Genomic DNA, 57,671 nt, shown 5'->3' with positions numbered 1-57,671 from the left:
ATTTAATAAATAGAAGTCTTAACCAGTCAGATTTGCTACGCTTTGGAAGTGGAAGACTTTTAGAGGATATTTTTAAATTTTTAAATCTTGAAAAAAGTAATAGAAAAGTAATTTGTATCGGAGATCCTTATTCATTATCATTCGGCAAAAATGAAGATGCAGCTCTAAATATTGAAACATTATCTGAATTATTTACTGGTACTATAAATCATCATAGAGATACTAAAATTCAAACGGATTATGATGGTAAAATCGATATAGTTTATAATATTGCTAAAAGTATTGAAGATACTATTTTTAATGAATTAAAATACAACTGGAATAGTTCAGATTTATACCACATAACAAAACAGGAAGTTGAAATTAAATTAAAGAAATGGTTTAGTGAACCAAAACTAATAGAACCTAAAGAGGCAATTTTAATGTATTCTAAAAGGGATGCAAAAAAAACGAATTTGTGGATAAAAAATAATTGTTTAAATAACAGTACAAAGTTTTCAAAAGGAGATTTATTGATAGCAAACAACAATGTAAATATTCCTGATGACACTGGCTTTAATCAACCTAAAAAAGTCATCAATGGTATGTATTTTACATTAAATGAAATAAAGCAGTCTTTGAGTTTTCCAATAAAAATAAATCAAAGTGTTTTACCTATAAATCTAAATTTTATAAAAATTAATGTAAAGTGTTTAAACTTAAATGGCATACCAGAAACAGATGTCTGGATGCTAGAAAATCATTTTATAAGTAATGATGGTCTTTCTAAAGAAGAAAAAATTGCTTTCAGAGTTTTCGTTAATAGAAAATTGAATGAACAAAAAGGGGAAAACCCATTTGTTGATAGTGCAGAATTTAAACTTTTAAAACAGGATAAAGCATACATTGAATTATCTAATGAAGAAAAAGAGGCTTTAGTTATTGTAGCAACAAATTACAATTTACCTAAGGATAAAAAAATTGTAATTAAAACAAATAATAAAGTTCGAAAAGAAATACTTGCAAAATGTAAAGCTAAATATGACAGAAGATTATTAGCTTACATTAGGGAAAATGATCCTTTCGTAAATGCAGTATTTTTAAACTATGGTTGGGCTTTAACAGTACATAAAGCATTGGGCTCATCATTCAATGAAACAATAATAAACAGCTATCAAGGAGAAAGTAAAGGCATCAATAATGCAGAATATTTTAGATGGCTATATACATCAATCGCCACTACGGAAAACCTTGTTTCAATAATTAATCCTCAAGAAATAAATCCTTTAATGAATTGTGAATTTGAAGATTCTTCTAATGGATTTAATGAAGTTAAGGAAACGAAAAGAGGTTATCTTAAATTTCAAAATTTCATTCCAAAAAACATTTACTCAAACAAAGTAGCAGACTTAAATAATGAAAATGTCATAGGAACAATATGCACTTTAACAAAACAGATTGAACCTAAAGGGTATATTTTAGAAAGTGTCCAAAAAAAATCAGACTATTTAACAAAAGTGATTTATTCAATACCACAGTCTATTGATAAGAAATGTTTTTTTAATATTGATAACAAAGGTGAGAAAGATCAATATGCAGTTAGTAATGTTAGAATTGATAAATTAGAAAATGAAGAAAAAGAAATTATTGAAGAAGTAATTGCAAGCTTATTTGTAGTAAAAAATTTGCCTAAGGAAGATTTTTCATTAGAAATCCCAAATGATTTTAGAAAAGTTATTTATTCAAAATGGTCTAAAATTCTTAAAGAAAACAATTACCAACTGAAATTGTTAGAAAGTCATAACAATCAAGACATTTTTTCTGCTAATAACAATGAAAGTAAAATTAAGTTCCGTGTTTGGTATGGAACTAGTGAAAAAGAAAAAACCAAAGGATTCATTAATAAAATAGTGGTTTTAGAAAAGAGTGAAGTGGATTTATGTAATAAATTAAAATCATGGTTAATGTAATGGATAGTAGAACAGTTTATGAATTAAGAAGAGAAGGAAAAATCCAAGAAGCACTCGATATGGCCTTAAAACTTTATCAAATTGACCCACATGACAGTTGGACTCAAAGTGCATTAGCATGGCCTTTAATAGATCTTTGTAAGGCATCTTTAACACAAAACAGCCTTAATCAAGCTCAAAAATATTTTAATCAATTAACAGCAATAAATTTTACGGATGTTGATGATATTATCAGTGGTCAAATTACCTTTTTGAGACCTAAAATAGATATAAATTATTCTAAAATTCAAGAAGCTGAAAATTTAAGTAAAAATGGTAATCACAAACTTGCTTTAAGTAAAATGAAAGCAATGTTTATTAACAAAGAGTTGCTAGATGTTCATCACGAAGCGTATGGGTGGGTAATTTACCGTTATATAAAGGCAGAAGAAAATAATATTAGTTCTTTTGAAATACGTTCGTTAATGAGAGATTATATGAATTTAAAAAACGGAAGACCTTCGATGGTTCATTCTGTTTTTTTAAATTTTGCATTACATTTCTCCAAAGAACATTCCGAATTTAACTTGTATAACTTTCTTTTACTTTGGGGTCCTAAAAATCTTAGAAGAGAAGATGTATATGAAAGTCATAATGACGGTAAGACGTATCCATCTTTAATTTCAAGAATATTTAGAGAATTCATTGATAAAAAAGTTCAAATTGATTGTAATATTTTATTTGAAAGAATCCCATATCTCACACCAGTAAAAATTATAGAATTACTCCGTGAACCTTATTATTGGAATTTGTTCAGTGCCGATAAAGAAAATAGAAAAGCAGACCTTTGGAAAATATTTGAGGAGTATAATTTACTTTTTAAAAACCAAACTGGTTCAGAGATCCATTCAAAAATTTTAAATTCAGCTATGTTTTCAATGAAAGAAAATGAGGAATGGCGTTTTTTAAATTTCTTTGAAAATTGGAATCCAGAAAATTTTATTGAAAGCGATTGGAAAGAAATTAAAAAAGAGGATAAAATTTATCCTTCTTTAGCAACCAAGGCATTAAAAAAAGCTTTCGAATTAATCAAGGTAGGTACACATTATAGTGATTTAGATAAAATCATTAGTGTTTATAAAACTGCTATTACAAAGTTCCCAAAAGATATTTGGTTGAAACGTGAGTATGCTATTTTGTTAGCTAAAAGCGAGACTACTGAGGAAGCAATTAAAATATATAAAGAATTAGTTCTTGAATTGGGTGATCAAGCTTACGCATGGCATGAATTTGCTTTATTGTTCTCAGATGAGGATATAGATAAATCAATTGGAATGTTATCAAAAGCAATTAAGCTTCAAAAAGACGAAAACTTTTTAGGTAGTACGCGATTGGATTTAGCAGACAAATTAATTAAAAAAAACAAGTTAGAAGAAGCATTAGTAGAGCTAAATAGATACCAAGAATATAGAATTACAAATAATAAAAATGTTGCAGATAAATTCCATGAATTAACTGTATTTGTTAAGGATATTCAAACTCAAAAGAAAGACAATCTAGTATTATATAATGAATATATAACAGTTGCAGAAAATTTTGCTTATCAAGATATTTCGTGGTCTGAATTAGTTTTTGTTGAGAAATGGAAAAACGATAAAAACAAAGAAAAATTAAGTTTTACAGATGGTAATAATTTAAGTTTATCAATAAATGCAAGTCGTTTTCCAATTTTGAAAAGTATTGATGTTGGTCAAGTTATTAAGTTTAAAATTCACAACAAATTAGTAGAAGATAAAAATAATTTACACCATTTTAAACAAGAATATTTCCCATTGCTTGCCGAGGTTTCTGATAAACCCAAATGGAGTTGTTTGGAAGATATTATTGCAGTTGTGGATTATATAAATGTTGAAAAAAACATAGTGCATGCAATTTCAAGTGAAAATAAAGAAGTGTTTTTTCCGATGCAAAATTTATGCTTATTTAAAGGCGATTTTATAAAGGCAAAAAAGTTTCAAAAGAAAATTAGAGAAGAAATAAGAATTGACTTAAAAGAAATAACGAAAGTTAATCAGGAGGAAGTAATTAATAATTTCATTTCACACTTAGCTATAATCGATAGTATAAATGAGGATAAAAAATTATTTCATTACGTTGTGAATAACAGAATTCATGGAATAGTTAGATTTGAAGAAACTGAATTGAAACCTATTGAAGGCGATTTTATTCAAATCAGACTAGTTCATAAATTAGACAAAAAACAGAATAGGATAATATTTAAAGCTATTGAAGTTAATACAACTGAAGAGACAACAACTGCTTTAAGGAAAGACATCTCTGGTTTATTAAAACTAAAATTTAAGCAATATGGCTCTACTTTAGACTGGGAAGATTTAGATCAAGAAGATGAGATACAATTAAACCCATCGTTTGGTTTTATTGGAGATTATTATGTTCCAAAAGAAATTATTGAAAATAGTAAAATTGATAGTAATTGTGGTGTAGATGCTAAAGTTGTATTCAATGGTGAAAAATGGAAAGTTTTTGGACTTAAAAAAAGATGATTCAATTAATGAAGTAGTGCAAAAAGTGTAATAAAGTTTTATAAAAAAAAGTAAATCTAAAATGGGAAATATAGTAGCTTCATTATGCCGTAACTGCGGTTTTAAAAATGAATTTAGAGTTGGAGGAGGTAGATTTAGCTATAAAACTAATTGCCCCGTTCCTGCTATTAATAAGGAAACTCTAGAATTCGAAAATATCAATCATTTTGATCATAAAGATTCTGGGAAATATCTATTTTATTCAAATGATGAATTAAAAGGCGATAATTATAATGATAAAAGATTCAATAATTTTGATCTATATTTTAATGAAGAAGGAAATTACTGCCCCAGTTGCAAAGCCAAAAAACTAGCATTTCGTATAACAATGTATCTAGATTAGTTGATTTAATAATCTCATTCAACTGGTCAAAAATCCCTTCTTGCATATGTATTCATAGCGCAATGCTGCCGGTTGCGTCATTTCGCTAATTTGATTTATCTCGTAAAATGATGATGTCATAGATGATGAATAACAGTACTTTTTAAATTTGGATAACAATATTTTGTCTGTTTTTTAGTATATCTTAGTTCTATAAATCAGTAAGGAGATTTTTTATTTAAACGTTCAAAGTATGAATCAGGCAAGTTTTACCATTAGAAAATCAAAATTAGAAAGTGAGTTAATAAAAATAGCTAAAACGCTAGGAGCTGCATCCAAGTGGGATCAAAGCACAGTCATTGAATTAACAATCACAGATGGTCTACTAACATTGGTTGTTCCTGGATCAAGAATTGAGGTCAAATGTGAAACAAAAAGTACTGCTAAAGCAACAATAGGCTTCTTTTATTTCAAAAACATTGTTCAAACTTGGAACAATTTAATAATAGATTGTTTTATATTGGATAATGTCATTAAAATAGGGGTCACTTCCTTTAAAGCAAAATCCACTTTTTTTGAGTCAGATCGAATTTTAAGAAGTATTAAGTTACCAATGAACTATTCGGTTTATCATCTGTTACAGTTAGAAAACAGAGGTTTTACTCCAGAAGAAATTGATTTTAATGGCTTAGAATTTGCGGTTCATCAAGCAAAAAAAGAATTCAAACTTACAGTCAGAAAAACAAAGGAGTTACTTAAAATTTATGGTGTAACTGCAGCAGAAATAGAAGAATTACTCAACAGTAAAATACGAAAGTAGAAAGGAATCACAAATCATAAAGGGTGTGCCAAACCACGAAAAGAGGATAATATCACAACAACGTTTCCGTTAAGCATTACGAGCAATCAAGCGGTCTCCCTTCGGTCGTTCCCTTTGTTCCGTTCGGCAGTTCCAGTCGGTCAACCACATATTTCCACAAAAAATTTTCGTGTAATTTAGGGGATCTATCTTAATCATAAATAGCTTGGTTTCCCTCCATTCCACAGACACTACACATCACAAAAAAATATAGCAGTCCCGCTAAAAGAAAAGGCGAGACAGCTATTTTTTTTGCGCCGTTCCGTTCCTCATCTCCACACGGTCACTTCCTGCGTTCGTCGGGGCTATTACAGCCACAATACAACTTCATTCCGTTCCGCTTCGTAAACTACGCTGCTCTGCAATCAGCAGTATCATGTCTGTCGCCCCTTATTTTTTCAGCGGTTGCTCCTTCGCACAGCCATCGGGGTTGGCTCCGTTCGGTGAAAAACCTCACTTTGCCCTAAATCAAGGTTTCCCTCCAAAAAAGTCGGGAGTGTTTTATTTTTTCCCCGCCGTTTCACGCTCCTATCCGCTACGTTTCGCTCCGTTTACCCTGATAAAAATCAGGGTCTCCTCCACTTAACTCTCGCGTCTAGGGTGGCTATTCGATTGCCGCAACACCGCCAACTTCGCTCCTCATACGCAAATAAAAGTTCCTTGTCCCTGAAAAACGGGACACCACTTTTTTGTGCTCCTTGCGGTGCTTGGGGGTGTTTGATTGCCGTTTCCATAAGAACGTTCTCCTAAAAAACAATGCTTACCAATGATATTTTGTGCTAACAAGAAAAAAAAATAAATAAAAAGAAAGCAAATTTAAGTTACGGTTTCAAAAAGTAAAGTTCAAGCCCTCTGGGTTTTTGAAAAAATCTCCACCCTTACATTTTCAGTACAACTCTTTTTCTCCGTCGATAAGCATCGGTTTCCATTGCAATAGTCGGGTAGTATTTTTTCAAAAAAACTTGACTCCTTTTGAAACCTCCTCTTCTTAGACGACTTTCTTTTTTTTCTTTTTCTTTTAAAAATATAAGGGTGCCGAGCGCAGCGAGACACACAATCTAAAATCCGAAATCATGCCAAACTTCATCATCAAAACCCATCAGAAAGAAACCATTTACAAGGGAAACCAAATCTTTATTCTCAACAAAGGAATGAACAGCGGCAAGCCCCAAAAAGAGCCTTTTACCAATAGTTATGTGATCATTTTTTCATCCGACGAAGACGGCGAAATGATTTACTGGCTAGCATACAGCCTATGGCAAATGAAATTTTGGCATCAGCACCTTATTGGGTCCGTTATTCCATTTATCAGAATTAAAAAATTCAAAACTGAATTTGACCAAAAAGTCAATCAATTACTTTACGACTTCGAGCAGCATCAGAAAGATATTGATGCAATCAAAGCGCTAGAACTACAAAAAGAACATCTGGAGAAAAATCTAAAACTGATTAATGAACTAAAAAAATGTATTTTGTCTAGGTACTGTCGGTAAACAAAAAAAAAGCCTAATCTCGCGATTTAGGCTTTCTTATAAAATTCAGTAAAGGTTACCACACAAAAACTGAATCTCTATTTTTTATTTTTGGTCAACCGCTTTAAAAGAAGTGAAACCAGAAAACTAACTATCGCTCCAACAACTGCTAAGATAATAGTTTTTACGATATCTTCAGAAAAGATATTGGATGCAATACTCAACAACGTTCCTAAAATGGTGCCCGATTTTAAAGTAAGATTAGTCTCCATCGCTTCTAGATTTTGGAATTATTTCTTGTTCTACCTTCAACAGGGCTGCTTCATCAACTGTAATCTGACTGACAGCAGAAATAACACCTCCGGCCACAGCCATATATCCTGCAATACTTACCACAGCAGCAGGCAAAACAACCGGCGCCGAAATCACACTTCCGCTTATGGCCAACAAAGCCAATCCAATGGCTCTCAAAATCCTAAAAAATTTAGGAGTTGGCGATTTTACTCTTTCTACTAATTTCATAGTACTACTTTTTAAGATTGAACACTTATTTTCACTACTTCATTACGATCTAAAGCGGCGTAAACCAAAGATTTTAGCTTTTCAAACGCTTTTCGGAAGCAACGGCCCTTTCCTACTCCGCTATGTTGCGTTACAGGAGCAATACAGCCCAACAATTCTTTTTTGGCGTCATTGGCGGGATGGACTAATATAAAATCTCTTCCTGGAACATTTCTCAAATGCAAATGCCAATTAAATTTTGGGCTAAACCGCTTCTGCAAAACATATTCTCCTTCCGGAATACAAGAGATACGCCTTTGATTTCCCAACCAAGGCAATTCGATGGTATAACAAACTAGTGTGCCGTTCCATTCTAGCATCCCTTGCGTTCCATCAGGAAAATAGATTCTGGTTAATACCAAAACCATCTTACAATCCGCTTACGCTAACCAAAGCTAAAGGGTTGTAGGATCCATTTTTCAAAGGATACATCTGGCCATTTACCTGTTGATAAAATTCAACACCTAAAGCCAAAAACAACGGTTTTGTGCTGTTTGGGGTGACCGGGTTTACATGACTAATCGCCGCTGTTGCTGTCATATCCCATGGAAGAATAGCAGTTTCAGAATTCGTCGAAACGAAAGTCTCTGCCTCAAAATCAATTTCAGCACCAGCTGAAATAACTTTGAAATGTGTCGTTCCTCCTGGAGCTGCAATCATATTAGCGGGAATAAACGAATCCAAATCAACGCTGATATCTCCAGATACTCTGTCGATTATCCCTACATAGGGAGCAAACAAACTGGTCCCCAGTTTCCCTCTGATGTTGAACTCAAAACCAATAAGCAATTCAGCCTCACCATCAATTACATTTCGTAACCCACGCTCGCTAATCGTATCCGCTTGGATCACTTTCACCATCGCTTGGGTAAGTCGACTCACCACTCTACCGTCCGCAGAATTTAGAAGTAAGACTCTCAGAGCCGTTCTTAAAATTTTCCCAGCCTTGCCAGCTCTTCCAAATTCAGAACCGTTCTCACGCGTTCTTTGAAACGCAGGATCATTTTTGATTCTGCTGGCATCGATGCCTCCTTTTTCACGTGCCAAATGCCCATCTTGGGTTTTGTAAAAAGTAATATCTCCAATAGTACCTTTCAACTTAATTATGCCTTTTTGTCTTGCCATAATTCCTAAAATTTAAGTTTATAATTTGTTTTAAATAGTCTCTCGATCCACTTTCCGTTGCAACAATTCCAATGAATCCTAAAACAAATTTTAGCCAATTAAATCGCATAAAAAACACTCCCCTATTCCATATGTCCCTTTTAGGTATAAATGACAGGAAATAGCACAAATGTCTCATCCCACCACCCAAAAAACCGCAACAATTGTCCCTTCTGAACAAAAGAGATTTTTTACTAATTTTATCTAGTCAAATAAATTGGATTACAGGAGTTTCAAGTAAGTCAAAGCCCAATCAAAGCTATAGATAGAGTATGAAAGCAGAATATAAGAGATTGTGTATTTACCCGAAGGATATACAACGCATTACCGGAAAGAGCTATCGCCAAAGTATTAGATTGTTACAAAACATCCGAAAGGAACGCAATAAGCTCCAAAATGAGCTTGTATCTATAGAAGAGTTCTGCCAATATACAAGCCTAAAAATTGAACAAGTTGAACCATTAATTATTGGGTAGTAACTTTATTTAACCTCGTCAAATTTTGAACTTTACTAGGCTAATAACTTGTTCAATCATCGGTTCATTTACATGTTCATTTTTTAGTGTGGTTTATCCTCAAAAATTGTAATAAATCTGCAATATTTTGTATATTTACTGAACACAAATTGATAGAATACATTACGATAAAAAAGGGGGTGATTTCGGTTACCCAATTATAATTTACATTTTAAACTGCTGATTATAAGTGATATATAGAGAATTGTAAAATCCCTCTTTCTCCGCCAGTATAAATACAAATTGAATTAAAACCCTTTAAATCGTATGATTTAAAGGGTTTTTTCTTTTTACCAATCATTCATTTTATTCATTATTTCTCAAAAAATAGGTGCACAATCGGTGCACAGGGACACTGAGAAAAACTGGTGCACCGATTTTCTTCTTAACCCCAACAGATAAAGGGGTTCAAAGAATGAACATCTTGACTTGTATTGACAATTAAAGTAAATTAATTATCAATTAAAGGCTACCAACATGAAAACAAAAATCACCGTTCTGTATTATTTGAGAAAATCAAAAGTCAATGCACAAGCACAAATGCCAATTTATCAACGCATAACTATCAACGGCCAACGCTTTGATTGTAGCTCAGGCCATTATGTAGATGAAGCCAAGTGGTCGTCAGAAGCATCTAAAATGAAAGGCAACAGCGAGGAAGCTCGTTTGATAAATGGTCAACTTGACATAATGAGAGCAACCGTTTATGAAACTGAGAAAAAACTTTTCATGAACCAAGTTCAAATTACTTATGAAAGTTTCAAGAATGAATACCAAGGAAAGAAAGAACGCGAGCGAATGCTAATCCCTATTTTCGAGGAGCACAACCGAAAAATAAAAGAACTGGTGGGATTTGAATACGCCCCCGGCACATTAGAACGCTACCAGACTTCCTTAAAACACACGAAAGACTTCCTATTTTGGAAATACAACCTTACCGATATTAATATCGAAAAGATTGATCATGCCTTTATCATGGAATATGAGTTTTATTTACGAAGCGTTAGAAAATGCAATAACAATACTGCTGTCAAATATGTAAAAAACTTCCATAAAATCATAAACCAATGTTTATCCAATGGATGGCTTAACAAAGACCCCTTTGTGAATTACAAAGCAAAAGTAAAAGAGGTGGTTAGGGAATTCCTTTCAGAAGCGGATATTGAAAGTATGATTAATAAGGAATTTGTTTCAGAGCGATTGGACTTAGTTCGCGACATATTCGTTTTTAGCTGTTTTACGGGCTTAGCATACATCGATGTAAAGCAATTAACCAAAACCCATATTAGCCTTGGTATTGATGGCGATAATTGGATTTTTACCACCAGACAAAAAACAGACACCGCTTCCAAAATTCCATTACTGCCGCTCGCACAGCAGATTGTGGACAAATATGAAAACCATCCCATATGCTTAAATGAAAACCGCCTCTTACCTATTTTGAGTAATCAAAAAATGAATGCCTATTTAAAAGAAATTGCCGATGTCTGTGGAATTAACAAAGACCTTACTTTTCACATCGCCCGACATACTTTTGCCACAACAGTTACTCTTTCTAATGGCGTTCCTATCGAAACGGTGAGTAAAATGCTCGGACATACCAATTTGAAAACTACCCAACATTACGCAAAAATTCTGGATCATAAAATCAGTAATGACATGATGATTTTAAAGGAAAAATTTAAAAATACAAATACCGCATTATCTAACAAATCAGGCCAAATAAAGGCATAATTTAACATATTGTAAGAAATTATAAAAAATTTAACTTATAAATAAGATTTACCGCAATAAAAAAAGCATAGTTTAGATTAATATTTGACAACTAATTTAGTAACATATGCAGGGATGTTGTAATGATTTTTTTTACGAATTTGAATTAGAAGTTGAACATATTAAAAAAACAAACGCAAACCCTATCACTCAGGCAAAATTGGCTTTAGAGTATATCGAAATAAAACTCAAAGAACTTTTCCTATGGTTAGAAAAATTTATATTCAATTCGAAAGAAGATGAAATTCACTTTTTTAAGGAACTGAAATTTAAGATAACGTCTAAGTATATTTTCTTTAACCGCATCTTGGACATCGAATCCAAGTCTCCGTCCAATAGCAAAAAACTTAAAATTAAGCATTACGAAAAAGCGCTAAACAATTGTTTTCAATTTTCAAAACAAGACAAAGAATTTTATAAATACTACCGCTCCGGTAGCATCCACAATGATCATTTATATTTCATTAGAAACTCTGAAAAACAGACATCCAATTTGGATATAAGTTTAATAAATTTTGATAAAAAACTATGTACTTCTCATGATGTGAAGGTTGCTAACATTATTGCAAATGATATATTGGAAATATACTTGGAAGAAAAGATTGAAGAGATAAACAGTAGCCCCAATTCTAATCATCAAACTGCAAAATCTAACCTCAACTGGACGGGTTCCAAAATTGAAATGGTGGAACTTATTTACGGTTTACACAACCTAAAAATGTTCAATGGTGGAAATACGGACATCAAGGAAATTGCAGGTCAATTTAGCAAAACGTTTAATATTGTTTTAGACGACAGCATATACCGATGCTTCCAAGACATTAAAAACAGAAAAACGATAAAAACAAAATTCTTGCATTCCTTATCCGAGAACTTCAACAACAAAATCGTAGAAGAAGAACAAAACTAATTCCAGGTCTTTAACTTGGATTTAGTTCCCTACAATCACCCACCTTGGGTTAGCATTCTTTTACAGACCATTTAGGCTAAAACTTAAAAAAAACCAATTCATAAAAAACGCGTTTTCGAATACCTCCATAAAATCAGCTCAAGAAACAAAGGGAAATCTATTAATTTACCCTAAAACAACACCCACCTTGCGATTACCTTGGGTAAAGAAACCAATCAATTGAAAGTAATTTGTCTTGTAACAATTTAAAACAAATTACGATGAACTTACATCCGAAAAAACTATTCCCTGAAGTAGAAAATTTAGAACTACTAAACCACCAACCCATTACAAAAAGAGACTTGCTAAACTTTAGCAACATCATTCTTTCTGAAATTAAAGAAATAGTGGCACTAAAAGAGCAGCCAACCCAATGGCTAAAATCTTCCGAGGTTAGAAAACTGCTCAAGATCTCACCCGGCACACTCCAAAACCTTCGCGTCAACGGAACACTAAATTACAACCGCATCGGAGGCATCCTATACTATAAATACGACGACATAGCCAAAATGCTAAATCAATAAAATTAGAATCATTTTTCACTAATCACCAGAATATGAATTACATAAAACACCTCACTGGCTTTTTCAAAAAAACAGCCTCACTAAAAAACATCAATCCTTCTCACATAAGTCTGTATTTAGCACTCTTTCAATGCTGGAACATCAACCGGTTCAAAAATCCGATCACCATCAATCGAGAAGAAATTATGATTTCGTCCAAAATAAAATCAAAAGCTACCTATCACAAATGTATGAAAGAGTTACAAGAATTAGGTTTTATAAAATACACGCCATCATTCAACCCCTATTTGGGTTCCGAAGTAGAAATTTACAACCTAAGCGAAACAGCAAATACAAGTTCACAAAATGAATCTACCTTCTCAAAAATTGAACAAGTAAATAGTCAGGTAACTGAACAGGTTAATAGTCAGCTCTATATAGAGAATAAAAAAACATCTAAAAACAATATAAACAATATAGAGAGAACACCCGAGTTTGAAATTTTTAATAATAATTCAATTTTTGAAAATCCAGAAAAAGAAGAAAAGAAAAAAAGTTGCGCCAAAAAAGAAAAAAGTAAAGCTGTCATCTCGAGCGTGTCATCTCGAGCGCAGTCGAGAGACGAGAGACAAGATACAACGGACGAAAACCCATCGGTGGACTTAACCAAAGAGTATTTCAAGTTTCAAGAATATTCCGAGTTCGAAGCAGAGCGCTTTTTCAATTATTACTCCAGCAACGGATGGCTCATTGGTGGGAAAACCAAAATGAAAGATTGGAAAGCAGCGGCGCGAAATTGGATGCTGAACACTAATAAATTTAATCTAAAAACACCACAAAACATACCATTAAAAGAGCAAACGAGAGCGTATAATCTCCACGCAGTTACGGATAAAAACTACTCGGAGCCTTTATGATTTCTTCGTCAGTCTCGTTTATTTCGAATTTATTTCGGAAAGTGTTTTTTTGTGTAGTGAAACGAAACAAAAAATATATCGAGAACCACCTATCAACCCCATCTCTAACCTTTTACCACTACCTTATGACATCAAAATACAATTATCCAGAAATTATTGCTTGGTTAGAAAAAAAAGGCAAAAAGGATTTTGGAGAAAAATTTCACTTCTTAGAACAAGACACCACAACTATCACAAAACTGATTTGCTATTTTCTGGATGATCAATATACTGCAGCTAAGTTTGAAATCGACCTCAGCAAAGGAATTCTTCTTTCTGGCCCAGTAGGCTGCGGTAAAACCTCTTTGATGGCTCTGATGCGCTACGTACCTCAACCAAATAAAAAGTTCTTTATGAAAACGTGCCGGGACATTAGTTTTGAGTTCATCAAAGATGGATATGAAGTAATTCAGCGCTACAGCCATGGACACAACACCCATGCTGAACATAAAAACTACTGTTTCGATGATTTAGGCACCGAAAAGAACCTCAAATACTTTGGAAACGAATGCAATGTCATGGCAGAAATTATTCTCTCCAGATACGACATTTTTATATCTAAGAAAATCTACACCCACATCACCACAAACCTCTCCGCATCCGAAATAGAAACCGCCTACGGCAATCGAGTCAGATCTCGCTTGAGAAACATGCTGAACTTAATCGCTTTTGACAAAGCGGACAAAGACAAACGATAACAATGATTGTTTGAAATAAACAACGGAGTCACTTCGAGTGATTTTTAAGTTTTTTACTTAAAAAGTATATCGAGAAGCAGCCCAAAACTTTAAACTTTAAACCTGAAACAAAAATTAAATGAAAAACTTCTGGAACTGGTTCCTTGACAACCACCACACCATCAAAAACCTACTAAATCATTCCACTGAAAACCAAGAGACAATCTGTTATTGGATCAAGCAAAACCTAAACTACTACTACAGGAAAATAGACTTTATCATTGTCTTTCCTAAAAGAACTACTGACCACTTCGAATTAATAATTACCACTAAGGGCAATCAAAAATTATTCAAACAAGTTATTGACCTCGTGGACAATGCTCCAGTATTAAAAACATGGAAATTCACGGCCTTTATAGACTCAAAAGAAACCATTGAAAAAAGGATAAACAAACTAGATCATCCATTTATCATTCAAGAAATAAATCTCAAAGAGGATCAGGTAAAATTCATTACAATTAACGTGGAGAATTACGGTAAAAAACAGACCATTCATATCCATCTCAAAAACCACATTATCCGGTGCAGTAACAAAACGCTACAGCAGGCGATATTCATTAGTTTGGAAAAATTTTCAGGAAATACGATATTCTTCAAAAACATCCATTTGGTACAACTTGCACAAAGCAATTGTAAGAAAAATGAAATAGTTCATTTTCATGAATTCCAAGAATACTTGAACTATTTTAACTATAATCAAATCCAAACATCTAATTTTTAAATAATTAATAAAAGAAAAACTCAATTAATGATTATTAAAAAAATGTTAAATATCACTAAAAGTGGGTATTGCGAAATCATTTAAAACCACCTTAATTTACAATTTACCAATCAAAAGACTATAATTTGATGCAAAACAAATGTAAATAAAGTTCAAATTAGATATTTATTTTCTTCAAATGTGGGAAACCGTAAAGAATAGTTTTTTATTGGGTGTAGGTTTGGTCTGATAAAAAATCTTAACCGAAAGTGATATTCGTTAATAAATTTTATGATTATTAAACATATGGAGCCCAGAAACCATCAAAAACGTGGAGTAACCGAAAATCCTTACGAGTAGGACCTACTTAAACATTAAAATATGAAAAATAAAACAACAGCTGCAATTTTCGCTTTCTTTTTAGGAGGGATCGGTGTTCATCGTTTTTATCTAGGACAAGGTGGTCTTGGGCTACTTTACCTTATTTTCTGTTGGACATTTATTCCAGCTATAATAGCCTTTGTTGATTTTATTATTTTCCTGACGATGGATGAAAATAAATTTAATGCAAAATATAATCTAGGCGCAGTTCTTTATCAAACAAGAAACATAAACACCGCGGAAGAATTAGGAAAATTACATGGATTAATGGAAAAAGGAATAATATCGGCTGAAGAATTTCAGATTAAAAAAGCAAAGTTATTATAATCACTGTTTCTTAGGTAAAAAATATTTCAAAATAAAAGCTTCGTGAAAAAATCGTGCATGCTCTTCTTTACATCGCTTAATGTAAACAGACTGGTTGTAATCATTATAAACAGAAAACATCAAAAATTAATTTAATCAGAATTAAATGTTTAAAAAACCTTTTTCATTTGACGGTAGAATAAGAAGAACTGAGTATGGAATAAGTATCATTATCTATATAATACTTTATACTGCGATAATCGAAATTACAAAAAAAGACAATCCAGGAATGGGCTTGGCAATAATACCAATGTTATGGTTTTTATGGGCACAAGGGGCTAAGAGGTGTCATGACATGGACAAAAATGGATGGTTCCAGATAATTCCATTTTATGTGTTAGGGATGTTGTTTATAGAAGGAGATACCTATTTAAATAAACACGGTGAGAATCCTAAATTAAAAAACGAACCAAAAGCGTATACAAAAACTGAAGTAAATACAGTAACGGAACAAGTAGCTAAGCCTCCCGTTTACGATGATTCTACAATAAAAAACAATGTTACTAACATGGAAGTTAGAAATGTAAACCATAGTAATTTTCAAGATGTACTGCGTCAGCTTCGCAACATACCTTTTGTTAAAAGTTTAAATAATACCTTATTGGATTCTACAGGTTCTATTATAATAACGCATGACAATACTAGTCAGTATCTTTCTAATGAATTTAAAAAAACAATAGAGGGTATTAATATATTGGACGTGAGTGACGGAAATATTATTATTAAAATAAAATAATGACAATGAATAAACTATTTAGATTCTTACTCTTTACTCTTCTCTTAACTACTATTGGTTGTGGTGGCGAATATGACGTCTTTGAAGATTCCTATTTGGAATATTCTAAAAGTGACTCCAAAATAACCGTAGATGAATTAGACAAATTAATTGATCACATAAAACTTTTTGACAACGAAAGAAAATTTAAAAAATTTTTTACAAATGGAAGTTTTGATGAAGTAAAATTGATTTCATTTTTAGAAAAAGAAGGCGAAAAAGTTGAAAAAAGAAATAATGTTGATGAATCTAAAGATTATTTTGTCAATGTTTATATCGAAAATTCGGGTAGTATGAATGGCTATGTGCAAGGAAACACTCAATTCAAAGGGGCAATTCGTGATTTATTAGTAATGCTAAAGTATTATTATGATGAAAAGAATTTAAAAATAAATTTTATCAATTCTGCTATATATCCGACTAATATTGAGGGTAATATCGTGAATTTTTCAAATTCTCTTAACACAAAAACATTCAAAGTAGGCGACACTTATTCAAGCAATTTGAATAATATTTTCAAACAAATATTGACAAAAACATCCCAAAACACAATTTCAATTCTTTTATCAGATTGCATTTATTCTATAGAAGGAAATAAAACAGAGGATTTACTAAGTGACCAAAAAAGTTTAACCAAAGATGCTTTTTTGACAAAATTCAAAAACAAAGAGACATTGGCTACAACTATTGTGAAATTGAACTCGTCATTTAATGGCACCTATTATGACAAAGACAATAAAAAAACACAATTAAATAATATATCTAGGCCCTATTATATGAGTATAATTGGAAGTGAAAAAGCGATGACGAAATTTAATTCAAATATTGAGCTATCAAAAAACAAAGTAGAAGGATTTGAGAATATATACAACTTAACATTAAAAGACTATTCTAAAGAAGTTTATTATTCTGTAATAGACACGAAGGAAGATTCCGGTAGATATAAACCTGACAGAGAATACAAAAATAATGGAGCAGTGCAGGGCATTGAAGACGTTTCAATAAATAATAGAAATAGCTCTAGCTTTATTTTTTCAGTAGCATTAGACTTAAGCAACGTGCCTATTGAAGATAGTTATGTATCTGACAAATCTAATTATAGAATTAGAGAAGGTGATTATAAAATAAAAGGCATATATAAGTTCGACAAAAAACAGCTTGGAGCTTCTTCAATAAATATGCTTTCCAAAGCTAAAGCAGAACCAACGCATTATATTGTATTTGAATCTACTAAACCAAATTTCACAAATCTATCTTTCACTTTAAACAAACAAATTCCAAATTGGGTTTATACTACCAGTACCAATGATGATAGTAATATTTTAAAAAGCCCTAATAGTACATTTGGAATAAAGTACTTAATTGAGGGAATTAGTGAAGCATACGAAACACAGTCAAAAAACAATAACTATTTAGAACTAACCATTAACATTAAAAAATAATTATGAATGATTTTTTCGCAACCTTATATGATGGATTTCATCCTTTAGATTTATTTTATATTCAAAACTTTTCTGATGACATGTACGAGTCAGGAATCTTTTCAATAATAGGATTTATTATGCTCAGCACGTCTTTTGTACTTATTGCAAGCTATTACTATTTCATTTCAAATTATAATGGTTTTTTTAAAAAAAGGTATTGGTTTATTTGGCTTTTGGTAATTGGTATAGTGAATTTTATTTCCGCTTACTTCTATAGTGTTACCGCAATGGAAGACTTTTATTCCACTTCATCAGATGGTAATCCCCACTCTATAACAGATCATATCAATTTCTCAATGGTAAACTTACTGTGGACAGTAATTTTCAGTTTCTTTTTTTCAATAGTATTAAAATTCAAAAGTGTTCGTGCTAGTAAAACACCTTTTTAAAAAATAAATTATGGCAAAATTATATGTATTTGGAATTGGCGGGACTGGTTCAAGAGTGATAAAATCACTGGCAATGCTTTTGGCGACTGGTGTAGATATTAATCAATATGAAGTAGTACCTATTATTATTGATCCGGATGAAGCTAATGGTGACGTTACACGTACAATAGATATTTTAAAAAACTATCAAAACATTCACAATAAGTTGAGCTTTTCTGATGTAGATAAAAATCAATTTTACAAAACTAAAATTTCTAATATTACCCAAAACTTTAGACTTACATTAAGCGATATTAAAAACGATCGATTTAAAGATTATATTGAATACAGTGGTTTAGATGACAATAATAAAGCTTTAATAAATTTATTGTTTTCAGAAGAAAACCTAAACTCTGACATGGAGGTTGGTTTCAAGGGAAACCCAAATATTGGAAGCGTAGTACTAAACCAGTTCAAACAATCAGAAGATTTTCTAAAGTTTGCATCGTCTTTCAATCAAGATGATAGGATTTTTATCATAAGTTCGATTTTTGGCGGTACTGGTGCTGCTGGCTTTCCGTTATTAGTGAAAAATATAAGGGGAGCTGATCATGATTTGCCCACATGGAAATATCTTCAAGATGCTCCTATAGGAGCTATCACAATGCTTCCTTATTTTGGGGTGGCTCCTGATGAAGATAGTAAAATTGATAAATCTACTTTTATCTCAAAAACAAAAGCCGCTTTGTCCTATTATGAAGAAAATATTAGTGGCAATAATTCAGTAAATGCTTTATATTATTTAGGTGATGATTTAACAAAAGACTATCCCAATGTCGAGGGTTCTGTAAATCAAAAAAATGATGCCCATTTCCTTGAAATTGTTGCGGCACTTTCAATAATTGATTTCGCTAAAACTGAATCAACTGAATTAAGTAATTATGAAGGAAAGGCAGAAAATCCAATTTATAAAGAATTTGGAATTAAATCTAATTCACAATCTATTATTTATGAAAATCTAGGGGATCTAACTCAAATACTTCTAAAAAAACCATTAACCCAATATACTCAATTTTTAGTTTATTTAAGGGATCAAATTCAAGGTAGTTCAGACCAAACTTGGGCAAAAAATTTAAATACAACTACACTTTTAACACAACCTTTTTATAGTAATTATTTAAAAAAATTCAATCAATACTATTTAGAATGGTTGAATGAAATGAATTATAATCAAAGAAGTTTCTCCCCATTAAACTTGGATGTTAATGACACCAATTTATTTGAAATGGTAAAAGGTATTAGACCAAATATTGGATGGTTAGAATCTGGTGGAAAAAACTATAATCGTTATAATTATATGCTTTCTAAACAAGATAAGACAACAACTAATACTGGATCCAAGGAACAACAGTTCATGGACTTATTTTACACTACAACAGAAGCTTTAGTAACAGAAAAATTTAACTTTTAAGTATAATGGCAAAAGTATTTAGATTCCATGATGGTAGCAATAATATTGAAGATTGGCAAACATCAACAGCCTATGGTAAAAATGCCATAGAAGCTATCCAAGATCCTAGCGGATCATCTGCAAATAAAGAAATCACCTCCATACCTAGTCCCTTTGCAAGAATAGACCTAGTTAAAACTGCATTTGAAAACTTGGTAAATTCAAATGAAGTTGACGGCAAAACTATTTTTCATAAAATGGTATCCGATTGTTTTGATGTAGGTGAAATATTTTTCAATATCGATAAATTAAAAGAAAAAATAAATATAATAATTTGGGATAAAACCAATGATTTAAATAAACTATTAAAATCTTCGAGTAAAAAACATCGATTATTAGGTGAAACACTAAAACTGTATTTAGAGCAAGACGCTAAAGCTTACAATTTTGATAAAATTGAAAGACTTTATCTCTTAAATTATAAATTAGGTAACAATGAACTGAATATTATTGGAGGTACTTCACCTGCAAGTTTGTTTTTTACTTCCGCTAATAAATTAAACATAGATATTAGATTTGGAACTGATATTGTTTTTGATGATCAGTACCAACCATTATATAAAAGAGATTTTAATTACGTGAAATTTATTTTCGGTATCCGAAAATTCATGCCTAGATTTAATCCGCTTTTTAAAGCTGTAGATGATTATTTAGAAATGAATTATAAAATGCTGACTCATGAACAAAGAAACATTTTAAACAACTACACTTTAGAAAACTTCAATTCTGAATTTGAAAAACTAACTACTGGCACAGATGGAAGTATTGTAGAAATATTAGACTTTCCACTTCGTAAAAAGACGGAGCGCCCATCTAATATTCAGGATAATAGTGGTTTTGTTATTGATTCTCATAAATGTAAAGATGTAATAAAACCCTTAGTACTGCCAATTGATGATTTTTCTGAAAAAATTATTTATACTACTGCCCTTTGGGATAAAAAAAATAGAGCAGATTTTTTTGACGATAAACCATTAAAAGAAAGAAAGCTTCCTTTCGATGATTCAATATATCCTTATTTAACTATTGGAGATTTTTTTGAAGACTATATCATTACTACTCCCTATTCTATTGACCATGAAAAATACTTCACAGGTAATCTTATAGAAGGGTCAAATAAAGGATATTTGCTCCCAATAAAAAAAATATATTTTGATTATTTCAACATAAAAGATCTAATGGGGGTTATGCCTGATGGCAAAAAGACGGTTGAAATTAAAGAAGGTATTAATGCTAGTGTGAGTGTTACACTCAGAGTACCCGTCCGAGACAATAAATACATCACTTATTCTAGAATTTACAAACGGGCTGTTCAGGAACATCAATTGGCAGAACCAGATACTATTAGAAATGTAGGTGCAATCATTGAAAACAGGTTCAACATTACAATCTATCCATTTTTAAAATCCACGCAAGGTACACCGTCTTACCGTGTAGGAGTTATGAACATTGATAATCATAACCTTTATAGTCATAGCGAATACAATCTCTCTTTTTACAATCAAGGAGGAGAAGTTAAAAATAACCTTTTACCATCAAAGCGAAGTGACCGCAAAAAAGGAGCTCAACTAGATAGTAATTACCATACAGTTCTTGAAAATTTTGAGTTTATAGAAATACGACACCAATGGGCAAAAGGAATTCTAATTCCACTCTTAAAAGAACCCTCTGGTGTTTCACAGTTTACCTTTGCTATTGATTTCGGCACAACTAATACTCATATCGAATATAAAAAAGATAATGGCAACGCTATGAAATTTGAAATCTCTCCTAGTGATAGTCAAATTGAACCTTTATTTTTAATGAATGAGCATACTGAAAAATTATTCAGAAACTCAAACTTAGGACTGCTTGAAGAGCATATTGAACTTGAGCAAATACCTAAAATAATTAATTTCTTTCCAACCAGAACTGTTATAAGCAATAATGAAGAATTAGATTATAATAAAGCCGTCCACTCGTTGGCAGATACAAATATTCCCTTTTACTACGGGAAAAAAGTAGCTCCGAGTAATACTAAAATTGTATCTAATTTAAAATGGGAATCGACAGATCACAACGAGAAACGCATTGAAACGTTTCTGGAAAAGATTATACTATTAATAAAAAATAAAGTTCTTTTAGAAAAAGGCAGTTTAGAAAAAACGGAGCTTATTTGGATGTATCCAACTAGTATGTCTTCTTTCAAGATAAATCAATTGCAAGTTATCTGGACTGAATTATTTGAAAAACATATCAATAAGGTAAAAGCGCCTATTAAGGTTGCTGAATCTATAACGCCATTTTACTATTTCAGAAACGAAATGGGGGTTTCCGCTGGGAGTAATTCTGTTGTTTCAATAGATATAGGTGGTGGTACGACAGATGTTGTAATCTATAAAGGAAATAAGCCATTTTTGGCAACTTCATTTCGTTTTGCTGGAAATGCTCTTTTTGGAGATGCTTTTGGAGACAGAAATTCAAACATGAATGGTTTTGTACAAAAATATACAGAAAAATATTCGAGTCTGTTAGATAGTAATGGATTGTATGGATTGAAAAGTGTTTTGGATGTCTTAAATCAAAATAGAAAATCAGAAGAAATAATTTCATTCTTACTTTCTTTAGAAGGAAATGATCAAGTAGTAAGTAAAGCTGCACCTATTTCATTTTCAAAAGATTTGAATAAAGACATTGATTTGAAGGTTGTAGTTACACTATTTTACGCTGCAATTTTATATCATATTGCCAAATTAATGAAAGATAAGGATATTGTTTCGCCAAGATATATAACTTTTAGCGGGACAGGTTCTAAAATTCTAAACTTAATAGGTAGTGATGCTGCATTACAAAAGCTGTCTCAAACTATTTTTGACGATGTGCTGGTTAACGAGAATAAAACAAAGATTGATTTAAAAAAAGTTAATAACCCGAAAGAAATTAGTTGTATTGGTGCTTTATTTCAAAATCCTGAAGATAGAGATTTAAACATTAAAGATATTGAAACCATCTATATAGGAAGCAATAATCTTGCATTTAACAATGAAAATAAAATAAAATACCCCGACTTAAACGACATCTTTTATAAAAATGTCGCTGATGAATATATCAGCTTTATAGATTGGTTCTTTAGCATTAATAGTAAGTTCAAATTTAGTGATGAACTTGGTATAAACCCTTCTCACTTTGAAAACTATAAGAATTACCTAAAAGAGGACGTTGTTGACAATGTTAAGAAAGGAATCGATTCTAAAAAAGCGGAGTTAAAAGGAAATCAAGACGAGGAGCTTATGGAAACATTGTTTTTTTACCCTCTCATAGGAGGTCTTAATAATTTAGCTTATAAAATACATCAAAATCTTTAAACTATTAATATATCCATTGTCATAAAATAAAATTATTTGAGAATAATGATAATGATGATAATTTATTTAACAGAAACAATTCGTAATTTCTAATAAAACATGAAAAAAATAGTAATGATGATAGTCATTTTACTGACTACTTTTTTAGCTAATGCACAGGTACAATTAAGTCAAGAACAATTTAAAAAAGTTGTAGATAACATGACATGCGTGTGTATAAACGAAGCTTTAGGAAATAGTGCAGTAGACTGCGAAAAAACAACGATACAAGAAAACGATATTCCAAAGGCAGACACTAAAACACTGGATCTTTATAAAGAATTTCAAAAACTTAAAACCTCAAATAACAATAAAGAATTCTCAGTGATTTTTTTAACTAATGATGTTTTTAATTCGTCTAAATATGAAAAAATTAAAGCATTTGCTAAAAAAAGAGAAGGTGTTGAGATTAAAAACATTATCCAAAAGATTAATGATAAAATAACTTCAATTACATCAGAAAATTACGCTGTTTCAAATAATGATAGTCAAACTTCAGATCCTTCAGGTCAACTTCATAATTCTGACCCTCCATCACAAGTAGAGCAAGAAACCGCTTCAGCATATACCGAAAATATTAATACTGAAACTAAAACAGCAAACCATAGCATTAGAAATTTTATGACAGACTATGGGTTTAGTTTTATTCTTTTTATATTAATCGCAGCTCATTTTATTTATCTAAAACAAAGAAATTTTGCAACTAAGAAACAGTTGGAATCTATGCTAAAAGATAATGAAGGAAAAAGAGTATTTAATACTACACCATATTCACCTATTTCTTCGAATAAGCAAAACATAGTATCAGAAGATTCTTTGAATATTCTAAAAAGTAAAATAAGGGATTTAGAAGATAAAATAAAAGGTTTAGAAATACAATCAAAAAATGACGCTCCAAATCCCGTCATTGCTATAACCGAAGTTCCTAAAACTCCAATAGTACAACAAGACGATAAAATATTTTATAAACATGCACCGCATGAAAGTGGATATTTTGATACAGAAGATGATGTTAGTTTAGGTGATGCGGTATTTAAATTTACAATTTATAACAACAACCCTAATTTAGCGAGTTTTGAAATTATAAAGGAAAAGAAAAAATTAATTCTAGATTACCCTAACAAATATATAAAACCTGTTTGTGAAGAATTAAATGCATTAAACCAGAGTGCTAACAGTTTAGTTATCACTTCCGGTATTGTTGAGAAAAGGAGTAACCAATGGATAGTAAAAACAAAAGCTAAAATTAAATACGAATAGACATGCATGATTATATAATAGGCGCACTAATAATAATAATTGTGATTGTACAGTTTACGGTGGCAATTACAACCTCAAAAAAAATAGCCCTTTTTAAAACTATTGTTCCTGATATAGATAGTTTTGAAACTGTAAAAGTATTTATTCGTGAAGATCAAATAAAAACGATAACAGTCGAAGAAATACTAAACAATATTAATCGTTTTAGTAGTGCATCACCATCTTTAGAAATAGAGATCCAAGAGGAAATAGTCGTAGATAAAAATCCAAAACTTCTCAATATTCTTGAAAATATAAAAAATAAAAAGACTGATGACGAATTAAATACTGATGATGAATTTGATTCCGACTTATTTCCTGAATCAATTGATATCGATGATATAGAAGAGGAAACTATTTGGATGAGTAAGGGTAATTTAGAGGAGAAAATACCAAAATCACAAATGTATCAGTATGAAGATATGGGATGGTATAGACTTAAGGACAAAAAATACATCTCATAAAACGAACAAAAAACATGGAAGCAAAATATATTGAAGTTACATTAATAAAATCAAAAGGGGAATCGAATGATGTTTTCGATAAAGTTTTGAATTCAGTAAACACCTATTTACTTAGAAATAAAGGAGCGGTTAGTGACTTTAATTTAATAAAAGACGTTGTAGAAAGAAATACGGATGCTGTTGATGAAGAAATTAATACAATGTTACCAATTCCATTATATCTAGGGTTAATGGGGACTATGTTAGGAATAGTCGTAGGACTTTTTGCAATGCCAAGTATTAGCGATGAGAATTTTGAAAAAGCAATTGACATACTGATTGGAGGAGTAAAAATAGCTATGATAGCAAGTTTTACAGGGCTGCTACTAACTGTAGTACTTTCTGGCTGGAGATATAAAGGAGCAAAAACAAAAGCAGAAAATCTTAAAAACGATTTTTTTACTTGGTTACAAACTCATCTTTTGCCCGTTTTGTCGCAAAATACTTCCTCAAGTATCTATTCTCTTCAGGCCAATTTGCTAAAGTTCAATGATACTTTTTCTACTAATGTCGTAAGTTTTAATGGTGTGCTAGGAAAAATCCTAGAGTCATTTGATAGCCAGGTTAATTTAATGCATGAATTAAAGGAAGTTGATGTCGCACAATTAGCAAAAATTAATGTTGACGTTTTAAAGGAATTACGCACTAGCACAAAAGAATTTGAAAAATTTAACACCTATTTACATCAAGTAAATTCATTTGTGGACAATGCTCAGAAATTGAATTTTCAAATAGGCAATCAACTGGAAAGAACTCAATCTATAGAATTAGTTGCTGAAGCTATTGGCACAAATATTACTGCAAATAAAGAAATAATAAGCATCTTACAATCCGAATTACAAGAAGTGTCTAATAGAAAACAATTTGTTTCAGATGCAGTCATTGATGTCGATAATTCTATTACAAAAAGTTTAGAAAAACTGAAAGAACATATTGACGCTCAAATGGAATCAATTAGAAATATTACTATAAAAGAAGAAAGCTTTTTAGAGAATTTATTAGGAAACGATAGAGGAAATCTAAATGAACTTAAAAAATTAGGTAAGTTAGAAAAAACGATGTCTAGTATTGAGAAAGCAACTTCAACTCAAAACGAAAAATTAGATAACTTAGGTAAGGGTATCACAGAATTAACACAAGTATTAAAAAACCAAAAACAAGTTGATTTTAAACTACCTGACACTATAATATATCTATCATATGCTTTTTTTGGATCTGGTGCAATTATTGGCGTAGGTTACTGTTTTTGGTCAATATATCAATTATTTTAAAATATTTATGTCAAAAAAAACAAATTTTTTCTGGGCAAGTTATGCCGATTTAATGACCAGTCTATTTTTTATTATGCTTGTTTTATTTGTCCTTACTATTGCCATGATGAAAAGACAACAAAAAGCAACAGTAGAACAATTAAAAAGGATTGTTGAAATTCAGAACTCTGTAAAAGAATTGGATAAACGTTATTTTTATTATCAGGATGAGTATAAACGTTTCTCTTTAAAGAAACAAATTCAATTTGACCCTGCAAAAAGTACTATTAAACCTGAATACAAAGAGTACTTATTAGAGGTAGGAAGGAACATAGAAAGTTTAATCAAAAGATTACAAACCAAGTACCAAAATAATGATATAAAATATATGATAATCATTGAAGGAATGTCGTCAAATGATAATTATAAATACAATGATGAATTAAGTTATCAAAGAGCTTTATCACTGTTGAAACTATGGAATCAGAGTAGTATTTATTTTGACCCCACTTTTTGTGAACTACAAATTGCCGGCAGTGGTACTAAAGGTGTTGGTAGGTTTGAAGGAATTAAGAATGAATATAAAAACCAACAATTTTTGATTCAAATTATTCCAAAAATAGGAAAAATAGAAAATTAATATGAGAAAAATTATACTTAGTGTTTTGGCAATAATCTTGTCTATGTTTTTTGTTGACTGTAATGGTTGTTCTCGGTCTGGAAGAAATAATTCAAGAGAACATCGCTCTCAAACATCCTCTTCTCTTGGACATGGCAAAACGATGATTGTAATGTCGGAAGAACAGGGTATCTATAAAATACCAGTGTTTATTAACGAAACAAAAATGAATTTTATTTTTGATACTGGCGCATCAGATATTACCATTTCAGATGTAGAAGCAATGTTCCTATACAGACAAGGAAAACTTTTAAAAGAGGATATCCTGGGGTCGCAGCAATATCAAATTGCTGATGGTAGTATAGCTGAAGGAACAATAATAAATCTTCGGACTGTAAAATTAGGAAATAGAACTTTAAAGAATGTAAAAGCTTCTATCGTTCATAATAATGAAGCTCCTTTGTTATTAGGACAATCAGCACTGGCCCAATTCGGTAGAGTGTCAATTGATTATAAAAAAAATGAAATCACTTTTGAATAAAATCAATAGAAAAACATTCCTGTTATTTTTACTTTGCACTACTACCCTATTTTCACAAGTTAAACTAGTGTCATGGAATATTCAAAACTTTGGAAAATCAAAATCTGAAGTTGAAATAAATTTCATTGCAAATACTTTAAAAAACTACGACATTATAGCCATACAGGAAGTCGTAGCTGGGCATGGTGGGGCCCAAGCCGTAGCCAAACTGGCCGATGAATTGAATCGTAAAGGAAGTAAATGGGATTATGTAATAAGTGATCCTACATCTAGTAGTGCCTATAAGAGGGAACGTTATGCTTTTATTTGGAAGACAGCCAATCTAAAGAAAATTGGGAGAGCCTGGTTAGAAAAAAAATATCATTTAGAAATAGATCGAGAACCCTTTTATTGCACCTTCGAATATAAAAAAAATAAATTTACAGTAGTTAATTTCCATGCAATTACAAAAAGCAAACAACCTGAAAGTGAAATAAAATATTTTAAATTTTTACCAGGGGAATATCCTAGCCTGAATTTGATATTTGCGGGCGATTTCAATTGCCCACAATCACATACGGTATTCATCCCGTTAAGAAAAATGGGCTACCAATCAATTCTTGTCAACCAGAAAACTTCGTTAAAACAAGTAGTCAAAAAGGGTAAATACCTGGCTTCCGAATATGATAATATGTTTTACAACAGCGCCAAAATCAATACAATAGATAAAGGAATCATTTCTTTTTACAAGAATTTCGGTTCCTTAAAAGAGGCGAGAATGATTTCAGACCATATCCCTATCTGGTTTGAGTTTTCTTTAAACTAAGATTCTCTTTGATCTAATATAAAACAGAGTTTAATAACAGGCATAAAGTAATTTTCATTTAAATCATTATGGAAAAATCAACGAAAATAATACTGGCAATACTGCTCCTACTCTGCCTTCTCGAAATGCCTTACGGTTACTACCAATTTGTTCGTTTTACAGCAATGGTCAGTTTTGCCTATTTGGGATATAAGGCCAAGGAACAAAACAGGAAAAATGAGATGTTTCTATATATTGCTTTGGCGATATTATTTCAACCCTTTATGAAGATCGCCTTGGGCAGAACAATTTGGAATATAGTAGATGCAATTACTGGTATAGGATTATTGATTTCTGTCATCAAAGGCACTAAAATAAAATTGAATCGTAAATCTTAGAGTTTATAAAAATATTGCCTGTCTTATGTAAAGTACTTTTCAATATCACTAAAAGTGGGTATAGTAAAATCTTACAAAATATCGTTTATTTACACAAACACAATCAAACCGAGTTAAAAGATATGGAATTTATCATTAAGCACTCACAGCTTTACGGTTTCCCTCAATTGTCTTTCTTAAATAATTAGTTACTTTAGCCATTCAACAAAGAATCCGAATAAATACAAGCTTTTACAACATATCATGACCCAAGACCAAATCAAGAATTTAGAAAAAGAACTCTGGGATGCCGCAGACGAACTAAGGGGAAACTCTAAACTTACTGCAGCCGAATACAAAGACCCTTTACTTGGATTAGTACTGTTAAGTTTTGCGCAAAACAGATACGAAGATGCCAAAATTAGCATAGCAAAATCATTACCCATAAACCCACGTACGGGCACACAACGCGAAGCGACCAAAGATGATTATGCCGGAGCAGGCGCCATCATGCTACCCGAAAAAGCCAAATACGATCACTTAGCCGCTTTGCCCGAAAGTGAAGATATAGCCGAAGCCATCAACAATGCCATGAAATTGATTGAGGCCGAATATCCCGATCTAGCGGGTATTCTCCCAAAAAGCTACCAAGAATTTGACGATAAATTATTGCGTGATTTAGTTCGTGTTTTTAATAAAGATGCCGTGCGTCACGCCAAAGGCGATGTCTTTGGACGCATCTATGAGTTTTTCTTGATGAAATTCTCTATGCAAGGTGCGGGTGCGCAAGAAGGTGGTGAGTTTTTTACGCCGCCATCATTGGTCAACTTGATTGTTAATTTTATCCAGCCCAATCACGGAATCATTCACGATCCCGCTTGTGGATCTGGTGGAATGTTTGTGCAAACGGCGCATTTTATTCACGATCACGAAAATAAAAGCGTCAACGAAGCAATCACGGTTTATGGTACCGAGCTAAAGAGCAACAATACCAAACTAGCCAAAATGAACTTAGCCATCCACGGAATTGAAGGCAAGATCATTGAAGGCAATAGTTTTTATACCAACCCACACAATCTAACCGAAAAATGTGATTTTGTCATGGCAAATCCGCCATTTAATGTGGATAAGGTCGATGCCAAAAACAAGTTCTTGGCCGAAGACGAACGCCTCCCTTTTGGCGCGCCTCTTACGGGTGCGGGATCTATTGGCAACGGAAACTACCTTTGGATGCAGTATTTCTATTCGTATCTAAATGCTACTGGGCGTGCGGGTTTTGTAATGGCTTCATCAGCTACTGATGCGGGCAATGCCGAAAAACGAATTCGTAAAGAACTGATAGAAACTGGAGCGGTAGAATGTATTGTCTCAGTAGGAAACAACTTTTTTTACACCCGTTCCTTGCCTTGCCACGTTTGGTTTTACAACAAAGGCAAAAAGCCCGAAAGTAAAAACAAAATCCTAATGATTGATGCTCGCAACACTTTTAGAAAAGTAAGCACGACGATCAATGATTTTAGCGAAGAACAACTAGAAGGATTGACTGCCATCATGCAACTTTTTCGAGGTGAAAAACCTGTAGTTGGTAAAGACAACGCTTGGTTTAAAGACAAATTCCCAACAGGAAAATACGAAGATGTAGAAGGGCTTTGCAAGATTGTAGATATTGAAGAAGTGGCTGCCCAAGATTATAGTCTAACTCCTGGTCGTTATGTAGGCGTAGTGGTGACGCTAGACATGGATTTTGATTACCATGGCCGCATGACCGAAATTCACAGCGAACTAGCCACTTTGAACGAAGAAGCGAATGCCTTGATGCAACAAATTCAAAATGTAGGGTTATGAGAGAGGGATGGAAAGAATATAAAATCGAAGATATTGCTTTAGTTGGAGATGGTGCACATGCATCTATTAAAAGACAAGAAACAGGAGTGATGTATCTAACTTCAAAAAATTTTGACGTAAATGGGTTAAAATTAGATAAAGTAGATTATATCTCAGAGATCGACTTTATAAAATATTTTAATTCAAATTCTAAAGCATTAACAAAGCCAAATTACAATGATGTGGTATTAAGTATCATTGGTTCAATGGGTGCACCGTATGTTGTGAAAAAAAATGATGATTTTGGATTATCAAGTAGTGTTTCGATTTTGCGTCCAAACCAAGAAATTATATTACCAAATTATCTTTACTATTGGATAAAGAGCGATTTTTTTCAAAAATCAATAGATAATATTAAAAGTGGTGTTGCACAAAGTTTTCTTAGTTTAGGAATGATTAAAAGCCTTCCTTGTAATGCTCCTTCACTCAAAATCCAACGCAAAATAGCGGCTATTTTATCGTCTTATGATGATTTAATCCAAAACAACCTCAAACGCATCAAATTATTAGAAGAAAAAGCCCAACTCACTTATGAGGAATGGTTTGTAAAAATGCGTTTCCCAGGGTATGAAACAGCCAAATTTGATGAAGTTATGGGATTGCCTGAGGGGTGGAGTGAAAAGACATTAGAATATTTATGTGATAGAATAACAGACGGAACTCATGATTCTCCAAAACAAGTTGAAAATGGAATTAAATTAATTACGGGTAAGCATATTAATGATGGATTTATAAATTTTGAAACAGCTTATTTGATTAGTGAAATTGACCATGAAAAAATTAAAAAAAGGAGTGGACTTTCAAAAGGTGATTTATTATTCTCAAATATTGGAACACTTGGTAGTATTGGTGTTGTTACAGAAGATTTCGAATATAGCTGTAAAAATGTTGTGATTTTTAAGAAGAAAAAAGGCTTTGATTACTTCTTATATTGTTATTTATCAAATCCGAACACCAAGAATAAATTAGACAATCAAGCTGCTGGAGTTGCTCAAAAGTTTTATAGTTTATCTTTTATAAGAGGTTATAAAGATATGTTTTGTAATGAAGAATTAGTAATTAGGTTTAATGGTGTAATGACTCCATTATTCAATTTAAAATATTCTTTAAATAACCAAAATCGCCTTCTCAAAGAAGCCCGAGATATATTGTTACCAAGGTTGATGAGTGGGATGATTGATGTGGAGGAATTACAAATAGAAACGTTACAAACTACCTAAAAAAAATATGGAAACACCAATATATACAAAGCATACCGTGGAAGAATTAATGAATGCTTATTCAAAAGTAAAAGGAGATGCTGAATTTGCAAATTATTTTATAGAGCAATACAATCAGGCATTTAATGATTACATTGGAAATGAGGATGAGGCGGGTACACCTGCAGAACGAGCATTAAATTTTTGTTTTGAATATTACATGCCTATCTTTTTGAAACAGCTTGACAAAGGACATTCAGCAAAGTGGGCTCATGAATACGCATTTTCTTGTGAAGAAGAAGACTCTATTATATACAATACATATCAGGATATAAAAGAAATCGACCCCTTATGGGCTCAAAATGAACTTATCATACATTGTAAATCATTAGGAATTACAGACCCCATGCAGGTAAACTATTATATTAATTTAATTGACGAAGGAGTTCTCTCGGAAAGAGGTATCGAAAAGTCGGAGACCTATATTGATGTATTTAACAAGGAGCGGTCAAAAGGCAAGTCATTTCTGTATTCACAAGTATATGCAAAAGAGAAAGCAGGTGGCGTATATGCTGACATTTATTGTAAGGCCTATGCATGGGCTTTTGAAAAAACCGTGCTAAAGAGCAAGTCTGAAAGTTTTAGAAACTTATTTACCTATGATTTTGCTGAGGTCATAGCTGAAAATTATAATGATCTTGAGCAAGCAATGCATGACGATGACTTTTACTATTATGTCAATCCAATTATTGCAGGGGCGCAAGTAACTGATTATATCAAAACGTATAAAGTTGAAAATCCAAAAAAATTCAGAACGCTGTATGTCGATATTTTTCAAAACTTTAATGCTTTAGACGAATCACCTCTATTACAATTAGAGAAAGATATAGATGAAGAGGTATTGAAATTGACATTGGAAAAATTGGAAAAATAGGCCTATCCATTAAAAAAAATAATAGGTGACTAATGCTATTATTTCTAGGAATCGCCAATTTCTAGCTGTCTAAACCTTGAATTACTCAAAGAAGCCCGAGATATTTTGTTACCAAGGTTAATGAGTGGGATGATTGATGTGGATACAATTACGGGACAAGTTGGGGAAGAGTTGGAAACGATACAAACTACTAAGTAATTATGAAATATTGGATGTTATCTCCTAATGTGAAAAATGGAGAAAATGAATCAGAGTGGAAAAATGCGATTCAAGAGCTAGGTTATGCTTTTATAGGTTACAATGATGATCATAAATTTGGGGAATTATTTAAAAATGGTATTCAAATAGGTGATATTATTTTACTGGCTCAGGGTCAAAATTCGAATAAAGCACCCTATTTATGTGGTGTTGTTTCTTCAGGCGCTAAATGGGAACATTTAATTAAGACGCCAAGTATAGCTCAAAATAGAAAATTAAAAAATTGCATTTCAAGAAAAGAATTAGATAAATTAGGATTAGATTTTATTGATAGTACTTGGGGAGAATCGAAACAACCTGCTACTTTGTATGCCCTAAAACCTAATGAAAATTCAAAAGACTTGGGCATTGTAAACAAACTTCAAAATGCTATTTGTAACAAAAGAATGGAAACACTTATGGATAATATAAAATTGAGTCCCGAAAGACAGTCGGAAATCAAAAACATGTGGATTAAATTTAAAGATAAATTCACAGACAAAGATAAAACTGAAATTAATGACGAAGCCATTAAACTGGCAACGGAATGGCAACAATATCGCAGCAAAATTGAAGATGGCTCGCTAAATCTAGACGAATATACCAATCGTAAAGATGCAGATACTGCTATTATGCCAGGGAGTTATATGTGTAATTTTTTAGAAAGAGATACCAAGAGTGTTTTTGGATCTTCTAAACCTGGGAATTCAAATAATTTCGAAATAAAATTGAATAGTGATGAGTTAACTTATACTATTCGTAGAGAATTGAAAGCTACTGATAAAGGGTTTAATAAATATGAAAAGGATAAATCTTTATCTTTTTTCACGGAGAATGTAATACCCATTTTAGAAAAAATTGTCAAAACTCATGACAGTAGAGAAAAAGTTGATGCGGTAGAAAACAGCAATTACGCTGCGAAGCAGATATTGCGTAAAATGGCAGTATTGGACAAAAAAGGCGATTTTTTGTTTATCTATTCGAATAGCATTATTGATATTTTACATGCCGAATTTGTAGAAAGTGCCGAAGCGACGAACCTAGGTAAAAACCATGAGATACGTCTAGTAGCCAACGAAATATTAGCACTAGATAAGGACAATGTAGTAGAATCGGTTTTACTATCTTGGTTTTTATGGAGGTATGCTAACACTCAGAGTATTGCAGATGAAAATACACCAAACGTAATTTTGTATGGTCCTCCAGGTACGGGTAAAACCTATGCTGTAAAACAAAGTTTAGATTTTATTTGTCAAGGTGATAGAAGTAGGTATGAGTTTGTACAGTTTCACCCTTCTTTTACCTACGAAGATTTTATTGAAGGTATTAAGCCGAAAGGCGTAACGCCAGACGGAAACATTAAGTTTGAATTGGTTGATGGTATTTTTAAGCGCTTTTGCAAAAAAGCCAAAGCAAATCCAAGCAAGAAGTTTTACTTTGTAGTTGATGAGATCAACAGAGCCAACCTTTCCTCTGTATTTGGAGAAACCTTATTGTGCTTGGAAAAAGACTACCGTCATGATGTTCAAAATAAAAATGATGAAAATTTAATCAAAACGCAGTATTCCACTTTAATCGAAGAAATGGTAAAAGAAGATCCTTCTAGAGAAGAATTAGCGTATCATTTTCAAGAGGGTAATGCTTATTTTGGCGTGCCTAATAATGTATTTTTCATAGGAATGATGAATGATGTGGATAAAAGTATTGATGCCTTTGATTTGGCTTTACGCCGAAGATTCAAATGGATCAGAAAAGACTGTGATTACGAGGTTATAGAAGAGACTAAGTTTAAAAATGGTGAAGATTTTACCAATATTGATACCTATGTAAAAGCTTGTCAAAAATTAAACGACTATATCAACATACAACTTGGCTTAGGGAAATCGTATGAATTTGGACATTCTTTCTTTATGAAAATGACTGCTATGGCCAGCAGAAAAGAAATTTCGATTAAGAATCTAGAAAGCTTATTTCAATTGCATTTAAGTCCTACGCTAAAGGAATACCTTAGAGCCATGTTTGCCGAAAGTGAATTAGACGACAAGTTACAAAATGCTTTAGAGGAATTTACAAAACCTTTTAAAGGAAAAGTTTAATGCGTATAACTGTACAAACCAATCATAATTTTTATGAAGAAGCTGCTTTAACCGAAATTGGGTTAAGGGAGCAATTTGGTGTGCGCACAAACAGAGATGTTGAACAAATAAAGAACAATTTATTTGCTTCAACTTATGAATTTACGACTGAAAATAAATCCTTAGAGCAAGTACAAATCTTTGGCTTTAAAAACAATCGCAATAAACTAGAGGAAGACCCACAACTTATTATGAAATTGTATGCCAAAGAGCATCCAACCGAAGGACGAAAATATATCATTCAAACAGGATTGTTTGCAGGTGTTTTATATCACAAAGGTTGTCAGTTTAATATTAGCACAGCTTACGGTGAAACTTTTTTGAATAGAATGCTAAACTTTATCAATGATGTGTACATTGATAATCAAGAAGCCAAAGCATCCAAATCAAACAAGACGAACGAGTTTCAGAATATTATAGCTTATTTGTTTATCCAAGCGCTAGAAAAAGCATCGGTAATGGGTTTGCCCAAAGTGTACCAAACCCAAACGCAGCGCAGCCATAAAGTAAGAGGGAAAATTGATGTTAATGCCTATTTAAAACATGATTTTCCGTTTCAAGGAAAATTAACTACATCGTTTAGAGAACAAGTATATGTTCAAGAAATTGTTGATGTGTTGTATCTTGCTTGCAAAAAATTAGAACAAAGTTTCGGTAAAGAGATTCATAGAAAAATTCATGGTGTCTATCAGTTGTTAAAACAAAGTTATTCTGGTATATATGCACAACATACAACAATTGATAAAGCTAAAAAGCACAGTGTACTTCAGAATCCTATGTTTGGTCCTTTCAAAAATGTATTGACCTATGCCGAAATTATTTTAAAAGACCAGAGTTTAGAAACTTTAAATCAAAAAGACAGTTTAGCTACTACAGGCTATTTGTTTGATATTTCTCAACTGTTTGAAGTCTATCTTGAAAAATTGTTAAGCAGGCATTTTACCGATTGGTATGTAAATGGTCAAGAAGAACTACTGGTGTATAAGAGTATGTTTTACGGTCGTAAAATGTTTCCCGATTTAGTGATGAGACATAAGGAAACGAATGAAGTGATTGTTTTTGATGCTAAATTTAAAAAAATGAGAAGTATTAAAAAGGATGTGGATCGTTCTGATTTTTACCAGATTCACTCGTACATTCAATATTACCAACCTAATGTTTTGTTTGGGGGATTATTGTTTCCTTTTTCTCAGAATATAAATACAGAAAAAGCACATTCAAAAAGTCTTTTTGGGAATGACAACAATGTACATTCCTTTGTGGTCGATGGTGTTTTTATTCAAAAAGGAATGACAATGCAGGATATTGCAAGAAGTGAGAATGAATTTTTATCCAGAATTGAATACCTGATTGCTAAGTTTGAAATTAGTTATGGTAAGTAAGTAAAAGAATAGATATGAGCTACGAATATTCAGAAGACGCCCTTATAGAACAAGCCACTCAAGATGTATTGGAAGAGTTGGGATGGAAAGTGGTTACGGCTTGGACCAAAGAAAGTTTTGGCGAACAAGGACTTTTGGGCCGTGAAAACAAATCAGAAGTGATTTTAAAGCGTTACGTTATTGCGGCTTTGGCCACACTCAATGTTGGTATTCCGCTTTCAGCATATGAGCAAGCGTATGAAATTCTAGCTCAAAAAGTAGCAGATAAAAAATTAGGTAGCATTAATAAAGAGAAATACGACCTACTCAAAAACGGCATTCCAGTAAGTTATACCAATGATAAAGGCGAGCTGATCAAAAAGAAGCTCAAAATATTTGATTATAATAATTACGCCAATAATGATTTCTTAGCAGTACGCCAATTAGAAATAGTAGGCGAGTTGTACAGTCGTCGCCCGGATGTAATTGGTTTTGTAAATGGTATTCCGTTAGTTTTCTTTGAACTCAAAGCACACCATAGTGATTTACGCAATGCGTATAACGACAATATTAATGATTATAAAGATACCATTACACAAGTGTTTCACACTAATGCTTTTATTATTTTAAGTAATGGATTAGATAGCAAAGTAGGAACGGTAACGAGTCCGTATAAATTCTTTTTGGATTGGAAACGTATCGAAGAAGAGCAAGAAGGTGTGGTAAGCTTAGATACCATGTTACGTGGTACCTGCGCACCACACCGTTTAATGGACTTATTTGAAAACTTTCTTTTATTTGATGAAAATAGCGGCGAGGTAGTCAAATTAATGGCTAAAAATCACCAGTATATTGGAGTAAACAAAGTTTTAGAAAACGTTAGTAATATCGATGATCTTCAAGGGAAACTAGGAGTGTATTGGCATACGCAAGGAAGTGGAAAATCGTATTCGATGGTTTTTTTATGTGAAAAAGTACATCGTAAATTTGGCGGTGCTTATACTTTTTTGATTGCAGTAGACAGAACCGAATTAGAAAATCAACTGTATGACACCTTCTCTGGTGCCGGAATCGTCAACGACAAAAACATCGTTTCAGGTAATAAAAAAGGAATGACGGGACGGGACCATCTAAGGGAGTTACTCTCAGAAAACCACCGTTATGTATTTACCCTTATTCATAAATTCTCGATTGATCCCGAAAAAGAATCAGAATACCCACTGATTACAGATCGTAAAAATATCATTGTAATTTCAGATGAAGCGCACCGTACACAAGGCGGAACCTATGCAAGGAACATGCGTTTCTTTGGTTTGCCCAATGCTTCTTATCTTGGTTTTACAGGAACCCCAATTATAAAAGACGAAGAAGAATTGACCAAAAATATATTTGGGGAATATGTTTCTATCTACGACTTTAAACGCGCCATTGACGATGACGCAACTTTACCATTACTTTATGTCAATAGAGGAAAAAAACTAGGAATAGACAATCCTGAACTAGATGATAAAATGGCTGAGGTTCTCGAAGATGAAAATATTGACGAGGATAAAAAGAAAAAGTTAGCCTATTTATTTCAAAAGAATTACCCCATTCTAACTGCCGAAACCAGGCTGGATGATATTGCTAAAGATCTTGTTTGGCATTTTAATGAAAGAGGCTATCAAGGTAAAGCCATGTATGTTGCATTGGATAAACCTACAGCAGTACGCATGCATCAATTGATCATCAAGTATTGGCCTTTGTATTTAAAAGAATTAGAAGGACGAATTGCTAATGCGCAAGACCAACAAGAAGCCCAGGAATTACAAAGAAAATATAACAAGGTTGCTGAAACCGAAGTATGTGTGGTGGTGAGTAGTGAGCAGAATGAGGTGGATAAATTCCGTAAAATGAATTTAGACATTGAGCAGCACCGCCGTAAAATGGTGGAACGAAATCTTGAAAAAGAATTTAAAGATGCTGAAAATCCATTCCGTTTAGCTATAGTTTGCGCCATGTGGATTACAGGTTTTGATGCACAATGTGTTTCTACTGTTTATCTAGATAAACCTATCAAAGGACATACGCTCATGCAAACTATTGCTAGAGCTAACCGTGTGTATGATGATGAAAAGGAAAACGGGCTGATTGTAGATTACGGAAACGTGTATAAAAAATTAGAACAAGCCTACTCTGTATATGGACAAGGCGGAAAAGGGACTCAAGGAAAAGGAACTGGTAAAGCCGTTGAAGAAATTGCTGATTTAGAAAAACAGTTACAGCAAGCCATTAAAGAGGTTAAGGATTATTTGAAAACATTAGATTTCAAACTCTCTACACTTTTTAATGTGAAACCCATGGAAAAAATTAGTTTACTGAAGAATGCAGGAGATTGTATTTGTTTAAATGAAACCACCCGCACGAGTTTTGAAATGATGGCGCGCAGTGTTTTTAGAAAGTACAAAGCCTTATTTCCTGAAGAACAGGCCAAATCATACATCAGAGAATTTAATGCTATAGATGCTATTTACAATCTGCTTAATCAAAACGTAAAATCGGCAGATGTAACAGAAATTATGATGCAACTGCAAAGTATTGTTAACGCAAGCGTGCATTTAGAAAAAGACGGAACAAATGAGATAGAAGAGGAAATATACGTCGATTTAAGTAAGTTGGATTTTGAAAAACTGAAAGCTGCTTTTGCAAAAGCTCCTAATAAAAACACTTTAGTGTATGATTTACAACAAGCCATAGATCAAAAACTACAGCAAATGCTCAAAGAAAATCCGCTACGACTGGATTTTTATGAAAGGTATAAAGACATTGTGGAAGAGTACAACAAAGGGAAGTCCTTGGAAGATACGATTGCTACCTTTGATAAATTAAGTAATTACGTTACCGATTTGTCTTTTGAGGAAGAACGAGCCATTAGAGAAAATTTGAAAGACCAGGAAATTTTAGCTATTTTTGATTTACTTAGAGAAGGTAAAGAATTAGAAGGTAAAGATCTTAAACAAGTTAAAAAAGTAGCATCAGAAACCTTAGAAAAACTAAAAGCCGAAAAGTTAAAGATCGATCATTGGAGAGAAAAAAGAGAAGTGACTGCACAAGTTAAAAGTGAAATTTACAATCAATTGCTATGGCTTCCTCAAGAAGTTTACACCGACGAAGAAGTAAGCCTCAAAACCGTTACGATATATCAACATATTTATTCTAACTATTATGGTGCCGGGAATAGTGTGTATAAAGCACGTTAAAACAAAAAAAGGATTAATTTTATGAAATCAATCCTTTTTTTGTTTGTAAATCGAATGCTGTTATTTAAAAAACTCTGATTTTAATGCTTCTATTTTTAAAATACTTTTATCAATTTTGAAATGTCTTTCTTCTCCATTTCTTAGTAAGCAGTCTGCAATAACAATTTTATCTTTAATGAATTCCTTAACTAAAATCACTCTTTTAGTAACTTTACCTAACGCATCACTGTAAGTTATTTTGTAATATTCATTTGCTGTAAATACATACTCTTTAACAGACGAAAAATTTTGTTTGATTTTATTGTACTCGGGTATTTTTTCTGAAATAATATCTTCAAGACTAATTTTGTTTTCATCTACATCAACTTCTGATAAATCGATAAAAGTATAAATACTAGTAAAAAAATCAAAGCACTTCAATTTATATTTATAATGATTAAATTCTAGATCAATCAGTTGAAGATAGGTGTGATTTAGGACTATTCCACTTTCAAGTTCTATGGGATTTTCAAGACTAAATCGAAGCAATTTGTTACTTGCTATTAGATTGCTCATAGCACTTATAGATTGTATTTCAGGAATTAGATCTACTGCTTCAATAGGTAAAAAATCTTCTGAAAAACCACCTAATGATGGGTTGTACCATTTACATTTTAATAAAAAGAAAGAACTTACCTTCTTTTGGTTACCGGTCTTCGGATTATGAGTTATTTTCTCATCATTTTGTTTTACATCGATTACCGTGAGTACTGGAGGTACAAAATCTAAATGAGCATTAATTTTTTGAGAAGTTTTATATCCATTTTTTTCAAAAGTTGATTTTTGCTTTCCAAGTTCGAAATCACATGATTTTAAAATTACTTGACGGTTTAAAAACTCCTTTTTTAGATCAACTAAAGATGTAGTTTTTTTGTATTCAATACCTATACTTGTCAATACATCTTCATCACGAGTTTCTATTTCAGCTAAATTGTCATGATCAGTAGAAAGTGTTGAATTAATATTTTTTTCTGTAATTGGTGTTAATTGTTCTGGATTAAACCAATAATTTTCAAATTTATGAGTTTTGTGAGAATAAAAAATACATTTTATTTGTTTATTTTTTCTATCACCAGTTTCTGTGTCAAATTCTTTAACATTATTTAAAATTTCTGTAACGACTAATAATGGTGGTGTCATCTGAGCAAGTGCAGATATTTTAACGTCAGTATTTCCAATAGTGTAAGGGTGGTTTTTTAGAGAAAAAATTGCTCCAATTTTGATAGATGCCATAGATTTGAATTGTTAATTACAAACAAACTTAACAAATAAAATCTTATATTTGTTTACCTTGTGCAAAAAAGCAGATTTTTTACAACTAGTTAGGACTAAAGGGCTTTTAGCTTTACTGAATATTTTAGATATTCAGGTTTCGTATTTATTCAAAGCCGACCCTATGAGGGAACTTAGAATCAATGCAAATATACTAATAAATAGGTTCATATCAAATTTAATTAATTGAGATGTAATGCTGTTGTTAAGGTATTTACGAATAAACACAATGACTCAGTAATTGGGTACTAGTCCGGCTCTTAGGAGTGTTATGTAAAATGAATATCATTATTGCTTGGCTATATGCACAAGGTTTTTTTATTTCAAAATGATGCAAATCCCCGATTGGTTAAAAAGTAAAGGTTATTTACACTTATCCCCAAGTTTAAAAATTGGTGAGAATTGGCGTATTTATAAAAGACAGATTGAAAACAAAGACTTTGTATCGAAATATGCTTTTTACCCATTGATTCATTCATTTATTCTGGAAAGAAAATATAAAAATGCAGATAGTTCAAAACACGCTACTATAGGTCGCTCCCATAAGCACATAAACAAAATTACAAGCAATACAGAAAAGACTGCGAAGTTAAGACCTCTGCATTATGCTAGTCATTATGATGCATTGATATATGGTTATTATGCGCATTTGTTGAATCAAAAATATGAAGAGAAATTAAATGCTGTTCCTGGATTATCAGATAGTGTAACAGCTTACCGTAAACTTAAAATTGAAGACGGCTTGGATAAAGGGAAAAGCACTATACACTTTGCTAAAGATGTTTTTGATGAGGTAAAAAAGCGTAGCAATTATGGTAAAGAGGTTGCGGTTTTGACTTTTGATATTAAAGGTTTTTTTCCTTCATTAGATCATACTATTCTAAAACAAAAATGGGCATATATTATTGATGAGGAAAAACTTCCGGACGACCATTATAATGTATTCAAATCGTGTACAAATTTCAATTATGTTCTTGCAAACGATTTGAGGAGAAGACAGACTAAAGGACAACGGAAATCAGGGTTTGATGAGAGTAAATTAGCAAAAATAAGAAAGGAAAAAGGATTCAAATGTTTTTTTGAGTCAAATGAAGATTTTAGAAATCATATTAAGCAAGGAAAACTAAGAGTATACAATAACCCCTTCAGGAAAACAGCTCCCAATGGGAAAAAGGTTAAAATAGGGATTCCACAAGGACTTCCTGTTAGTGCTATTTTAGCTAATATCTATTTATACGACTTTGACAGGTCTATAATATTAGATTTGGTTGAGAAAAAGGACTCCTATTATAGAAGATATTCTGATGATATAATTGTAATTTGTAAAGTTGAAGAAATTGAATTTACTAAAAATTATATTGAAGAATTAATATTAGAAAGTGAATTAAAAATAAGTAGAGAAAAGACAGAAACATTTATATTTAAACACCTCGAGTATAATAGAATTGGTCAAAGTAGGCTTACTTCGATTAAAATAAAAGGAGATAGCACTCAATCAATTGGCTCCCCTTTGATTTATCTAGGGTTTGAGTTTAGAGGGTATAATGTAGTTTTGAAATCAACAAATTTGGCAAAATACTATAGAAGATTGATTAGTATTATTAAGAGAAGAGCAAAAAGGGTTCGTAAAGTCATTGTAAATGATCCGTTGCAAAAAAAATCAATCTACATTAATCAAATCAAGAAGCTTTATAATAAGCCTTTGCGTGAATTGGATTCTGAGAATAAAGATTTAAAACAAAAACAACGCAATCGAACAAAATTGGAGATAAATGAAAGAGGGGAGTATTCAACGATTTCGTTTGAACATAATTCCAAAAGAAGAGATTCTAACTATATGGGATATGTAAAAAGATGTGTAGCTGTTTTTGGGGAAAAAATTTTCGAGCATCAGGTTAGGAAGAGGAAACATATAGTTTACTCTGCTATAAAAAAACATCTGAAATAAATGCAAGCTTAAACCAAATTTTTCACTTTAATTATATTGTTTGTTTTTCATTTTTTTTTTAAATTGCGCAAAAAACAATTTCATACATTATTTATTAGAGACTAAATTCTTTAAATAGGTATAAATTAAAGCTGCAATCATTGAAATGTTGGTAAAAGAGTTCATTCGCAAGACGTTTTAGTAATTATTATGGAAAGTGATAGGTGTTTGATGTGAGAGTTGAAAACAAAAAGCAATAGAAACTGCGAGTTAGCATAGGAGCCATGATGACTTGGTATAGGTAGAATTTCAAGACCCTTGAAATATTCTAATTCGCTGCTATTTTATAGTTGAGCAAATACATTGATGCAGAAAAGCAACATGCATTAAACATGAATAATTTAACACCAGAAAAGCAAGAATGGATAAACTAGGCCAAAGCGGATTGGATGGATCCATTAATCAACAGTCCTGATGAGTTATTAGATAGCTAGGATAAAAACGAAATAGAAAAATAGCAACAGTCGACCACTTACTACCAAATATTGATTGATTATTAAGGTATATTCATATTGTGTTTTTAACTGTTTTTTTTTAAGAGCAACTTCAATTAAAACTCGTAAACTCTCTGAAGTAAACTTTCACTCATTCCTTTGGCAAAATAACGAACCAATAAATCATCACTATTTTCTAATTCACATTTCACAATGGTAGAAATATATTCAAATTGATGTTCCTCATCTGTGATAAGAGGAAATATCGGAGGGCAATTGTATTGCATCATGATCGCTCCCATAATAATTCGGCAAACTCGGCCATTACCATCCGCAAAGGGATGAATTTTGTTTAAAAAAGTATTATGAAAATAGGCCAAAACAGAAAGTATATGTGTGGCTTCATTAGAATTGTCAATCCTTTCAAAGCGGTTGTTAAATAACCCCATATGCGAAGCCATAATAACAGCTAAATTATAATGAGGGGCATATTCTTTATTTTCAAAAAAAGGCTCTCTCGATCCTACTGTTGGAATATTTCTGTAATTCGCGATGAGTTCTGGTTTAAACTCCACTTCCCATGCCAAATCAGACCCCATTAAATCTTGATGAATCCCTTTTACAATTTCTTCTGTCAATTGAAAATCTTCAAGTTTATCCAACAGAGATTTCATAACATCCTTATGGTTGGAAATATTGAGCAAAGAGGTCATTTTACCAACCCTTACCAACTCATTGTTTAAAAATTTTATCGTATCGCCATAATGCAATTTATCATCCTCTATTCTTGCTGAATAAAAAGAATAATTATTGATTAAGCTATCTTTAAATTCAGGAGACCATTTTTCCCTTGGAAATTTCTCTTGGAACTTTTGGAGGGCTTCATTAAAGTGTTGAAGGTAGTCGGGAAGCATTAACGAATTAATCTTTATATTTATTGAATATAAAGCGAACCCACATCTTAATATCGTGAGGGTAAGCAAAAAGAGTGTCATTATCTTTCACCAAAGTTTTTCCAAAAAAGAATCTTTGAAAATCATTTTTAAAAGCAGCGGGAATCCTCTCAACAGAAACGAAGTCCTTTACTGTTGAAAGATTTTTTAAAGATAATATGTCTTGCCTTGTCATTAACATAGTGCAAATTTAAGTAATTGATTCTAAATATACACAGATTAATGGATATTTTAACTATGAAGACTATTTAATACCGTGAGAATAGCAGCGTATTTCTCTGTATTAATGAAGTATTTCTGTATTAAAAAGAACATTTCCGTTAAATATCACGGGCAACCCGATGGCGCGGATTTGTAATCCGTTCCTACAATCGTAAAACAATAGGCCTTGTTTACCTCAATCAACTGTCTAGCCCGATGGCGCGGATTTATAATCCGTTCCCAAAAATAAAATAATATGAGATACGTTTTAGCTTTTTTTCTACCATAGTTATCCCTTGATATTACAAGGTAAAATAGGTTCTGGCATAGTTTGCTTGATATTACAAATTACCATAATCGCTTGGATACCTGCTTGCATTTGGGCTTTTACATCCCTTAACAGAATGTATGCAGATCGCAGAACAACTAAGATTATCAAGGAAATGAAAAAATAAATTAAAACCCTTTTGGATTCAAAACTAGAAAAAATAAACTTTAAAATTTATTAACAAATACTACTTACACAGCGGCTCTGAGAACATTGGTCCATTTAACTTAGAAGATTTAAAATCTAAAAAAATAACTAAAAACACACAAGTGTGGTATGAAGGCATAGCAGATTGGAAAAATACAGGAGAAGTTGACGAACTAAAAAGCCTTTTGTCAGTTGTCCCTCCTCTTATTGCAAAAAAGCCTGAAATTAAACCACAACCTATTGTTAATAATGCAAAAACACATTGGTTTTGGAGGATGACTAGAGTTTCAGCAATCCTAATTATTGTATTTATTGCTATTTTTGCATTTGTAGATTATATAAATGAAAAAAATAGAGGTTCATCTTATGAAGAAAGTATCATAACAATAGGAAAAATAGAAGCAGTAGACCCATCTTCATATTTAATGCAACCGGTACATACAAACCAACCTTTTTAGGAGACCAATTAAAAATAAATGGTATTATTGAAAACAAAGCAACAGTCACTAATTATAAAGATGTGATCATTGAGGTAATTTTTTATAGTAAAACTGATTCGGAGATTGCTAGGGAAAAATATACTATTTATGATTTTTTTGCTCCTAATACAAATATGGAGTTCAAATTGAAAGTAAACAATTATAGTAATGTTACTGCTATTGGTTGGGATGTAGTTAATGCAACTGTAAATTAAAATTAAGATTTATAATTTATTCCAACTAAAAAACCTATCTCTCCGAAGTATCCTCTCTTGGGAGTTTTTTTATATTAAAATCCGTCCACCGCAGTGTTACTTGTTTATAAAATTTTTATTTTAAAAAAAATAAGAAAAACGTGCTAATTGCCTCGTAGTGGATTCTCTTTTAGAAATCTAGCTTCCTACAACCCCCATTTTTAGAATAACCAAATTATTTTTTTTCTGCAAATAACCGCTTTTACGGTAAACCGTAAAGGAATGGAAAATCATTACGTTATATTTGCCAAAAACCTCTTTTTCCCTACGTAGATACAATAGTAGACGTTGGTTGAATTAATGCACAATTATGAAACACCTTTTCAAAGTTCTATTTTTATTCGTTCTATTAATTCTTAATGCTAGTGCTGTTTATTCTTCAAATAAAATAGAGGAAATCATAAAACTAAAAACAGTAGCAGATCCAACTGGGCAAATAACAGGAAATACAACGGTATGCCAGAATGCAGCGCAGCCTATAATAGTATTTGAGGTTGACGATAATGTAAAAGGGCCTTACACCTTTACTTATACAATAAATGGAGGGGCACTTATAAGTGCAACAACAACAGCTAATAATAAAAGTCTGACCGTTTCTCAACCAACAAATGTAACGGGAACTTTCTCCTATATTTTAACTGGTGTGATGGACAAAGACGGCAAGAATGTTGTAGTTTCAAGTAACAATACAGTAACAATTATAGTGAATCCCTTACCAGCGGCTGATTTTACTTTTATTGATACACAGTGTTCGGGTACTGCGGTACAGTTTAACACAACAAGTAGTGGAAACTCTTATACTTGGAATTTTGGTGATGGAAATACGTCGTCAGAAAAAAATCCTACTCATATATTTACTTCATTAGGTTGTGGTACAGCACCTTTTAATATTACTTTAACTGTAACTGATGCCAATGGTTGTTCAAGTACAATAACTAAGATTATCACAATAAATCAGCAACCAAACGTAAATTTTATTGACAGTAGTGTTAACTACAACCCTCTAAATCTCTCTAATCAATTTAATAATTGTAATTCAGCTGGAGCAAACCCAAATTATAATGTAAGTGTTAGCCCTTCTGCTTCCAATTCTAGTTGTATAAACAGCTATAGTGTATTATGGGATGATGGCGGTACACCGCAAATATTTACTTCTTTTCCTTTTACGCATTCCTACACTACTCTTGGGGCATTTACGATGGCAATTACTGCTATTGGAGGTAATGGCTGCTCGACGACAAAAAAATATATTATAAAAAATGAGTCGAATCCAGCAGGAGGCCTTGTTAGTCCCGGAAGCACAACAAACTTATGTGCTCCTACACCAGAATTAAAATTCACATTGTCCAACTGGGCTTTAAATTCACCTGGAACAACATACACACTAGACTATGGAGATTCCTCACCAATGATACAACTTTTACAATCAGATTTAATGCAGAATTCATTGTACTATAATTCTGCTAATCCATCCCTTTCGTCAAATTATCCCGTTCCACATATCTACAGCACAAGTAGTTGCCCCAATGCTAGTATAACTGCAACATTAAAAATATCAAATTCATGTGGAACAACCAATTCGACAATTTCACCAATTATTATTTTAAGGTCTCCTACTTCAAATTTCACAAATCCTCCTAAAGCCTGCGTCAACACTTGTGTTCAATTTACTAATACATCCACACCCGCTTCCAATGAAGGTTGCCTTGAAAGTACATTATACGAGTGGAATTTTGGGGATGGTTCAAGTATTTATTCCACAACCGCAGCCGGGACTCCAAACCCTCCATGTCATACCTATACATCACCAGGTAAGTACACCGTAACACTAACCACTTATGGATATTGTGGTACAAGCATTAAAACTGGTGAAATTTGTATTGAGCCTCCACTTGTTCCTAACTTCACCGCAGAAAGTTCAGGTTGTTCACCGCAAGCAATCACCGCTACAAACACAACGGTTGAATCTAATTCTTGCAGTCCCCCAACCTATGTATGGAGTACAACTTTTGTTCCATCAAGTTGTGGAACAACTATTGCACCAATTCCAAATCAAACCAGTGCAAACGGTTCATTTAATTTCACTGAGCCTGGAACTTATAGCATTAAGCTAACCGCAACTAATTCTTGTACGCCTTCCCAATCTGTAATTAAAACGTTCACCGTTAAACAACCCCCAAAGGTTACAATTGCGCCAATTGCACCTCTTTGTCAAACGGGAGTTGCAACAGTTATCAATCCAACAGCGACTATAATAAACTGTGGGACACAATCTCCCCTGACGTATGAGTGGAGTTTCCCAAATGGAATACCAGCAACTGCGACAACTGCGAACCCTGGTCCTATTAGTTATACTAGTTCAGGAACATTTCCAATTTCTTTGAAAGTAACAAATGAATGCGGAACAACAACCGTAAACAGTTCAATCACTATCAAACCCACACCAACTGTTGATAATATTACAAGCCAACAAAAGTGCAAAGGACAACAATCGGATGCTATCGTGTTTAGCGGGGGTCTTACTGGTACGGTTTACAATTGGACAAACAACAATACAGCAATAGGATTAATGGCTGCAGATACTGGAGATATAAATCCTTTTATTCTTACTAATACAGGAACAACAGTCTTGACAGCTACAATAACAGTAACACCTTCACTTAATGGCTGTTCAGGACCTGCAAAAACATTTACTATCACTGTAAACCCAGAGGCTACAGTAAGCACTGTCAGTAACTCGGTTCTTTGCAACACTTCTCTGCAAAATGCAATTACTTTTAGCAGTTCTTCAGCATTAACTACCTTTTCTTGGAGCAATAACGCCCCTTCCATTGGGTTAGCGGCAAGTGGAACTGGTAATATTCCAGCTTTTACTGCTACGAATGCAGGAATCTCCCCTGTCGTGGCTACTATTACAGTTACTCCATCAAATGCATTGGGTTGCAATGGAATTCCAAAAACATTTACTATAACTGTTAATCCCACTCCCACTCCATTGGTCTTGACCAATCAAGAGTATTGTAATGGAGTTGCAACTAGTCCAATAATTTTTAGTAATAACGTTTCAGGAACTACTTACACATGGATTAATTCTAATGTTGCTATTGGTTTAGCCGCAAACGGAACGGGAAATATACCTGCATTTACACCAAAAAACACGAGTGGAAACCCTATTACAGCAACTATAAGTGTTACCCCAAAAGCAAATGGATGTACAGGAACATGGCAAGACTTTACCATTACTGTAAACCCGTCTCCAGTAGTCACCTTTTCAATACAAAATCAGACCATTTGTTCAGGTGATACTTCGGCTTTAGTAACATTAAGCACTGTTGCTGGAGCTACTTTAAATTGGACTGCAATCCAACCATCAGGAATGTCAGGAGTCGCAACAAGCGGAACTAATACAATCCCTGCACAACCTTTAGTCAATAATACAAATGCCAATATCGTTGTAACGTATAATGCCTCGTCAACACTATCAAGTGGAGCAACTTGCGCTGGAGCTACATTTCTTTATACCATAACCGTAAAACCAAAACCAATTATTGCTGCGAATATGGCTGCGAATAGTTGTAGTGGTTTGTCATTCTCTATTATCCCAACGAACGGTGCTGGAAATAATATTCCCACAGGAACCACTTATTCTTGGAGTACTCCAATTGTAACGGGTGGGATTTCTGGTGGGATTTCTGGAACAAATCAAACTAATATAAGTGGAACATTAAACAATACAACTACTGTTGTTCAAACAGCAACTTATACCGTCATTCCATCATTAAATGGTTGTGCAGGTTTACCGTTTGATGTTGTGGTTTCTGTAAATCCAAAACCCGATGTAAATGCGAACACAGACATTGTACTTTGTGCTGGAGATACGGGCCAACTAATTAATTTTTCAGGAAATGTTTCAGGCACAACCTATAATTGGTCATCCAATCTTACAAACATTGGAATAGCAGCTTCTGGCAGCAATTCCGTTCCAACATTTACAGCAATAAATACAGGTTTAACTCCAATAATTGCAACAGTTACCGTAACACCTTCAGCTAACAGTTGTACGGGTTTATCCAAAACATTTAAAATAACAGTAAATCCGCGACCGAACATTAATTCGATAACCAACCTGGTAAAATGTAATGGCATCGCCAGCGGCACTATCCTTTTTACTGGAAGTGTAAATGGAACTACTTTTGACTGGACGAATGATACACCGTCAATTGGTTTAGCCGCTTCTGGAAACGGCAATATTCCAAGTTTTACAACAATAAATACTGGATTAATACCAGTAATTGCGACTATAACCGTTACGCCAAAAGCAAATGGCTGTTTTGGAACTCCAACCACTTTTACCATCACTGTTAACCCAACACCTACAGTTGATTTAGCATCAAATCAAACGGTTTGTAATGTCCAATCAACCACCGCTATTGTATTTTCGGGAGCAATTCCAAATACGAGTTACAATTGGAACAATAGTAATTCAAATATTGGATTAGGAGCTAATGGCGTGGGAGATATTCCAGCGTTTAATGCTATTAATAACGGAACTACACCTATTATTGCTACTATTACCGTTACTCCAACTTTAAATGGTTGTCCAGGAGCTTCCAAAACATTTACCATCACTATAAATCCATCTCCGACAGTTTCATTTACATCTTCAAATCAAGTGGTGTGCTCTGGATCTTCCTCTACCATTGTCAATTTAACCAGTACATCGGGTACAAGTTTTAGTTGGACTGCGTTGCAACCCTCTGGAATACTTGGGGTGTTGACAAGTGGAACGAACACAATTCCGGTTCAGACATTAATCAATTCCACTAATGTTCCAATTGTAGTGACTTATTTGGCTACCGCAGAATCAAATAGTGGTGTAAGCTGTCAAGGGATAACTTATCCTTATACCATTACAGTAAATCCAGTGTCTTCCATCACGACTACACAAGCTCAAACCATCTGTTCCAATTCTACTTTTTCAGTAGTTCCTTTAGATGGCAGCGGAAATAGTGTCCCGGTTGGAACCACCTATTCATGGTCGGCGCCTGTGGTTACGGGCGGAATTACAGGAGGTGTAGCATTGGCAAATCAAACAACCATTAAAGGCACATTAAATAATCCAACAAATGATGTTCAAACTGCAACATACACCGTCATTCCAAAATCTGGAACTTGTACCGGACCAACATTTACAACGGTGATTACTGTCAATCCTTCTCCAAAAGTTCAATTTTCGGCAGCCAACCAAACAATATGTTCTGGAAGTGCTAGTTTACCCATAACTCTATCCACTCTAACTACAGGAAATGTTACCTTCAATTGGACAGCAACGATTCCTGCGGGAATTTCTGGAGGAACTGGTTCGGGAACGGGTACAATTCCAACACAGACTTTGTTAAATTTAACCACAACGCCACTAACAGTAATTTATACTGCGACAGCAACTTTCGAAAACAATGGGGTTTCTTGCTCGGGCCCGACATTAGATTATAAAATAACGGTAAACCCTGCTATTATTACATCCAGTATTCTGTCTAATTATAATGGTTTTAATGTGAGCAGTGTTGGCGCAAATGATGGCGCAATAAATGTCACCGTTACAGGAGGTTCAGGTACTTATACCTATTTATGGTCAGGACCACCCGGTTTTTCGGCTTTAAGCCAAGACATTTCAAATGTTCCAGCTGGCGATTACACGCTAACCATAAACGATGCGTTGTGTAATCCTGTTATTTTAAATTTTACCTTAACGGCACCATTACCTTTGCTTATTCAAGAAGATAATGCAGCACAAATAGATGTATTGTGTTTTGGTTATTTGACTGGAGCCATTAAAGTTGATATTACACAGCAATCTGTTGGACCTTATGATTATTTATTGACTTTGCAAGGAGGTGGAACAATCAGTAGCATTATTAACGCAACGTCTACAAATTATACTTTTACGAGTTTGGCAGCAGGCATTTATGACATTAAAGTTACCGATGCAAATGGAAGTAGTAAGACAATTCTAGGAATAGAAATCACACAACCCAGCGGTATTTCAGCTACCATATCATATCCTACGATTATCAGTTGTGCTGGAAGTGCAACGGGTTCGGCAACGGTATCTGCCAGTGGAGGAATCGGAACTCTAACTTATTCTTGGAATACAAATCCAATTCAAACGACGGAGACAGCCTCAGGTTTAATAGCAGGTACTTATACTGTTACCATAACAGATGCCAATAATTGTTCGATACAAAAACAGGCTGTAATTACGGAACCAAACGGTATTGTTGCATCAATCACTTCTCTAACCAATGTGCTATGTTTTGGCAATAATACGGGTTCAGCAACGGTATCCGCCACTGGAGGCACAGGAGTTTTAACCTATTCATGGGACACGGTTTCAATTCAAACTACGGTAACAGCAACAGGATTAGTAGCAGGAACTTATAAAGTAACCATAACAGATGCTAATGGTTGTTCAAATGTGCAGACCGCACTTATTACTCAGCCTTCAGCAGGATTGACCGCTATGATTTCGAATTCAACTAACGTGAGTTGTTTTGGAGGAAATAATGGAAATGCTACCGTTTCAGTTACTGGAGGGACTTCACCTTATACCTACTCTTGGAATACCAACCCAATTCAAACCTCGGTAACAGCTACAGGATTAACAGCAGGAACTTATAATGTAACGGTTACAGATGCTAATGGATGTGTAGATTCAAGCCCCGTAACAATAACAGAACCAGCAGGAATGTCAGCAACTATATCCGCTCAAACAGATGTTTACTGTTCAGGAAATAGCAGCGGTTCAGCAACTGTGACTGTTAACGGAGGTACAGCACCTTATGGCTATTCTTGGAATACAACACCAGTTCAAACATCAGCTACAGCAACAAATCTGGCAGTTGGTACTTATACAGCCATCATTACAGATGCTAATGGTTGTACTACAAGCACTCAAGCCACTATCACAGAGCCAAATGGTATTGTAATTTCAATAGCATCACAAACCAATGTGAAATGTTTTGGAAATAATACAGGCTCAGTTTCCGTTTTAGCAAGTGGTGGAACGGGAATATTAACATACTCCTGGGATACCATTCCGGTACAAACTTCTTTAAATGCAATAGGGTTAATTGCAGGAACGTATCATTTGACCGTTACCGATGCTAATAATTGTACCAAGGTTGAAACAGTAAATATTACGCAACCCGACGATATTAGTATAACTACTGATTTAGAGAAAGACATTACTTGCTTTAATGATGCTAATGGTGAAATTAAAATCACAATCAGTGGAGGTACATTAAAGTACAATTATACTTGGTCGAAAGATGGAATTCCTTATTCTGCTGCCGAAGACTTATCCAATTTAAGTCCAGGAATTTACATGGTTACAGTTTCTGACGCTAACAATTGCGGTCCAAAAACAGCGACATTTACCATTACCGAACCACCAATATTAGAGGTAAGCCTATTAAGCCAAACTAATATATTATGCTTTGGAGAAGCTACTGGAGCTATAGAAATTTTTGTTGTTGGAGGAACACCCACACTTTCTGGATATAGCTTTTCTTGGACTGGGCCTAACGGATTTACAAGTTCCAATAAAAATCTCACTGCCATTACTGCTGGAACTTATAATGTACTGGTTACCGATAATTCGGGATGTTCTAAAGCATTAAGTGTTACACTTACCCAACCAACTGCCATTATTTTGTCGGCCACAACCACACCAATAATCTGTTATGGTTCTAATGATGCTTCTATAACTCTTGCTATAAATGGGGGTGTTACTCCTTATACTATTGCATGGAGTAATCTTGGAGGCGGCACGTTTCAAAACAATCTATCGGCTGGGGATTATCTAATTACCGTTACAGATTCTAACAATTGTGTAAAAACACTGAATGTAAATATCCCTGAAGCACCCATTTTTACAATCAATCCGGTAGTTAAAAACATTTCTTGTTTTGGTGCCCATGATGGTAGTATCAATCTAAATATTATTGGAGGGATTGCTCCTGTGAAATTAGTTTGGGATGACAGTCCAGTAGCTGGAAATGTCAGGAATAATTTAGGACCAGGCTCTTACACGGTAACTATTGTTGACAGTAAGCCTTGTACCATTAAAAAGAGTTTTATTATATTAGAACCTCAACCTTTAATTCTATCTGCCAATGTAGACAATGCCTTTGATTGTGACAAAGCCAATAGTGGCGCAATAAATCTTCTCGTTGCTGGAGGTACACCACCTTTCACTTATGCTTGGTCAAACGGATCTACAACAGAAGATTTAGTGAATATTCCTGCTGGAAATTATTTGGTTACCGTAATTGATAGTAGGGGCTGTTCAAAACAGGCACAATACAGTATCAACAGACCGCCGCCTATAGTAATTGGAGTAGCTACCAAAACAGAATTTGACTGTGAAACGAAGTTCGTAAAACAAACATTTGTAGCACAAGTTTCGGGTGGGGTTCCACCCTACCAATTAGCCTGGTCCAGCGGAACGGTAAGCGGTTCGAATAATGAAATGATGAATACCAGCCAAAACGGAACAGCAATATTATACGTAACGGATGCTTTAGGTTGTAAAGCAAATTACTCGTTCAATGTTAAACTGCAGTCCCTTGGAACACCTTCATTTAATGCAACTTCCTATTCTTTTGTAACATATGGCACTTATTCTATAATCGATCCAATACAGTTTACCAATACCGCTACTGGTGATTTTATAAGTATGGTTTGGGATTTTGGCGATGGTAGCTTTTCAACCGAGCTCAACCCGGTGCATACATTCCTAAATCCAAAAGAGTACGTGGTGACACAAACTGTTACGTATCCTTTTGGATGTGTCTATGTGCAAAAAATTACTTTTAATGTTGAGAAAGGATATTTATTTGTCGTTCCCACTGCCTTCACACCCAACAATGATAATATGAATGATACATTCAGACCCGTGACTAAGGCATTAAAAAATGTTCGATTGGATATTTATGATACTTGGGGTTCACTAATCTATTCAGAAACCGGAGACACTTTAAGGGGATGGGATGGTAAAATAAAAGGACAGATTGCGGAAAACGGTAATTATTATTGTAAAGTGAGCGCAGAAACCTTTTATGGAACTATTGTCAATGAAAATCGCCCTTTTGTATTAATAAAATAAGCACCCTAAGAGAATGAAATTAAAATTTATTATATATGTAGTCTTAGCTTCCATATCGATTGTAGAAGTTAAGGCGCAAGACCCTGTTTTCACGCAGTATTATTTTGTTCCTGAAACGCAGAACGGTGCGTTTACAGGAACCGTAAATACTTTAAACACAGGAATTCTACATAGAACGCAATGGCCTGATGGAGCCAGAAGACTGGATACTGATTATGCATTTATCAACGGCTCAATCGGAAACTTATCAGAAGATTCACGTCCAAGCGATTCCAATCTTCAAAATATTGGAATAGGGCTGACAGTGCTAAACCAGCATGAGGTTTTTACAGATTATAATTACACTCAAATCAATGGTGTATTTTCCCTAAATCTTGACCTTGATAATTTTTATTCCGGTTTAAGAATGATTTTAGGATTAGAAGGAGGTTATGGAACTAAAAATTTTAATTTCAAAAGCCTTTTGTTTGAAGACCAAATCAATACTAACAATGGCAGCATTGGCGGTGGTAGTTTAGATCCAAGTCTTTTACGCCTACAGAACAAAATAGATTTCTTTGATATTTCTTCGGGATTTTTGCTTTATACCGATGATTTTTGGCTCGGAGCTTCAATGAAGCATCTTAACACACCCAATATTGCATTTGACTCCCAAGGTAAACTGCCGTTAGATATGAATTTCACTCTTCAAAGTGGCTATTCATTCAATCTGGACAGTGGCCCCGGTTTTTCGTTCTTACCGGATAATTCCAAATTAGTCCTCACATCAAATTTCATGAAACAAGGTCAATACAATCGATTGGATTTTGGTAGTATAGTACATTTCAATCCATTTATTATAGGCGTAATTGCTGCAACAAATCCTATGATGAAAAGTGCTGACAGCCATCTTCTGACTTCAGTAAATCTGATTGGTTCCATTAAAATATATAACTTCACTTTTGGTTATTCCTATGATGTAAGCACTTCAAAAATAGAGAATACTCAGGGAGTTCATGAATTTTCCCTAACTTGGCAGATAGGTAGGGAATGTCATAGTTGTAATAATTATTTGGCAAGAAGACCTTGGGGCAGGAATTATGATGATTAAAATTTTAAAAGAAATTTTCTTAATCTTCAACAGAAAAGAAAAAAATAATAAAAACGAATGTTTTTTTACTACCAATTATGGAGACATACTCAATCTAACAGATTATATTTCGCAAAAGCTTTAGATTTTAAACCTTTTATTTTTGCATTTCTACAGCCACTAATCGAGAAGGAAAAAGCGATAAAAGCTACTTTTTAACCTCTGCAAATCCCTTTTTAGATTGTTTAATTTCTATGGCTTGAACTACCCAGAAATTAAGATTGATTTCAGACAAATGGCTACTCAAAGGAAATGTATAAATACCTGTTTTTTCGCAACAAAACAAAACATTAGTCAAATCTATTTTCTGTTTTATTAAGTATTTTAAAATTTCTTAAATACCTTTTAAGTTGTTTTCTACAATGAAATGATTAGTTACATTGGCTGATTTATTTTTTAAAATAACTACATCTAATTTTGATTTTTAAATGTCAATACCTACGTAAAATAAATAGTTTTTCACAACTTTTAATTTAGGATAAACAAAAATGTTGAACTTCTTTACAGCCTTTATTAGACCTTGATGTCTATCATTCTATTTAAAGCAATCAAGCGGTCTCCCTACGGTCGTTCCCTTTGTTTCGCTCGGCAGTTCCAGTCGGTCAACCAAATATTTCCACAACAAATTTTCGTGTAATTTAGGGGATCTTTTTTAATCATAAATAGCTTGGTTTCCCTCCATTCCACAGACACTACACAGCACAAAAAAAAATAGCAGTCCCGCTAAAAGAAAAGGCGGGACAGCTATTTTTTTTGCGCCGTTCCGTTCCTCATCTCCACACGGTCACTTCCTGCGTTCGTCGGGGCTATTACAGCCACAATACAGCTTCATTCCGTTCCGCTTCGTAAACTACGCTGCTCTGCAGTCAGCAGTATTATGTCTGTCGCCCCTTATTTTTTCAGCGGTTGCTCCTTCGCACAGCCATCGGGGTTGGCTCCGTTCGGTGAAAAACCTCACTGTGCCCTAAATCAAGGTTTCCCTCCAAAAAAAGTCGGGACTGTTTTATTTTTTTCCCGCCGTTTCACGCTCCTATCCGCTACGTTTCGCTCCATTTATGTAGCACTAATATGTTAGTATTTAGTCCTCAACTTTTGTCATCCTGAGCGAAGTCGAAGGACGCTCAACTCCCGCGTCCAGGGTGGCTATTCGATTGCCGCAACCCCGCCACTGCGCTCCTCATCCGCAATAAAAAGTTCCTTCTCGTCCCAAAAGACGAGACCACTTTTTATTGCTCCTTGCGGTGCTTGGGGGTGTTTAATTGCCGATTTCACAAGAACGACCCCAAAAGAAGAACAGTAACGAGAATGTTTTGTGATACAAGAAAAAAAATAAAAAAAAGAAAGTAAAGGTAAGTTCCGGTTTCAAAAAGTAAAGTTCAAGCCCTCCGGGTTTTTGAAAAAAATCTCCACCCTTCAACCTGAATTCATTTCAGGTATTTTTTTGGCTACACATGACTGCCGCTCCTCCTATTTTCTGTAGATAATCGGGTAGTATTTTTTCAAAAAAACTTGACTCCTTTTGAATCCTCCACTTCTATGAAGACTTTCTTTTTTTTCTTTTTCTTTTAAAAATAGTAGGGTGCCGAGCGCAGCGAGGCACATAATCTAAAA

At 33.3% G+C, this 57,671-nt stretch carries 41 protein-coding genes (1 of these 41 running past the window's edge); 35 read left to right on the top strand and 6 right to left on the bottom strand.

Going from position 1 to position 57,671, the window contains the following annotated elements; genetic code table 11:
* From H4V97_RS00205 to H4V97_RS00185, 5 genes are all read left to right on the top strand, one after another.
* On the top strand, nt 1–1,949 hold the 3' portion of the coding sequence (locus H4V97_RS00205; RefSeq protein ID WP_209548596.1) for a nuclease-related domain-containing protein. It extends 1,033 nt beyond the left edge of the window; only the last 1,949 of its 2,982 coding nucleotides appear in the window; the start codon falls outside the window, past its left edge; the stop codon is at nt 1,947–1,949.
* Nucleotides 1,949–4,492 carry a tetratricopeptide repeat protein gene (locus H4V97_RS00200; RefSeq protein ID WP_209548595.1) on the top strand — a complete coding sequence of 848 codons (2,544 nt, stop codon included), beginning with the start codon at nt 1,949–1,951 and terminating at the stop codon, nt 4,490–4,492. The genes H4V97_RS00205 and H4V97_RS00200 overlap by 1 nt, the downstream gene beginning before the upstream one ends.
* Nucleotides 4,493–4,553: 61 nt before the next feature.
* Entirely contained in the window at nt 4,554–4,874 is a 321-nt protein-coding gene (locus tag H4V97_RS00195) for a hypothetical protein (protein ID WP_209548594.1), read from the top strand.
* Between the two features lie 232 nt (nt 4,875–5,106).
* Nucleotides 5,107–5,673, top strand: a complete 567-nt coding sequence (locus H4V97_RS00190; protein ID WP_209548593.1) for a hypothetical protein — start codon at nt 5,107–5,109, stop codon at nt 5,671–5,673.
* Between the two features lie 1,112 nt (nt 5,674–6,785).
* Nucleotides 6,786–7,205, top strand: a complete 420-nt coding sequence (locus H4V97_RS00185) for a DUF6943 family protein (RefSeq protein WP_209548592.1) — start codon at nt 6,786–6,788, stop codon at nt 7,203–7,205.
* A 77-nt stretch (nt 7,206–7,282) separates the two neighbouring features.
* On the opposite strand, the gene H4V97_RS00180 is transcribed toward H4V97_RS00185, so the two are convergent.
* Genes H4V97_RS00180 through H4V97_RS00165 form a run of 4 tightly spaced genes read right to left on the bottom strand, consistent with a single transcriptional unit; the run spans nt 7,283 to nt 8,870 of the window.
* The gene (locus tag H4V97_RS00180) at nt 7,283–7,456 is read right to left on the bottom strand and encodes a hypothetical protein (RefSeq protein ID WP_209548591.1); all 174 of its coding nucleotides are present in this window, start codon (nt 7,454–7,456) and stop codon (nt 7,283–7,285) included.
* Nucleotides 7,446–7,706: a hypothetical protein gene (locus tag H4V97_RS00175; RefSeq protein WP_209548590.1), complete on the bottom strand. Its 261-nt coding sequence runs from the start codon at nt 7,704–7,706 to the stop codon at nt 7,446–7,448. The genes H4V97_RS00180 and H4V97_RS00175 overlap by 11 nt, the downstream gene beginning before the upstream one ends.
* Nucleotides 7,707–7,717: 11 nt before the next feature.
* On the bottom strand, nt 7,718–8,113 hold the full coding sequence (locus tag H4V97_RS00170; protein ID WP_209548589.1) for a DUF5675 family protein: 396 nt from the start codon (nt 8,111–8,113) through the stop codon (nt 7,718–7,720).
* A gap of 1 nt (nt 8,114) precedes the next feature.
* Entirely contained in the window at nt 8,115–8,870 is a 756-nt protein-coding gene (locus H4V97_RS00165) for a hypothetical protein (RefSeq protein ID WP_209548588.1), read from the bottom strand.
* Nucleotides 8,871–9,901: 1,031 nt separating this feature from the next.
* On the opposite strand from H4V97_RS00165, the gene H4V97_RS00160 reads away from it, so the two are divergent.
* The 25 genes from H4V97_RS00160 (at nt 9,902) to H4V97_RS00040 (ending at nt 39,671) form a co-directional block, all read left to right on the top strand.
* Nucleotides 9,902–11,158, top strand: a complete 1,257-nt coding sequence (locus tag H4V97_RS00160; protein WP_209548587.1) for a site-specific integrase — start codon at nt 9,902–9,904, stop codon at nt 11,156–11,158.
* A 106-nt stretch (nt 11,159–11,264) separates the two neighbouring features.
* On the top strand, nt 11,265–12,107 hold the full coding sequence (locus tag H4V97_RS00155; RefSeq protein ID WP_209548586.1) for an RteC domain-containing protein: 843 nt from the start codon (nt 11,265–11,267) through the stop codon (nt 12,105–12,107).
* Between the two features lie 260 nt (nt 12,108–12,367).
* Nucleotides 12,368–12,670, top strand: coding sequence for a helix-turn-helix domain-containing protein (locus H4V97_RS00150; RefSeq protein ID WP_209548585.1), 303 nt, complete (start codon nt 12,368–12,370; stop codon nt 12,668–12,670).
* A gap of 32 nt (nt 12,671–12,702) precedes the next feature.
* Nucleotides 12,703–13,566: a transcriptional regulator gene (locus H4V97_RS00145; protein ID WP_209548584.1), complete on the top strand. Its 864-nt coding sequence runs from the start codon at nt 12,703–12,705 to the stop codon at nt 13,564–13,566.
* 125 nt (nt 13,567–13,691) lie between these two features.
* On the top strand, nt 13,692–14,303 hold the full coding sequence (locus H4V97_RS00140; protein ID WP_209548583.1) for an ATPase: 612 nt from the start codon (nt 13,692–13,694) through the stop codon (nt 14,301–14,303).
* Nucleotides 14,304–14,421: 118 nt separating this feature from the next.
* On the top strand, nt 14,422–15,063 hold the full coding sequence (locus tag H4V97_RS00135; protein WP_209548582.1) for a hypothetical protein: 642 nt from the start codon (nt 14,422–14,424) through the stop codon (nt 15,061–15,063).
* Between the two features lie 360 nt (nt 15,064–15,423).
* A complete protein-coding gene (locus H4V97_RS00130; RefSeq protein WP_209548581.1) occupies nt 15,424–15,750 on the top strand; it encodes an NINE protein in 327 nt (108 codons plus the stop codon).
* Between the two features lie 145 nt (nt 15,751–15,895).
* A complete protein-coding gene (locus H4V97_RS00125) occupies nt 15,896–16,525 on the top strand; it encodes a DUF805 domain-containing protein (protein WP_209548580.1) in 630 nt (209 codons plus the stop codon).
* A 5-nt stretch (nt 16,526–16,530) separates the two neighbouring features.
* Nucleotides 16,531–18,006, top strand: a complete 1,476-nt coding sequence (locus H4V97_RS00120; protein ID WP_209548579.1) for a hypothetical protein — start codon at nt 16,531–16,533, stop codon at nt 18,004–18,006.
* A 2-nt stretch (nt 18,007–18,008) separates the two neighbouring features.
* Complete coding sequence (locus tag H4V97_RS00115) at nt 18,009–18,437, top strand: hypothetical protein (protein WP_209548578.1); 429 nt, start codon at nt 18,009–18,011, stop codon at nt 18,435–18,437.
* 10 nt (nt 18,438–18,447) lie between these two features.
* Nucleotides 18,448–19,887: a hypothetical protein gene (locus H4V97_RS00110; RefSeq protein ID WP_209548577.1), complete on the top strand. Its 1,440-nt coding sequence runs from the start codon at nt 18,448–18,450 to the stop codon at nt 19,885–19,887.
* A gap of 5 nt (nt 19,888–19,892) precedes the next feature.
* Complete coding sequence (locus tag H4V97_RS00105; protein ID WP_209548576.1) at nt 19,893–23,270, top strand: cell division protein FtsA; 3,378 nt, start codon at nt 19,893–19,895, stop codon at nt 23,268–23,270.
* Nucleotides 23,271–23,369: 99 nt separating this feature from the next.
* Nucleotides 23,370–24,569, top strand: a complete 1,200-nt coding sequence (locus H4V97_RS00100; RefSeq protein WP_209548575.1) for a hypothetical protein — start codon at nt 23,370–23,372, stop codon at nt 24,567–24,569.
* Nucleotides 24,570–24,571: 2 nt separating this feature from the next.
* The gene (locus H4V97_RS00095; protein ID WP_209548574.1) at nt 24,572–25,072 is read left to right on the top strand and encodes a hypothetical protein; all 501 of its coding nucleotides are present in this window, start codon (nt 24,572–24,574) and stop codon (nt 25,070–25,072) included.
* 14 nt (nt 25,073–25,086) lie between these two features.
* Nucleotides 25,087–26,382 carry a hypothetical protein gene (locus tag H4V97_RS00090; RefSeq protein ID WP_209548573.1) on the top strand — a complete coding sequence of 432 codons (1,296 nt, stop codon included), beginning with the start codon at nt 25,087–25,089 and terminating at the stop codon, nt 26,380–26,382.
* A 7-nt stretch (nt 26,383–26,389) separates the two neighbouring features.
* Nucleotides 26,390–27,001: an OmpA family protein gene (locus H4V97_RS00085; protein WP_209548572.1), complete on the top strand. Its 612-nt coding sequence runs from the start codon at nt 26,390–26,392 to the stop codon at nt 26,999–27,001.
* A 1-nt stretch (nt 27,002) separates the two neighbouring features.
* Nucleotides 27,003–27,521, top strand: coding sequence for a TIGR02281 family clan AA aspartic protease (locus H4V97_RS00080; protein ID WP_209548571.1), 519 nt, complete (start codon nt 27,003–27,005; stop codon nt 27,519–27,521).
* Entirely contained in the window at nt 27,502–28,326 is an 825-nt protein-coding gene (locus H4V97_RS00075; RefSeq protein ID WP_209548570.1) for an endonuclease/exonuclease/phosphatase family protein, read from the top strand. Before H4V97_RS00080 ends, H4V97_RS00075 begins: the two co-directional genes overlap by 20 nt.
* Nucleotides 28,327–28,394: 68 nt before the next feature.
* On the top strand, nt 28,395–28,703 hold the full coding sequence (locus H4V97_RS00070) for a DUF6804 family protein (RefSeq protein WP_209548569.1): 309 nt from the start codon (nt 28,395–28,397) through the stop codon (nt 28,701–28,703).
* 243 nt (nt 28,704–28,946) lie between these two features.
* Nucleotides 28,947–30,527 carry a type I restriction-modification system subunit M gene (locus H4V97_RS00065; protein ID WP_209548568.1) on the top strand — a complete coding sequence of 527 codons (1,581 nt, stop codon included), beginning with the start codon at nt 28,947–28,949 and terminating at the stop codon, nt 30,525–30,527.
* Nucleotides 30,524–31,786, top strand: coding sequence for a restriction endonuclease subunit S (locus H4V97_RS00060; RefSeq protein ID WP_209548567.1), 1,263 nt, complete (start codon nt 30,524–30,526; stop codon nt 31,784–31,786). The genes H4V97_RS00065 and H4V97_RS00060 overlap by 4 nt, the downstream gene beginning before the upstream one ends.
* Nucleotides 31,787–31,793: 7 nt before the next feature.
* Nucleotides 31,794–32,699, top strand: coding sequence for a hypothetical protein (locus H4V97_RS00055; protein WP_209548566.1), 906 nt, complete (start codon nt 31,794–31,796; stop codon nt 32,697–32,699).
* Nucleotides 32,700–32,899: 200 nt separating this feature from the next.
* On the top strand, nt 32,900–35,032 hold the full coding sequence (locus H4V97_RS00050) for an McrB family protein (protein ID WP_245345169.1): 2,133 nt from the start codon (nt 32,900–32,902) through the stop codon (nt 35,030–35,032).
* Complete coding sequence (locus H4V97_RS00045; RefSeq protein ID WP_209548565.1) at nt 35,032–36,453, top strand: 5-methylcytosine restriction system specificity protein McrC; 1,422 nt, start codon at nt 35,032–35,034, stop codon at nt 36,451–36,453. Before H4V97_RS00050 ends, H4V97_RS00045 begins: the two co-directional genes overlap by 1 nt.
* Nucleotides 36,454–36,467: 14 nt before the next feature.
* A complete protein-coding gene (locus H4V97_RS00040; protein ID WP_209548564.1) occupies nt 36,468–39,671 on the top strand; it encodes a type I restriction endonuclease subunit R in 3,204 nt (1,067 codons plus the stop codon).
* Nucleotides 39,672–39,731: 60 nt separating this feature from the next.
* Here H4V97_RS00040 and H4V97_RS00035 read toward each other — a convergent pair whose 3' ends face one another.
* Complete coding sequence (locus H4V97_RS00035) at nt 39,732–40,943, bottom strand: hypothetical protein (protein ID WP_209548563.1); 1,212 nt, start codon at nt 40,941–40,943, stop codon at nt 39,732–39,734.
* Nucleotides 40,944–41,310: 367 nt separating this feature from the next.
* On the opposite strand from H4V97_RS00035, the gene H4V97_RS00030 reads away from it, so the two are divergent.
* Complete coding sequence (locus tag H4V97_RS00030) at nt 41,311–42,930, top strand: reverse transcriptase domain-containing protein (protein ID WP_245345168.1); 1,620 nt, start codon at nt 41,311–41,313, stop codon at nt 42,928–42,930.
* 589 nt (nt 42,931–43,519) lie between these two features.
* On the opposite strand, the gene H4V97_RS00025 is transcribed toward H4V97_RS00030, so the two are convergent.
* Nucleotides 43,520–44,317 (bottom strand): Fic family protein, encoded by a 798-nt coding sequence (locus tag H4V97_RS00025; RefSeq protein WP_209548562.1) that lies wholly within the window; start codon nt 44,315–44,317, stop codon nt 43,520–43,522.
* A gap of 744 nt (nt 44,318–45,061) precedes the next feature.
* Here H4V97_RS00025 and H4V97_RS00020 point away from each other — a divergent pair.
* The 4 genes from H4V97_RS00020 to H4V97_RS00005 all read left to right on the top strand — a co-directional run bounded on the left by H4V97_RS00020 (nt 45,062) and on the right by H4V97_RS00005 (nt 56,021).
* A complete protein-coding gene (locus tag H4V97_RS00020; RefSeq protein WP_209550249.1) occupies nt 45,062–45,490 on the top strand; it encodes a DUF4339 domain-containing protein in 429 nt (142 codons plus the stop codon).
* Between the two features lie 62 nt (nt 45,491–45,552).
* Nucleotides 45,553–45,726, top strand: coding sequence for a hypothetical protein (locus H4V97_RS00015; protein WP_209548561.1), 174 nt, complete (start codon nt 45,553–45,555; stop codon nt 45,724–45,726).
* A 349-nt stretch (nt 45,727–46,075) separates the two neighbouring features.
* Nucleotides 46,076–54,931, top strand: a complete 8,856-nt coding sequence (locus H4V97_RS00010; RefSeq protein ID WP_209548560.1) for a PKD-like domain-containing protein — start codon at nt 46,076–46,078, stop codon at nt 54,929–54,931.
* A gap of 13 nt (nt 54,932–54,944) precedes the next feature.
* A complete protein-coding gene (locus H4V97_RS00005) occupies nt 54,945–56,021 on the top strand; it encodes a PorP/SprF family type IX secretion system membrane protein (protein ID WP_209548559.1) in 1,077 nt (358 codons plus the stop codon).
* Nucleotides 56,022–57,671: the final 1,650 nt, after the last annotated feature.

This window comes from Flavobacterium sp. CG_23.5 (genome assembly GCF_017875765.1).
GTDB lineage: Bacteria > Bacteroidota > Bacteroidia > Flavobacteriales > Flavobacteriaceae > Flavobacterium.
The sequence above is the reverse complement of the archived record's forward strand: the minus strand, read 5'-3'. Positions and strand labels throughout refer to the sequence as shown.

What these genes read in the sequence shown, in the direction of transcription:
- H4V97_RS00200 (WP_209548595.1), top strand. Translation starts at nt 1,949, where the DNA reads ATGGATAGTAGAACAGTTTATGAATTAAGAAGAGAAGGAAAAATCCAA.
- H4V97_RS00195 (WP_209548594.1), top strand. Translation starts at nt 4,554, where the DNA reads ATGGGAAATATAGTAGCTTCATTATGCCGTAACTGCGGTTTTAAAAAT.
- H4V97_RS00190 (WP_209548593.1), top strand. Translation starts at nt 5,107, where the DNA reads ATGAATCAGGCAAGTTTTACCATTAGAAAATCAAAATTAGAAAGTGAG.
- H4V97_RS00185 (WP_209548592.1), top strand. Translation starts at nt 6,786, where the DNA reads ATGCCAAACTTCATCATCAAAACCCATCAGAAAGAAACCATTTACAAG.
- H4V97_RS00180 (WP_209548591.1), bottom strand. Translation starts at nt 7,456, where the DNA reads ATGGAGACTAATCTTACTTTAAAATCGGGCACCATTTTAGGAACGTTG.
- H4V97_RS00175 (WP_209548590.1), bottom strand. Translation starts at nt 7,706, where the DNA reads ATGAAATTAGTAGAAAGAGTAAAATCGCCAACTCCTAAATTTTTTAGG.
- H4V97_RS00170 (WP_209548589.1), bottom strand. Translation starts at nt 8,113, where the DNA reads ATGGTTTTGGTATTAACCAGAATCTATTTTCCTGATGGAACGCAAGGG.
- H4V97_RS00165 (WP_209548588.1), bottom strand. Translation starts at nt 8,870, where the DNA reads ATGGCAAGACAAAAAGGCATAATTAAGTTGAAAGGTACTATTGGAGAT.
- H4V97_RS00160 (WP_209548587.1), top strand. Translation starts at nt 9,902, where the DNA reads ATGAAAACAAAAATCACCGTTCTGTATTATTTGAGAAAATCAAAAGTC.
- H4V97_RS00155 (WP_209548586.1), top strand. Translation starts at nt 11,265, where the DNA reads ATGCAGGGATGTTGTAATGATTTTTTTTACGAATTTGAATTAGAAGTT.
- H4V97_RS00150 (WP_209548585.1), top strand. Translation starts at nt 12,368, where the DNA reads ATGAACTTACATCCGAAAAAACTATTCCCTGAAGTAGAAAATTTAGAA.
- H4V97_RS00145 (WP_209548584.1), top strand. Translation starts at nt 12,703, where the DNA reads ATGAATTACATAAAACACCTCACTGGCTTTTTCAAAAAAACAGCCTCA.
- H4V97_RS00140 (WP_209548583.1), top strand. Translation starts at nt 13,692, where the DNA reads ATGACATCAAAATACAATTATCCAGAAATTATTGCTTGGTTAGAAAAA.
- H4V97_RS00135 (WP_209548582.1), top strand. Translation starts at nt 14,422, where the DNA reads ATGAAAAACTTCTGGAACTGGTTCCTTGACAACCACCACACCATCAAA.
- H4V97_RS00130 (WP_209548581.1), top strand. Translation starts at nt 15,424, where the DNA reads ATGAAAAATAAAACAACAGCTGCAATTTTCGCTTTCTTTTTAGGAGGG.
- H4V97_RS00125 (WP_209548580.1), top strand. Translation starts at nt 15,896, where the DNA reads ATGTTTAAAAAACCTTTTTCATTTGACGGTAGAATAAGAAGAACTGAG.
- H4V97_RS00120 (WP_209548579.1), top strand. Translation starts at nt 16,531, where the DNA reads ATGAATAAACTATTTAGATTCTTACTCTTTACTCTTCTCTTAACTACT.
- H4V97_RS00115 (WP_209548578.1), top strand. Translation starts at nt 18,009, where the DNA reads ATGAATGATTTTTTCGCAACCTTATATGATGGATTTCATCCTTTAGAT.
- H4V97_RS00110 (WP_209548577.1), top strand. Translation starts at nt 18,448, where the DNA reads ATGGCAAAATTATATGTATTTGGAATTGGCGGGACTGGTTCAAGAGTG.
- H4V97_RS00105 (WP_209548576.1), top strand. Translation starts at nt 19,893, where the DNA reads ATGGCAAAAGTATTTAGATTCCATGATGGTAGCAATAATATTGAAGAT.
- H4V97_RS00100 (WP_209548575.1), top strand. Translation starts at nt 23,370, where the DNA reads ATGAAAAAAATAGTAATGATGATAGTCATTTTACTGACTACTTTTTTA.
- H4V97_RS00095 (WP_209548574.1), top strand. Translation starts at nt 24,572, where the DNA reads ATGCATGATTATATAATAGGCGCACTAATAATAATAATTGTGATTGTA.
- H4V97_RS00090 (WP_209548573.1), top strand. Translation starts at nt 25,087, where the DNA reads ATGGAAGCAAAATATATTGAAGTTACATTAATAAAATCAAAAGGGGAA.
- H4V97_RS00085 (WP_209548572.1), top strand. Translation starts at nt 26,390, where the DNA reads ATGTCAAAAAAAACAAATTTTTTCTGGGCAAGTTATGCCGATTTAATG.
- H4V97_RS00080 (WP_209548571.1), top strand. Translation starts at nt 27,003, where the DNA reads ATGAGAAAAATTATACTTAGTGTTTTGGCAATAATCTTGTCTATGTTT.
- H4V97_RS00075 (WP_209548570.1), top strand. Translation starts at nt 27,502, where the DNA reads ATGAAATCACTTTTGAATAAAATCAATAGAAAAACATTCCTGTTATTT.
- H4V97_RS00070 (WP_209548569.1), top strand. Translation starts at nt 28,395, where the DNA reads ATGGAAAAATCAACGAAAATAATACTGGCAATACTGCTCCTACTCTGC.
- H4V97_RS00065 (WP_209548568.1), top strand. Translation starts at nt 28,947, where the DNA reads ATGACCCAAGACCAAATCAAGAATTTAGAAAAAGAACTCTGGGATGCC.
- H4V97_RS00060 (WP_209548567.1), top strand. Translation starts at nt 30,524, where the DNA reads ATGAGAGAGGGATGGAAAGAATATAAAATCGAAGATATTGCTTTAGTT.
- H4V97_RS00055 (WP_209548566.1), top strand. Translation starts at nt 31,794, where the DNA reads ATGGAAACACCAATATATACAAAGCATACCGTGGAAGAATTAATGAAT.
- H4V97_RS00050 (WP_245345169.1), top strand. Translation starts at nt 32,900, where the DNA reads ATGAAATATTGGATGTTATCTCCTAATGTGAAAAATGGAGAAAATGAA.
- H4V97_RS00045 (WP_209548565.1), top strand. Translation starts at nt 35,032, where the DNA reads ATGCGTATAACTGTACAAACCAATCATAATTTTTATGAAGAAGCTGCT.
- H4V97_RS00040 (WP_209548564.1), top strand. Translation starts at nt 36,468, where the DNA reads ATGAGCTACGAATATTCAGAAGACGCCCTTATAGAACAAGCCACTCAA.
- H4V97_RS00035 (WP_209548563.1), bottom strand. Translation starts at nt 40,943, where the DNA reads ATGGCATCTATCAAAATTGGAGCAATTTTTTCTCTAAAAAACCACCCT.
- H4V97_RS00030 (WP_245345168.1), top strand. Translation starts at nt 41,311, where the DNA reads ATGATGCAAATCCCCGATTGGTTAAAAAGTAAAGGTTATTTACACTTA.
- H4V97_RS00025 (WP_209548562.1), bottom strand. Translation starts at nt 44,317, where the DNA reads ATGCTTCCCGACTACCTTCAACACTTTAATGAAGCCCTCCAAAAGTTC.
- H4V97_RS00010 (WP_209548560.1), top strand. Translation starts at nt 46,076, where the DNA reads ATGAAACACCTTTTCAAAGTTCTATTTTTATTCGTTCTATTAATTCTT.
- H4V97_RS00005 (WP_209548559.1), top strand. Translation starts at nt 54,945, where the DNA reads ATGAAATTAAAATTTATTATATATGTAGTCTTAGCTTCCATATCGATT.